Origin of the sequence: Spirillospora sp. NPDC048823 (assembly GCF_043198445.1) — a bacterium.
Taxonomy (GTDB): domain Bacteria; phylum Actinomycetota; class Actinomycetes; order Streptosporangiales; family Streptosporangiaceae; genus Spirillospora.
On sequence record NZ_JBICUT010000008.1, the window covers coordinates 284,480 to 341,971 of the forward strand.

46 protein-coding genes (2 of these 46 only partly in view) are annotated in these 57,492 nt (G+C 72.6%); 17 read left to right on the forward strand and 29 right to left on the reverse strand.

Annotation, left to right across the window (positions count from 1 at the left end; genetic code table 11):
* Window positions 1-231, forward strand: partial view of a hypothetical protein gene (locus ACGFK0_RS20705; protein WP_392906854.1) — the 3' portion only. The gene continues 1,452 nt to the left of window position 1, outside the view; the window shows 231 of its 1,683 coding nt (coding positions 1,453-1,683); the start codon falls outside the window, past its left edge; it ends in the stop codon at window positions 229-231.
* A 232-nt stretch (window positions 232-463) separates the two neighbouring features.
* Window positions 464-1,141 carry an alpha/beta fold hydrolase gene (locus ACGFK0_RS20710; protein WP_392906856.1) on the forward strand — a complete coding sequence of 226 codons (678 nt, stop codon included), beginning with the start codon at window positions 464-466 and terminating at the stop codon, window positions 1,139-1,141.
* Window positions 1,142-1,228: 87 nt separating this feature from the next.
* On the opposite strand, the gene ACGFK0_RS20715 is transcribed toward ACGFK0_RS20710, so the two are convergent.
* The 3 genes from ACGFK0_RS20715 to panD form a co-directional block, all read right to left on the reverse strand.
* A complete protein-coding gene (locus tag ACGFK0_RS20715; protein ID WP_392906858.1) occupies window positions 1,229-2,653 on the reverse strand; it encodes a DUF222 domain-containing protein in 1,425 nt (474 codons plus the stop codon).
* A gap of 463 nt (window positions 2,654-3,116) precedes the next feature.
* Entirely contained in the window at window positions 3,117-4,727 is a 1,611-nt protein-coding gene (locus ACGFK0_RS20720) for a (2,3-dihydroxybenzoyl)adenylate synthase (protein ID WP_392906859.1), read from the reverse strand.
* Window positions 4,728-4,735: 8 nt separating this feature from the next.
* Window positions 4,736-5,143 carry an aspartate 1-decarboxylase gene (gene panD, locus ACGFK0_RS20725; protein WP_392906861.1) on the reverse strand — a complete coding sequence of 136 codons (408 nt, stop codon included), beginning with the start codon at window positions 5,141-5,143 and terminating at the stop codon, window positions 4,736-4,738.
* Window positions 5,144-5,220: 77 nt separating this feature from the next.
* On the opposite strand from panD, the gene entS reads away from it, so the two are divergent.
* The gene (entS, locus tag ACGFK0_RS20730; RefSeq protein WP_392906863.1) at window positions 5,221-6,564 is read left to right on the forward strand and encodes an enterobactin transporter EntS; all 1,344 of its coding nucleotides are present in this window, start codon (window positions 5,221-5,223) and stop codon (window positions 6,562-6,564) included.
* Window positions 6,565-6,587: 23 nt separating this feature from the next.
* Here the strand turns inward: entS and ACGFK0_RS20735 are convergent, their stop codons facing one another.
* From ACGFK0_RS20735 to ACGFK0_RS20770, 8 genes are all read right to left on the reverse strand, one after another.
* On the reverse strand, window positions 6,588-10,091 hold the full coding sequence (locus tag ACGFK0_RS20735) for an amino acid adenylation domain-containing protein (protein WP_392906864.1): 3,504 nt from the start codon (window positions 10,089-10,091) through the stop codon (window positions 6,588-6,590).
* Window positions 10,092-10,126: 35 nt separating this feature from the next.
* Window positions 10,127-10,930, reverse strand: a complete 804-nt coding sequence (locus ACGFK0_RS20740) for an ABC transporter ATP-binding protein (RefSeq protein WP_392906866.1) — start codon at window positions 10,928-10,930, stop codon at window positions 10,127-10,129.
* A complete protein-coding gene (locus ACGFK0_RS20745; protein WP_392906867.1) occupies window positions 10,927-11,958 on the reverse strand; it encodes a FecCD family ABC transporter permease in 1,032 nt (343 codons plus the stop codon). Before ACGFK0_RS20745 ends, ACGFK0_RS20740 begins: the two co-directional genes overlap by 4 nt.
* A gap of 5 nt (window positions 11,959-11,963) precedes the next feature.
* The gene (locus tag ACGFK0_RS20750; protein ID WP_392906869.1) at window positions 11,964-13,046 is read right to left on the reverse strand and encodes a FecCD family ABC transporter permease; all 1,083 of its coding nucleotides are present in this window, start codon (window positions 13,044-13,046) and stop codon (window positions 11,964-11,966) included.
* Window positions 13,047-13,065: 19 nt separating this feature from the next.
* Window positions 13,066-13,227 (reverse strand): hypothetical protein, encoded by a 162-nt coding sequence (locus ACGFK0_RS20755; protein ID WP_392906870.1) that lies wholly within the window; start codon window positions 13,225-13,227, stop codon window positions 13,066-13,068.
* A gap of 68 nt (window positions 13,228-13,295) precedes the next feature.
* Window positions 13,296-14,315 (reverse strand): Rieske 2Fe-2S domain-containing protein, encoded by a 1,020-nt coding sequence (locus ACGFK0_RS20760; protein WP_392906872.1) that lies wholly within the window; start codon window positions 14,313-14,315, stop codon window positions 13,296-13,298.
* A 107-nt stretch (window positions 14,316-14,422) separates the two neighbouring features.
* A complete protein-coding gene (locus ACGFK0_RS20765) occupies window positions 14,423-15,232 on the reverse strand; it encodes an IclR family transcriptional regulator (RefSeq protein ID WP_392906873.1) in 810 nt (269 codons plus the stop codon).
* Window positions 15,229-16,743, reverse strand: coding sequence for a long-chain fatty acid--CoA ligase (locus tag ACGFK0_RS20770; protein ID WP_392906874.1), 1,515 nt, complete (start codon window positions 16,741-16,743; stop codon window positions 15,229-15,231). The genes ACGFK0_RS20765 and ACGFK0_RS20770 overlap by 4 nt, the downstream gene beginning before the upstream one ends.
* 255 nt (window positions 16,744-16,998) lie before the next feature.
* Between ACGFK0_RS20770 and ACGFK0_RS20775 the strand changes: the two genes are divergently transcribed.
* The 4 genes from ACGFK0_RS20775 to ACGFK0_RS20790 all read left to right on the forward strand — a co-directional run bounded on the left by ACGFK0_RS20775 (window position 16,999) and on the right by ACGFK0_RS20790 (window position 20,119).
* Window positions 16,999-17,850 carry a PaaX family transcriptional regulator C-terminal domain-containing protein gene (locus ACGFK0_RS20775; protein WP_392906875.1) on the forward strand — a complete coding sequence of 284 codons (852 nt, stop codon included), beginning with the start codon at window positions 16,999-17,001 and terminating at the stop codon, window positions 17,848-17,850.
* A 131-nt stretch (window positions 17,851-17,981) separates the two neighbouring features.
* Complete coding sequence (locus tag ACGFK0_RS20780; RefSeq protein ID WP_392906876.1) at window positions 17,982-18,383, forward strand: STAS domain-containing protein; 402 nt, start codon at window positions 17,982-17,984, stop codon at window positions 18,381-18,383.
* A 118-nt stretch (window positions 18,384-18,501) separates the two neighbouring features.
* A complete protein-coding gene (locus ACGFK0_RS20785) occupies window positions 18,502-19,410 on the forward strand; it encodes an oxygenase MpaB family protein (protein WP_392906878.1) in 909 nt (302 codons plus the stop codon).
* Window positions 19,411-19,423: 13 nt separating this feature from the next.
* Complete coding sequence (locus ACGFK0_RS20790; RefSeq protein ID WP_392906880.1) at window positions 19,424-20,119, forward strand: TetR/AcrR family transcriptional regulator; 696 nt, start codon at window positions 19,424-19,426, stop codon at window positions 20,117-20,119.
* Here the strand turns inward: ACGFK0_RS20790 and ACGFK0_RS20795 are convergent.
* The 3 genes from ACGFK0_RS20795 to ACGFK0_RS20805 all read right to left on the reverse strand — a co-directional run bounded on the left by ACGFK0_RS20795 (window position 20,085) and on the right by ACGFK0_RS20805 (window position 24,756).
* Entirely contained in the window at window positions 20,085-21,887 is a 1,803-nt protein-coding gene (locus ACGFK0_RS20795) for a sensor histidine kinase (RefSeq protein ID WP_392906882.1), read from the reverse strand. The genes ACGFK0_RS20790 and ACGFK0_RS20795 overlap by 35 nt on opposite strands.
* 324 nt (window positions 21,888-22,211) lie before the next feature.
* Window positions 22,212-22,886 carry a response regulator transcription factor gene (locus tag ACGFK0_RS20800; protein ID WP_392906883.1) on the reverse strand — a complete coding sequence of 225 codons (675 nt, stop codon included), beginning with the start codon at window positions 22,884-22,886 and terminating at the stop codon, window positions 22,212-22,214.
* A gap of 58 nt (window positions 22,887-22,944) precedes the next feature.
* Complete coding sequence (locus ACGFK0_RS20805; protein ID WP_392906884.1) at window positions 22,945-24,756, reverse strand: sensor histidine kinase; 1,812 nt, start codon at window positions 24,754-24,756, stop codon at window positions 22,945-22,947.
* Between the two features lie 431 nt (window positions 24,757-25,187).
* Here ACGFK0_RS20805 and ACGFK0_RS20810 point away from each other — a divergent pair, with 431 nt between their 5' ends.
* A complete protein-coding gene (locus tag ACGFK0_RS20810) occupies window positions 25,188-26,051 on the forward strand; it encodes a hypothetical protein (RefSeq protein ID WP_392906886.1) in 864 nt (287 codons plus the stop codon).
* A 27-nt stretch (window positions 26,052-26,078) separates the two neighbouring features.
* Here ACGFK0_RS20810 and ACGFK0_RS20815 read toward each other — a convergent pair whose 3' ends face one another.
* The 3 genes from ACGFK0_RS20815 to dinB form a co-directional block, all read right to left on the reverse strand.
* Window positions 26,079-26,885 carry an SAM-dependent methyltransferase gene (locus ACGFK0_RS20815; protein WP_392906887.1) on the reverse strand — a complete coding sequence of 269 codons (807 nt, stop codon included), beginning with the start codon at window positions 26,883-26,885 and terminating at the stop codon, window positions 26,079-26,081.
* 91 nt (window positions 26,886-26,976) lie between these two features.
* Complete coding sequence (locus ACGFK0_RS20820; protein WP_392906888.1) at window positions 26,977-27,657, reverse strand: GntR family transcriptional regulator; 681 nt, start codon at window positions 27,655-27,657, stop codon at window positions 26,977-26,979.
* A gap of 148 nt (window positions 27,658-27,805) precedes the next feature.
* Window positions 27,806-28,999 (reverse strand): DNA polymerase IV, encoded by a 1,194-nt coding sequence (gene dinB / locus ACGFK0_RS20825; protein ID WP_392906890.1) that lies wholly within the window; start codon window positions 28,997-28,999, stop codon window positions 27,806-27,808.
* Window positions 29,000-29,048: 49 nt separating this feature from the next.
* On the opposite strand from dinB, the gene ACGFK0_RS20830 reads away from it, so the two are divergent.
* The gene (locus ACGFK0_RS20830; RefSeq protein WP_392906892.1) at window positions 29,049-29,897 is read left to right on the forward strand and encodes an alpha/beta fold hydrolase; all 849 of its coding nucleotides are present in this window, start codon (window positions 29,049-29,051) and stop codon (window positions 29,895-29,897) included.
* Here ACGFK0_RS20830 and ACGFK0_RS20835 read toward each other — a convergent pair.
* Entirely contained in the window at window positions 29,887-32,811 is a 2,925-nt protein-coding gene (locus tag ACGFK0_RS20835; protein WP_392906893.1) for a glycoside hydrolase family 48 protein, read from the reverse strand. The two genes, ACGFK0_RS20830 and ACGFK0_RS20835, sit on opposite strands and share 11 nt — an antisense overlap.
* A 114-nt stretch (window positions 32,812-32,925) precedes the next feature.
* Window positions 32,926-34,086: a substrate-binding domain-containing protein gene (locus ACGFK0_RS20840; protein WP_392906895.1), complete on the reverse strand. Its 1,161-nt coding sequence runs from the start codon at window positions 34,084-34,086 to the stop codon at window positions 32,926-32,928.
* Window positions 34,087-34,410: 324 nt separating this feature from the next.
* Here ACGFK0_RS20840 and ACGFK0_RS20845 point away from each other — a divergent pair, with 324 nt between their 5' ends.
* Entirely contained in the window at window positions 34,411-36,138 is a 1,728-nt protein-coding gene (locus ACGFK0_RS20845) for a glycoside hydrolase family 6 protein (RefSeq protein ID WP_392906896.1), read from the forward strand.
* Between the two features lie 312 nt (window positions 36,139-36,450).
* Here ACGFK0_RS20845 and ACGFK0_RS20850 read toward each other — a convergent pair whose 3' ends face one another.
* The 4 genes from ACGFK0_RS20850 to ACGFK0_RS20865 all read right to left on the reverse strand — a co-directional run bounded on the left by ACGFK0_RS20850 (window position 36,451) and on the right by ACGFK0_RS20865 (window position 40,910).
* The gene (locus ACGFK0_RS20850) at window positions 36,451-37,563 is read right to left on the reverse strand and encodes a lytic polysaccharide monooxygenase (protein WP_392906898.1); all 1,113 of its coding nucleotides are present in this window, start codon (window positions 37,561-37,563) and stop codon (window positions 36,451-36,453) included.
* Window positions 37,564-37,795: 232 nt separating this feature from the next.
* Window positions 37,796-38,626, reverse strand: a complete 831-nt coding sequence (locus ACGFK0_RS20855) for a carbohydrate ABC transporter permease (protein ID WP_392906899.1) — start codon at window positions 38,624-38,626, stop codon at window positions 37,796-37,798.
* Entirely contained in the window at window positions 38,626-39,615 is a 990-nt protein-coding gene (locus ACGFK0_RS20860) for a carbohydrate ABC transporter permease (RefSeq protein WP_392906901.1), read from the reverse strand. Before ACGFK0_RS20860 ends, ACGFK0_RS20855 begins: the two co-directional genes overlap by 1 nt.
* Window positions 39,612-40,910 (reverse strand): extracellular solute-binding protein, encoded by a 1,299-nt coding sequence (locus ACGFK0_RS20865; protein ID WP_392906903.1) that lies wholly within the window; start codon window positions 40,908-40,910, stop codon window positions 39,612-39,614. Before ACGFK0_RS20865 ends, ACGFK0_RS20860 begins: the two co-directional genes overlap by 4 nt.
* Before the next feature lie 274 nt (window positions 40,911-41,184).
* Between ACGFK0_RS20865 and ACGFK0_RS20870 the strand changes: the two genes are divergently transcribed.
* Genes ACGFK0_RS20870 through ACGFK0_RS20880 form a run of 3 tightly spaced genes read left to right on the forward strand, consistent with a single transcriptional unit; the run spans window position 41,185 to window position 46,090 of the window.
* Window positions 41,185-42,213 carry a LacI family DNA-binding transcriptional regulator gene (locus ACGFK0_RS20870; RefSeq protein ID WP_392906961.1) on the forward strand — a complete coding sequence of 343 codons (1,029 nt, stop codon included), beginning with the start codon at window positions 41,185-41,187 and terminating at the stop codon, window positions 42,211-42,213.
* Complete coding sequence (locus ACGFK0_RS20875; protein ID WP_392906905.1) at window positions 42,210-44,531, forward strand: beta-glucosidase; 2,322 nt, start codon at window positions 42,210-42,212, stop codon at window positions 44,529-44,531. The genes ACGFK0_RS20870 and ACGFK0_RS20875 overlap by 4 nt, the downstream gene beginning before the upstream one ends.
* A complete protein-coding gene (locus ACGFK0_RS20880) occupies window positions 44,528-46,090 on the forward strand; it encodes a glycoside hydrolase family 43 protein (RefSeq protein WP_392906906.1) in 1,563 nt (520 codons plus the stop codon). The genes ACGFK0_RS20875 and ACGFK0_RS20880 overlap by 4 nt, the downstream gene beginning before the upstream one ends.
* Window positions 46,091-46,127: 37 nt before the next feature.
* Here the strand turns inward: ACGFK0_RS20880 and ACGFK0_RS20885 are convergent, their stop codons facing one another.
* Complete coding sequence (locus tag ACGFK0_RS20885; protein WP_392906907.1) at window positions 46,128-47,333, reverse strand: ROK family protein; 1,206 nt, start codon at window positions 47,331-47,333, stop codon at window positions 46,128-46,130.
* Between the two features lie 106 nt (window positions 47,334-47,439).
* Between ACGFK0_RS20885 and xylB the strand changes: the two genes are divergently transcribed.
* The 3 genes from xylB to ACGFK0_RS20900 all read left to right on the forward strand — a co-directional run bounded on the left by xylB (window position 47,440) and on the right by ACGFK0_RS20900 (window position 50,612).
* Window positions 47,440-48,846: a xylulokinase gene (gene xylB / locus ACGFK0_RS20890; protein ID WP_392906908.1), complete on the forward strand. Its 1,407-nt coding sequence runs from the start codon at window positions 47,440-47,442 to the stop codon at window positions 48,844-48,846.
* Window positions 48,847-48,857: 11 nt separating this feature from the next.
* The gene (xylA, locus tag ACGFK0_RS20895; RefSeq protein ID WP_392906910.1) at window positions 48,858-50,018 is read left to right on the forward strand and encodes a xylose isomerase; all 1,161 of its coding nucleotides are present in this window, start codon (window positions 48,858-48,860) and stop codon (window positions 50,016-50,018) included.
* A gap of 84 nt (window positions 50,019-50,102) precedes the next feature.
* The gene (locus ACGFK0_RS20900; RefSeq protein ID WP_392906911.1) at window positions 50,103-50,612 is read left to right on the forward strand and encodes a DUF664 domain-containing protein; all 510 of its coding nucleotides are present in this window, start codon (window positions 50,103-50,105) and stop codon (window positions 50,610-50,612) included.
* A 36-nt stretch (window positions 50,613-50,648) separates the two neighbouring features.
* Here the strand turns inward: ACGFK0_RS20900 and ACGFK0_RS20905 are convergent, their stop codons facing one another.
* The 5 genes from ACGFK0_RS20905 to ACGFK0_RS20925 all read right to left on the reverse strand — a co-directional run bounded on the left by ACGFK0_RS20905 (window position 50,649) and on the right by ACGFK0_RS20925 (window position 56,636).
* A complete protein-coding gene (locus ACGFK0_RS20905; RefSeq protein ID WP_392906913.1) occupies window positions 50,649-51,971 on the reverse strand; it encodes a glycosyltransferase family 4 protein in 1,323 nt (440 codons plus the stop codon).
* A gap of 63 nt (window positions 51,972-52,034) precedes the next feature.
* Entirely contained in the window at window positions 52,035-53,216 is a 1,182-nt protein-coding gene (locus tag ACGFK0_RS20910) for an Ig-like domain-containing protein (protein ID WP_392906914.1), read from the reverse strand.
* 208 nt (window positions 53,217-53,424) lie between these two features.
* A complete protein-coding gene (locus tag ACGFK0_RS20915; protein ID WP_392906915.1) occupies window positions 53,425-54,594 on the reverse strand; it encodes an Ig-like domain-containing protein in 1,170 nt (389 codons plus the stop codon).
* A gap of 120 nt (window positions 54,595-54,714) precedes the next feature.
* The gene (locus ACGFK0_RS20920) at window positions 54,715-55,479 is read right to left on the reverse strand and encodes a VC0807 family protein (RefSeq protein ID WP_392906916.1); all 765 of its coding nucleotides are present in this window, start codon (window positions 55,477-55,479) and stop codon (window positions 54,715-54,717) included.
* Window positions 55,480-55,709: 230 nt separating this feature from the next.
* A complete protein-coding gene (locus ACGFK0_RS20925; RefSeq protein ID WP_392906917.1) occupies window positions 55,710-56,636 on the reverse strand; it encodes a LysR family transcriptional regulator in 927 nt (308 codons plus the stop codon).
* Between the two features lie 184 nt (window positions 56,637-56,820).
* On the opposite strand from ACGFK0_RS20925, the gene ACGFK0_RS20930 reads away from it, so the two are divergent.
* Window positions 56,821-57,492: the 5' portion of a pyridoxal phosphate-dependent aminotransferase gene (locus ACGFK0_RS20930; protein ID WP_392906918.1), read on the forward strand. The gene runs 666 nt beyond the window's last position; the window shows 672 of its 1,338 coding nt (coding positions 1-672); its start codon is at window positions 56,821-56,823; its stop codon lies beyond the right edge, outside the window.

Genomic DNA, 57,492 nt, shown 5'->3' on the forward strand with positions numbered 1-57,492 from the left:
ATCGTCGAGTGGCGGCTGGACGCGACCGGCCGCCGGGACTTCCGGCTCGCGGGCGGTTGTTTCCGCACCGCGCCGAAGTGGTCGTCATGCCGCAGGTTCCGGCCGCTCGTCCCGAGGCCCTACTCCAGGCGGAACGTAGGCATCCGCCTGATCAAATACCACATCTCCGACACCGCCCGCCGCGAGGCCGCGCTGCGGGACTTCCTCAGCGAGCAGGGCGCGATCCGGTGAAGCCACGACCTCCTGCTCCTGCCCCGACACGGCGAGCGGGACGCTGCGGGAGGATCTGATGTCCGCGTCCGGGAAGGTCGGGTAGTGCTGGTGGAGTCGGGCGGAGTGGACGGATCTCGTGTCGGCGGGCACGCTGGCGCAGTGTCCGGCGTGTACAAGAGTTCACGGGGCCGGCGCGCCGTCCGGCAGTGGTGTTCGGATGCTCTGTCGCGGGCCGGCTTCCCGCTCACCCATGCGACGGTGGACACCAGCGGCGGCCGGGTGGCGCTCGTGTCGGCCGGACACCAAGGGCCGCGGATCGTCCTGGTACCCGGCACCGGCTTCAACGCGGCGGTCGCACCGGCCCCGGCGGGGCCGGGCGGCCTGGTACGGCCGGGTCCTGGACGAGGTCCTGGCGGCCGCGGACCTGGACCGCGTCGTGCTGGTGGGCGATTCGCTGGGGGCGGCGGTGGCCCTGGCCGCCGACTCCCCCCGGATCGCGGCGCGGGCACTCGTCTCTCCGGCCGGGTTCATCCGTCTCACGGTGGACCCGGCACTGGCGGTGGCTTCTGCCCTGTGGTTGCCGCGTCCCACGCCCGGACACACCCGCGGCATGCTGCGGTTGTTCGTCGCCCCCGGTGAGGATCCGCCCGGGAACGAAGTCGAGTGGATGACTCTCATGGCCGCCAGTTGCCGCACCACCCTGGCCCCGCCGCCCCTGCCCGCCGACCTGCTCGCCCGCCGCACCGACAGGCCCTGCATCGTCGGTACGGGAGAGCACGACCGGTTCCTCCCACCTCGTCGCCTGGCACCGGCAGTGCGCCGGACCATGGACCTCGACCTGCGGATCCTGCCCGGCATGGGCCACCTGACCACTCCGGATCACCTCGACGCCGTGATGGCGCTGATAGCCGAGGTCGCCGATCCGTGACCAGCAGCACGGGCGAACCATCGGGAGCTGAACCCTGGGCAGGGCGTCGCCACAGGCGCGTGGTGACGGGGGTTGGGACTTGGCCGGTCAGGGGCCACCGGTTTGGCGTTGGCCGCGGAGGCGAAGTTGGCGGGCGGGCCGGGCCTTCGGGTAGTTGCGCCGACGGCGGGGACGGTTCCGGTCGGGTATGAGGGCCGCGGTCGAGCTCGGAGCCTGCTCCCACAGGTTCGGGATGCTCGGCTCCGGTCGCGGGTCCAATGGCATGTGTGATGCAACGGGGCGGGGAACGTCGGCCGACGGCTGAGCGGTGGGAACCGTCCGGCCGGGAGGCAGTGCGCGGTAGCTGTAGCGGCCGTCCTGTTCCTTGGTGATGGTGAGCCGGGACGGGTGACCGGCCTTCCAGCGGTTGTGCCACCCGCAAACGAGGGCGAGTTGGTCGATGTCGGTGGGGCTGTCGCCCAACGCCCAGCCCTTGACGTGGTCGACCTCGCTCAACGTCCCGGGAACCTCGCAGCCCTGCACCGCACACGTCGGGTAAAGGGTCTCCAGGACGCGGCGCTGGCCTGGGGTGGCGAACCGCTCCCGGTACCCGAGGTAGAGGGGCAGGTGGCCGCGTCCCAGCAACAGCGGCGAGACCCCGGCGGACAGGGCGATGCGGCGGGCCTGCTCGGCGGGGATCGGTGTTCCGTCCGTCAACCGCGCGGGCGTGGTGCCGCCGGTGAGGGTGTCCAGGTCGCAGATGACGGTGACCTTGGTGGCCTTGTGCCCGCCCGACAGCACGCTCGACAGCGCGGCGGCCGTCCGCTCGGACAGGTCACGGCGGTCGTCGGCCCCGGCCGGCTTGGCCAGCGGGCCGAGTGTCCCGTCCCAGATGGCGGTGTCCTCAGCGTTCAGCCAGCCCTTGATGTACCGGCCGCCGTCCAGCGACCGGGTGGAGTCGATCCAGGACCGCTCATACCCGCGCCGGGAGTCGGCGTCGGGAGTCTCGGTACCGTCGCGCTCGGCGATGACGTCACGGATCCGGCGGCCGAACGAGGCGACTTTCCCGGCGGAGAAGTCCTGATCGACCATGCCGAGCAGGATCGCCTCGGCCGCGGCGCAGTCGGTGTCGTCCAGGCGTGCGACCGCACCGGCGATGGTGGCGGCGTACCCGGACGACAGCGACCCCGACGTCCACCGGCCGGTCATCTCGGTCAGGCGGTGCCGCTGGCGGGCCAGGGTGAGACGTTCCTTGGCGCGGGCGTCGCGCATGCCGAGCCGATTCCGCAACCAGGACTGCGTTGACGGAAATCCCCAGCGCTGAACTTCGCGGGCGCCGTCCACCACTCCGATGAATCCGGCGAGGGCCGCCTCCTGCTTGTCGGTGGCGACCGCAAGCGCTTCGGTGAGTTCCAGGCACGCCGCCGCAGATTCCGGGGCGGCACGCTCGGCGAGTTCGGCGGCGATCTCCGAAAGAGCGTTCACCAATTCCATGGTGGACGCCTCATCGAGGTCGATCGTCATCGAACGCATGTACGAATGCTATCGCGCCCGGCATCGCGATACGGCCCCAACGACTCAGATTAGAGTTCGATTATTGTCACCATATGGATAGCCAGAGTGACGCATAGAGCGACCATAAGCCGCAAAGTGGCCTTTTCCCTTGCAGGGTCTTGGCTGGGCGGTGGGGGCGGCGCGACCAGGTGGGGCAGGCGGAGCCTGCCCGTTTGAACGCTGCATGAGGGGTCGCAGAGGCTCCGAAGCCAAGGGTGGGACGGAGTCCCATCGCGAAGCGACGCGAAGCGCCCTTGACTTCGGAGGGGCGGCCCCTTACGCTGCGCCGCCTCCGCCGCCCAATGAACAATTCCCTTAAAGCCGATCCAAGTGAAAGTGACCCCGAGCAAAGGTGATCCAAACAAAGGTGATCCAAACAAAGGTGAGCCGAGCAAAGGTGAGCCGCAGCCGATGTCGAGGGGACAGGCCAGGCCGGATACTGTCAACCGATGCCGACGGCAAGCACTTTCTTGCTGACCTTGCCGACAGGGGTGCGCGGAAAGGAATCCACCACCTCGATCCGATCCGGGAATTTGTACGCGGCGACGCCTCGCTCGCGCAGGAATTCCTTGACCTCGCGGAGGACCGGCGCCTTTTCGCTCTCCCTGACGATGAGGAACGCGCATGTCCGTTCCCCCATCATCGGGTCGGGGAGCCCGACGACGGCGGCGTCGTGGATCGCCGGGTGGGCCAGGAGGTGGTTCTCCAGTTCCTCGGCGGAGATCTTGTCGCCGCCTCGGTTGATCTGGTCCTTTTCGCGGCCCTCCACGACGAGGTGACCCGTCGGGAGTTCGCGGACGAGGTCGCCGGTGCGGTAGAAACCGTCCGGGGTGAACGAGCGGGCGTTGTGCTCGGGGGCGCGGTAGTAGCCGCGGAGGGTGTACGGGCCGCGGGTGAGGAGTTCGCCCACCTCACCGGGGGCGACTTGTTCGCCGTCGCCATCCACGACGCGGATCTCGTCGGCCGGTGAGAGAGGGCGGCCTTGAGTCCGTTCCACCAGTTCGCGAGGGTCGTCCAGCCGCGTGTAGTTGAGGAGGCCCTCGGCCATGCCGAAGACCTGCTGGACCTGGCAGCCCAGGACGTCCGGCACCTCGGCGGCCCGTTCGGCGGCGAATTTGGCGCCGCCGACCTGGAGGAGTTCGAGCGAAAACACGTCCTCGTCCGACCACGTCACCGCGTCCAGCCACAGCAGGGCGATCGGCGGGACCATCGCGCACACCGTCGCCCGTTCGCGCTCGATCAGGGGGAACGCCTCGTCCGGGGAGCCGGACGGGGACAGGACGACCGTGCCGCCGGTGGCGAAGACGCCGAGGATGCCGGGGCAGGCGAGCGCGAAGTTGTGGGCGGCGGGGAGGACGACCAGGTAGACGGTGTCGCGGGTGAAACCGCAGACTTCGGCACTGGCCTCCAGGTTGTAGACGTAGTCGCGGTGGGTCCGCGGGATGAGCTTCGGCAGGCCCGTCGTGCCGCCGGAGAGCAGGAAGACGCCGACGTCGGCCGCAACGGGTCCGTCGATCTCCATCGGATCGGCATCGGCCGCGGCCACCGCGCCCACCGCGGCGAGTGAGGAGAGCGAGGAGAGTGCGGTGAACTCAGCTGCGTCGCCGTCCACGATCACGTGCTCTACGGGGAGGGTGCGGGCCATCGGGCGGTAGTCGAAGTCGCCGTCGCGGTCGGCGCAGATGTAGGCGCGGGCCTCGGACAGCTCGCACAGGTAGCGGATTTCGCTGTCCCGGTGGGCCGGGAGGGCGAGGACGGGGGAGGCGCCGATCCGGACCAGGGCGAGGAACGTGACGACGAAGCCCGTGGTGTTCGGGAGCTGGACGACGACGCGGTCGCCGCGGCGGATGCCGAGGCGCAGGAAGCCGGCGGCGGTGCGGGAGGCGCGGTCGTCCAGGTCCGCGTAGGTGAGGCGGTCGTCGCCGGCGATCAGGGCGGTCTTGTCCGGGTCGCCGCGCAGGACGTCGCCCAGGAGCCGGCCGGTCCAGTAGCCCTCGGCCTTGTAGCGTGCTTCGAGGTCGGCCGGCCAGGGAGTGAAGCCGTCGGTGTCCATCGGCGGGCTCACCGCCCGGCGAGCTGGGCCGGGGCGCCGGGGACCGGTTCGGCCGGGTCGGAGCCGAGGGCGACGATGCGGTTGGCGGCGTCCACGTGGACGACGCGGGGCTCGTGGCCGTCGCGGCCGGTGTCGTCCACGGACGTGTAGGTGATGATGATGACCATGTCGCCGGGCTGGACCTGGCGGGCCGCCGCGCCGTTGATGCCGATGACTCCGCTGCCCGCGTCCCCGGGGATGGCGTAGGTGACGAGACGAGAGCCGTTGGTGATGTCGACGACGTGGACCTGTTCGCCCTCGACGATGTCCGCGGCCTCCATCAGGTCCGCGTCGATCGTCAGGGAGCCCACGTAGTGCAGGTCCGCCTGGGTGACGGTCGCACGGTGGATCTTTCCGTTCATCAGCATGCGCTGCACCGGTTCGCCCTCTTCCTCAAGAACAACTAAGGCTAGGCTTACCTTAGCCACTCCCCCGGCAGAGGAGAACCCCGACGATGCTCCGGCGACTGGCCCGCCGCGTGGTCATGGACATCGGTCCGCTGCGCGACAGCAGGCCGTTCCGCAACGTGTTCATCGCCCGCACCGTCTCGGTCTTCGGGATCGGCATGCTGGCCGTCGCGCTGCCCGTGCAGGTCTATGCGCTGACCGGGTCGACCGTGCATGTCGGCGCGGTGGCCGCCGCCGAGGGTTTCGCGCTTCTCGCGGGATTCCTGTGGGGCGGGGTGCTGGCCGACCGGTACGACCGGCGGCGGCTGATGCTGCGCGCGCGGACGGCCGCCGGTGTGGGCTTCGTCCTGCTGGCTGTCAACGCCTTCCTGCCGTCCCCGTCGGTCACCGCCCTGTACGTGCTGGCGGCGTGGGACGGCCTCGCGACCGGTGTCAGCGTCACCGCGCTGCTGGCCGCAACGCCGTCCCTGGTCGCGCCGGACAAGCTGGTGGCGGCGGGGGCGCTGAACGCGCTGACCGTCCGGCTCGGGTCGATGGTGTCGCCCGCGCTCGGCGGGCTGGTCGTGTCGGCGTTCGGCGTCGGCTGGAACTACGCCGCCGCGGCGGCGGGGACCCTCGGCACGATCGCGCTACTGACCAGGCTGCCGCCGCTCAAACCCGCCGTCGGCGACGAGCCGGAGACGAACCCGCTGAGAGCCGTCGGGGACGGTTTCCGCTTCGTCGCGTCGCATCGTGTGGTCGGTTCCCTCATGCTTCTCGGGCTGCTGTTCATGGTCGCGGGCGGCATCCCGGTTCTGATGCCCGCGTTCGCGACGCGGAGCCTGGACGGCGGGCCCACCACGGTCGGGCTGCTGTTCGCCGCGCCGGCCTGCGGCGCGGTCCTGGCGTCCGTGACGAGCGGCTGGGCCGGGACGTTCCGGCGGCCGGGGCTCGCCCTGCTCGTCGCTTCCGTCACGGGTTTCGCCTCGCTCGCCTGCCTGGGCCTGGCCCGCCACCCGGCGCTCGCCGTCGCGATCCTGTTCGCGTACGGGTTCGTCGAGTCGGTGGAGGAGATCCTGCGGTACGGGCTGATCCAGTCGCACACGCCCGACTCGCATCTGGGGCGGGTCAACGCGCTGTGGGCCGCGCAGGAGACGGGTGGCGGCGCCATCGGGTCGCTGGGCGCCGGGGCCCTCGGCCGCTACCTGGCGCCGGGTGCGGCGATCGTGGTCTACGGGACGGTCAGCGCCGTTCTCGCGCTCGTGCTGGCGCTGACCCTCACCGGGCTCCGCACCGCGACCATCCGCCCGAAGCGCGAACCGCAAACCGTCCCGGAAGCGGGACCGGGACCGGGATCGGGACCAATAAAGAAGCCGGAGCCGAAAAAGAAGCCGGAGCCGGAGCGGGGCTGATCCGGCTCCGCTCCGCGCGGCCGTCATCCGAGGCGGGCGGCCAGTTCCTCCTCCGTCATGGCGTCGACCTCCAGCCAGATCTCCGCGACGGCCTCAAGCCGTCCCGGCTCCTCCTCCAGTTCGGTGAAGCGCCGGGAGACGCGCGCGACGGTCCGCTCGGCGAACAGCACCCGGACGGGCAGCGCGGTGGTGTCGAGCGCCTCGCGCAGCCGCGCGATCACGGTGGTGGCGAGGACGGAGTCGCCGCCGAGCGCGAAGAAGTCGGCGTCCGCGCCGACGCGGTCCCTCCCCAGCACCTCGGCGACGATCCGGGCCAGCACCCGCTCCAGTGACGTCTTCGGCTCGGCGTAGGCGCCGGCGGCCTCCCCCGCCTCGGCGGCGGCCAGGGCCGTGAGGGCTCTGCGGTCGACCTTGCCGTTGGCGGTGAGCGGCAGCTCGTTCACGCGGACGAGCAGTTCGGGGACCATGTGCGGCGGCAGGAGGCCGCGGACATGGGCGAGCACCGCGTCGCGGTCCAGACCCGGGGACGCCGCCGCGACGGCGGCCAGGCGGCCGTTCGCGATGAGCGCGACGGCACGTCCCACGGCGGGATGGGTGAGGAGCGCCGCCTCGACTTCGCCGAGTTCGATCCGGAAGCCGCGCACCTTGACCTGGTGGTCGCGGCGGCCGAGGAACTCCAGCGTCCCGTCCGGGCGGTAGCGGGCCAGGTCGCCGGTCCGGTACCAGCGGGTGCCGTCGCGGACGACGAAGCGGTCCGCGGTGCGCGCGGGGTCGGCGGCGTAGCCGTCGGCGACGCCGCCGCCGCCGATCCACAGCTCGCCCGTCACCCAGTCGGGACGGTCCCGGCCCAGCTCGTCCACGACCCGGCACGCGACGCCGCGCAGCGGAACCCCGTACGGGACGGCGTGCCAGTCGGACGGCACCTCCCCGGCGACCTCCTGCACGGTGGAGTGGATCGCGGTCTCGGTCGTGCCGCCGAGGGCCGCGAAACGACATCCGGGCGCGCGTTCCTCCAGCAGCGCGGGCAGGTGCGTGCCGACCCAGTCGCCGCCGAGCAGGACCAGCCGCAGGCTCTCCGCCGGGCCCGTCCGCAGCAGCATCTCCAGCACCGAAGGAACGCAGTTCAGCACGGTCACCGACCGGCTCCGGACCAGTTCGCTCCAGCGGGCGGCGTCGCGCCGCTCGTCCTCGCCGGGAACGACGACCGCGCCGCCCGCCGACCAGGGCGCGAACAGATCGAACACCGACAGGTCGAAGTCGAGGGCCGAAATCCCGAACGTGACGTCGTCCGGGCCGATCCCGAACCGCTCGACGAGGTCGCCGATGGTGTTCATCGCCGCACCGTGCGATACCTCGACACCCTTGGGCTCACCCGTCGAACCGGAGGTGAACAGGACGTAGGCCACCTGGTCGGGACGGGCCGCGACCGGCTCGGCCAGGGGCTCGGCATCGGCGATTCCGTCCGGCGTGAGGGACGCCGCGACCCTGGCCGTGGCGCGGATCTTCGCGCGGCGGGCCTCGGGCTGTTCGGGGCCGATGGGGACGTAGGCGGCGCCGGCGGCCAGGACGCCGAGCGCCGCGGCGGCCTGGTCCGGGCCTTTCGGGAGTTCGATGGAGACGCGGTCGCCCGGTCGCACGCCCTCGGCGGCCAGCGCGGAGGCGATGCCCAGGGCGCGGCCGGCCAGGTCACGGTAGGTGAGCGTCCCGTCGTCGCCCCAGTGCAGGGCGGGGGCGTCCGGGCGGCGGCGGGCGTGGTCGAAGAAGCCCTCGGTCAGCGTCCGGGGCGGCGGTGCCGGGACGGCGTTGAGGCGGTGCCGGACGCGGAGCTGGGACGGCGTCGCGGCGATGCCCAGCGGCACGTCCCAGTCGGCGCCGGGCGCGCCGAGACGGGTGATGGCGGCCGTGTAGGCGTCGAACATCGCCCCGGCGACACCCTCGGGGAACGCGGGACGGCGGACGTCCCAGTTCAGCAGCAGTCCGCCGGACACCTCGGTCACCTGCGCGTCCAGCAGCACCTGCGGGCCCTGCGAGATGATCCACTCCGGTTCGCCGAAGCGTTCGCGGACGGCGCCGCCGAACAACTCGCCGAGGCTGAGCGCGCTGGTGTAGACGATCGGCGCGAGGACCTGCTCGCCGCGCAGCCTGGACAGGTCGCGCAGCACTTCCAGGCCGGAGTAGTCGCTGTGCGCGCCGGCGGTGTGCAGGTTCGCCTGGACGGCGCGGGCGCGCTCGGCGAACGGGAGGTCGGCGGTGAGGTCGGCCTCCAGCATGATGGATCCGGTGAAGTCGCCGACGATGCGGTCCACGTCGAGGTGGACGGGTTCGCGGTGGAACAGCGGCAGGTTCAGCAGGAAGCGGGGCGCCGCCGACCATGCGCCGATCACCTCGGCGAACACCGCCGCGAGGGCCATCGCCGGGGTGACGCCTTCGGCGTGGGCGCGGGCGAGGAGGCGGTCCTTGTCGTCCGGCGGGAGCCAATGGTGCTTGCGCTCGACGCGGTCGCCGGGTTCGGGGACGACCGGCAGCTCGGGCGGGCCGGGAAGGCCGGCGAGCCGGTCGGCCCACCACCGCCGGTCCTGCTCGCGTGCTGCCGCGCGGGGGTCGTCGGCGAGGTAGCGGGCGTAGCCGTAGCGGATCGGCGCGAGGGTCTCGCCCTCGTACAGTGCGGCGAGGTCGGCGAGCATGACGCGGTAGCTCATCGCGTCGGCCGCGACCATGTCGACGTCCAGGTGGAGGCGGGCGGTCCCGGCGGGCAGCAGGCTGAGCCGGGCGTCGAACACGCGGCCGTCCTCGATCGGGAGCCGCTGCTCCGACATCTCCGCGCGGATCGCCTCCAGTTCGGCGCCGGGGTCGGTGACGCCGCGGAGGTCGTGGACGGTCACGGCGGGCTCGGGGCGTTCGGGCAGGATGCGCTGCGTGCCGCCGTCGGACACGGCGACGCGCAGCATGGGGTGCCGCTTCACCAGGGCGCGGACGGCCTGCTCGAACCGGACGGGGTCGATCGCGCGGCCGTCCAGTTCGACGTACAGGTGCGCGGCGACGGAGCCGAGCGACTGGCCTGAGTCACGGCCGATCCAGTACGCGTGCTGCATCAGCGCCAGCGCGAACGGCCCGTCCGGCTCAACGTCCCCCGGCTCAACATCCCCCGGACTGACATCTCCCGGCTCGACGTCCCCTGGGTCGAGGCCGGCGGCACCTCCATCAGCAGCACCGCCAACAGCACCGCCAACAGCACCGCCAACAGCAGCACCGGCAGCGGCACCGGCAGCGGTGGCGGCAGGCCCCGCCGATGGCTCGACCTGGCCCTTCTCCGCGAACAGGTCCCACCATCCGGCGAGGGTGGGGCGTTCGGCCAGCTCGGCGAAGCGGATCTCGACGCCGCGGCGGCGCAGCCGGCCGGTCAGCTGCATGAGCCGGATCGAGTCCATCCCGAGCTCGATGAGGTTGTCGTCCGCCGCCGCGCGCTCGCCCAGCACCTCGGCCAGCGCGGTGTGCAGATCTTCCCAGGTCAGCCCTGAATCGGACACGCCACTCCCCTCAAATTAGGTAAGGCTAACCTAATTCAAGGGGTTTTCACCGTCAACGCCCGCCGCCGGTCGGCCGGGACGATCAGCGGCGTGTCGGTCTCCGGGTCGGGGATGACGCGGCACGGCAGTCCGAAGACGCGCTCTACGAGTTCGGCGGTGACGATCTCGGTGGGCGGGCCCTCGGCGAGGACCTCGCCGCCCCGCATCGCGATCAGGTGCGTGGCGTACCGGCAGGCGTGGTTGAGGTCGTGCAGGACCGCGACGAGCGTGCGTCCCTCATCGTGGAGGCGCGCGCACAGGTCGAGCACCTCGATCTGGTGCGCGATGTCCAGGAACGTCGTCGGCTCGTCCAGCAGCATGATGCCGGTCTGCTGGGCCAGGACGAGCGCGAGCCAGGCCCGCTGGCGCTGCCCGCCGGACAGTTCGTCCACGACGCGGTCCGCGAGGTCGGTGACGCCGACGGCGGCCATCGCGTCCTCGACGGCGGCCTCGTCCTCGCGCGACCACTGCCGCAGCAGCCCCTGGTACGGGTAGCGGCCGCGCGCGACGAGGTCGCCGACCGTGATGCCCTCCGGGGTGAGCGGCGACTGGGGCAGCAGCCCGAGCCGCCGCGCGAGGCGCTTGGCGGGCAGGGCGCCGATCGGTTCGCCGTCCAGGAGGACGGTTCCCTCCCTGGGACGCAGCAGGCGGGCGAGGGCGCGCAGCAGGGTCGACTTCCCGCACGCGTTGGGCCCGACGATGACGGTGAAGGACTCGTCCGGGATCCGCACCCCGAGCCGTTCGGCGACGACGCGCCTCTCGTACGCCAGCGTGAGGTTCTCAGCGCTCAACCTCGTCACGTCGTCCCCTTCCGTGCGGTGGTCGACAGCAGCCAGGCCAGGTACACGCCGCCGAGGACGCCGGTGACGACGCCCACCGGCATCGCGACCGGCAGGTGAAGCGAAATGAGATCGGACGCGGCCAGCAGCGCGGCGCCGGTCAGCGCGGCGGGCAGCAGCTGCGCGCCGGGCCGGCGGGTCAGCCGCCGGGCGAGCTGCGGCGCGGCGAGCGCGATGAACGGGATCGGCCCGGCCGCGGCGGTCGCGGCGGCGACGAGGCCCACCCCGGCGACGGTGACCAGCGCCCGGGTCCGCTGGACGGGCACGCCGAGCGCCTGCGCGGCGTCGTCGCCCAGCTCCCCCATGCCGAGGGGCCGGGCGAGCAGCAGCGCCGCCGGGACGAGCACGGCCAGCGCGAGGGCGAGCGGGACGGCCTGGTCCCAGTCCCGCCCGTTCAGGCTGCCGGTCAGCCAGAACGCGGCCTCGTAGCCCTCGCGCAGCTCGGCGCGGGTGATGAGGTAGAAGTTCAGCGCCTGCAGCATCGCCGCGGCGGCGACGCCGATCAGCACCAGGCGGACGCCGTGCACGCCGCCGCCCGGGCGGTAGGCGACCAGGTAGACGGCCAGCGCGGTCAGCACCGCGCCCGCCACCGAGCTGGTGGTGATGGCGACGGCGCCGCCGCCGAACACCAGGATCTGCAGCAGCGCGCCGGTCGCGGAGCCGGTGGTGAAACCGATGATGTCGGGGCTGCCGAGCGGGTTGCGGGAGATGCTCTGGAAGATCGCGCCGCTGAGCCCGAGGGCCAGGCCCGCGAGCAGCCCGGTGACGGCGCGCGGCAGCCGCAGCGTCGTGACGATGAACTCGGTGGCGCGGTCGCCCTGCCCGATGAGGGCGCGCACCACCTCCGGCGGCGACATGGGGAACTCCCCGGAGCCGACGACGAGGACCGCGGCGCAGACGGCGACCGCCGACAGGACCCCGCACACCATGGCGGCGCGCGGCTCCCACCGCACCGAGAGCGCGCCCGTACGCAGGACCCTCGCCTTCATGCCCTTCACAGGTCGCGCGTCCTCCCCCGCCGGACCATCACCGCGAACAGCGGCGCCCCGAGGAACGCGGTGACGATGCCGGTCTCCAGCTCGCCGGGGGTGATGACGCGGCCGATGACGTCGGCGCCGAGCAGCAGCACGGGTGCGAGCAGCAGCGAGTAGGGCAGGACGAGCCGCAGGTCGGGGCCGACCAGCGTCCGGACGATGAACGGGACGGCCAGCCCGAGGAACGCGATCGGCCCGGCCGACGCCGTCGCGGCGCCGCACAGCACCACGATCGCGAGGGCCCCGAACGCCCGGGTCCGCCCGGGGTTCGAGCCGAGGGCCCGGCCCGCGTCGTCGCCCATGGCGAGCGCGTTCAGCGGGCGGGCGAGCACCAGGGCCAGCACGATGCCGGCGACGACGAACGGGAGGATCCGGATGAAGACCAACATCTCCCGTCCGCCGAGGGAACCGACCTGCCAGAACCGGAAGCCGTTGAAGCTCTGCGGGCTGAGCAGCATCAGGCCGGCCGTAAGCGCGCTGAACACGGCGTTGACCGCGGCCCCGGCGAGGACCAGCCGCGCGGGCGACGCGCCGCCCCTCCCCCGCGCGCCGATCACGTAGACGATCGCCGCCGCGCCGGCCGCTCCCGCGAACGCCGCCCAGACGTACACGAGCGGCTCGTCCACCTGGAACGTGCCGATGACGATGACCACCGCGAGCGCCGCCCCGCCGTTCACGCCGAGCAGCCCCGGCTCGGCGAGCGGGTTGCGGGTGAGCGCCTGCATCACCGCGCCGGCGAGCCCGAGCGCCATCCCGACCACGATCCCGAGGAGCGTGCGGGGCAGCCGCAGCTCGTGCACGATCAGCTCGGGCCGCGACTCGTCGTCCGGGGAGAACACCCCGGGCAGCACCCGCCCGACCGGGACGTCGCCGGCACCGATCATGAGGCTGGCCACGACCGTCGCCAGCAGCACGGCCGCGAGCAGCGCCAGCCACCACCCGTGCGCACGGCGGCCGGCACCACGGCCGGCACGGCCTGCACCGCGCGGCCCGTCCGCCTGCGCCGGGGCTCTCAGCGGCAGAATCCGCGCGGGGGACAACACAATATGAGGCTAGCCTAAGCTAACAACCCGGTGAAGCCCCGCCCGCGTGGTCGGGGTGGGCGAGCAGCCAGGTCCAGATCTCGGCCGGGTCCTCGGCGGTGTGATGGGCGCCGCAGTGGCAGATGCCGGTGAGGCGGTCCGAGCCCGGGGACCATTCGACGCGCAGGCGGCCCCCCGTCACCGGACCGGCCGCTCTGACGTGACCGGCCGTGCCGGCCGGACGGGCGGTGCCGGCCGGACGGGCCGGCGTCATCGGGCGGTCTGCCGCTGGAGGAGGCGGCGGGCGGCGAGGCCGCCGGTGTCGATGTTGATGGACAGCTCCTGGTAGCCCTCGGGTTCGGCGGCGATGACCTTCTCCAGGGTGTTCAGCGCCTCCACGTCCTGGAGGACGACCGTGCGGTTGCTCTCGGCGAGGAACGCCGAGACGTTCTCGTCGTCCAGGGCGAAGTCGCGGGCGACCATCCAGAAGTCGTGCGTGGTCGTCTCCGTCTCGGGGGTGATGGCGTAGACGATCTCGGCGTGGCAGGCCCCGGAGTCGTCGCCGTCCGGGCCGGGCTCGACGCCGGTGGGGGCGATGCGGCTGTGCAGGAGGTAGAGGCACGGCGGGTGGTACTCGATGTCCTGCCAGCGGTCGATGCGGCCCTCGATGCCGGTGGACTCGGCGTAGAAGGCCGGGCACTCGACGTCCTTCATCCGCCGGCTGACGTAGACGACGCCGGCCTCGTCGTCCACCTCGGTGGTGATGGGCGTCTGCGCCACCTCCGGGGTGCCGATGTACCCGGCGTGCAGGTACGTCTCGTGGGACAGGTCCAGAAGGTTGTCGACGAGCAGCTCGTAGCGGGCGGCGAGGGGCTCCATGCCGCGGACGGTCACATAGCCGGGCGAGTCCAGCCAGGGGGCGCGCGGGATGGCGGTGGCGTCGCCCTCCCCGTCGCCGATCCACACCCAGATGAGCGAGTCCTGCTCGACGACCTGGAAGGCGGGGACGCGGGCGGTGCGCGGGATGCGGGTCTGCCCCGGCACGGCGACGCACACCCCGTCGGGCGCGTAGGTGAAGCCGTGGTAGCCGCAGACGATGCGGTCACCGTCGCGGTTGCTCTCCGACAGGGGGAAGCGCCGGTGCACACAGCGGTCGGTCAGGGCGACCGCCTCCCCGGCCTGAGTCCGGTACATGACGAGGGGTTCCCCGCAGATGGTCCGGGCGAGCAGGTCGTCGCCGACCTCCTGGCCGTAGGCGGCTACGTACCACTGGTTGCGTGCGAAGACCATGGGCCGTTCCTCCGGTGAACGATGAGTGGGCGGCGGATCCTCTCGACCATCCCGGCGTCGCGGTGAGGTGGGCCACACCGATTCCGTCCAACGGAAGAACGCGCCCGTCAGCGGTTGTGCAGCGCGGTCTCCGGAGGGCGCAGGGCGCGGGGCGCGCCGAGTGCGCGGGAGATGCCGCGGGCACTGGCGCGGACGACGGGGATGAGCGCCCGCGCCTCCCAGCCGTCGGACGGGACGACGATCGCGACGGCGGCGACGACGGCGTCGTCCGGGCCGAAGACCGGCGCGCCGACCGACAGCGCGAACGTCTCGACCTGGCCGTCGCTGATCGCCACGCCGGTCCGGCGGACCTCGGCGAGGACGCGGCGCAGCTCGGGACCGGACGTGATCGTCTTGTCGGTGAAGCGGCGGAGCGGCCCGGCGATGGCGCGCTCCTGGAGTTCGGCGCCGGCGTGCGCGAGCATCGCGAGGCCGACTCCCGTCGCGTGGGCGGGCCAGCGCCCCCCGACGCGGGACAGGACGTGAACGGCGTCGCGGGCGGAGATCCGCTCGATGTAGACGACGTCCAGTCCGTCCAGGACGGCGAGGTGCACGTTCTCGTGCGTCGCCTCGTACAGGTCCTCCAGGAACGGCATCGCGGCGCCGCGCAGGGCGGGCCCGCGGGGGGCGAGCGCGGCGACCTCGAAGAGCCGCAGCCCGATCCGGTACAGGCCGCCGGGTTCGCGTTCGAGGGCGCCCCACCGGGTCAGCTCGCCGACCAGCCGGTGCGCGGTGGACAGCGGCAGGCCGGCGTGCCTGCTGATCTGGGTGATGTTCAGCGCGGTGCGCTCGGCGGAGAACGCCTCGAGGATGTCCAGGACGCGGCTGGTGACGGTGGGCCGCCCGCCTCCGTCCGGCGCCCGGCCGGACGCCGTCATGGCATGCCGTGCTCCTCCCGCAGCCGCGTCTTGAGGATCTTGCCGGCGGCGTTGCGCGGGATCTCGTCGGCCAGCACCGCCGACTTGGGGATCTTGTAGCGGGCGAGCCGTCCCGACAGCGCGTCCAGGACCTTGCCGGGGTCCACGTCGGCGCCCGGACGCGGGACCAGGACGGCGCGGCCGACCTCGCCCCACGTGTCGTCCGGAACGCCGATGACCGCGCATTCCAGCACGTCGGGATCGGCGAGGATCGCGTTCTCCACCTCGGCCGGATACACGTTCTCGCCACCGGAGATGATCATGTCCTTGATCCGGTCGACGATGAAGGCGTAGCCGTCCTCGTCGAGCCGCGCCGCGTCGCCGCTGCGGAACCAGCCGTCGGCGAGCACCGCGGCGGTGTCGTCGGGGCGTCCCCAGTAGCCGCGCATCACGTGCGGGCCCTGGACGACGACCTCACCGGTCTCGCCGGGCGCGGCGTCCACCATGTCGGGGCCGACGACGCGCACGTCGCTGAAGAAGTGCGGCACTCCGGCCGAACCCGCCTTGGACAGCGCGTGCGAGGCGTCGAGGAACAGCACACCGGGGGCGGCCTCGGTCATCCCGTATCCCTGCAGGAACGTCAGGCCCCGCTTCTGGTAGGTCTCGATCAGTGACGGCGGCACCGGGGCGCCGCCGCAGGTGAGGATGCGCAGCGACGACAGGTCCGCGTCGGCCCAGCCCGGTTCGCGGGCGACCCGCTGGAACATCGTCGGCACCCCGAACATGAACGTGACCCTGTGCTCGGCGATCATATCGAGGGTCTCGGCGGGATCGAACGCGGCGACGAGCACGCACGTCCCGCCCTTGAGCAGCACCGGCAGCGTGAGCATGTTGAGCCCGGCGGTGTGGAACAGCGGCGCGGACACCAGCGCCACCTCGCCCGCCACCAGATCGTGGTCGATCAGGACGTTGATCGCGTTCCAGGTGATGTTGCCGTGGGTGAGGGTCGCGCCCTTGGGCGACCCGGTCGTCCCGGACGTGTACATGATCATGCACGGGTCGTCGAGCGCGACGGGCAGGTCGAGCGGGGTGTCGTCCGCGGCGGCGAGGAGCGCCTCGTACCCGCGCTCCCCCGGGTCGTCGAGCGCGATGTGCTCCCGGACCGGGGTGCGGCCGCGGATACCGTCCACCAGCCCGGCGTGGGACGGCCCGTACACCAGGGCCGAGGCGCCCGAGTCGTCCAGCTGGTAGGCGATCTCCGGGCCGGTGAGCCGGGTGTTGAGCGGGACGAACACGCCGCCGAGCATGCCGGTGGCGAAGAACGCCTCCGCGAAGGACGGATGATTGGGGCCGAGGTAGGCGACCCGGTCGCCCGGCCCGATCCCGAGGTCGCGCAGGGCATGCGCGAGACGCGCGACGCGGTCGAGCAGGCCGGCGTAGGTGAGCGTCCGTCCCTCGTGGATCAGGGCGGCCGTTCGGGGGGTCTTGCGGGCACGGCGCGCCGGCCACGACCCGAGTCCTTCGTTGCGCATTCGGGGCTGTCCTCTCCCAGGGTGGGCGTACGGCCGAAGTTAGGCTTATTCTTCACAGTGGTCAATGTTTTGCCGAACATCAAGGGCTGGCAGGCGTGGCGGCGGGGCGGGAGGCGCCCGCGCCGTCGTAGCGCTGACGCAACGACGGGAGCCGGACGGGTGGCCGAACAGGTGAACGCACGGGTGAACGCACGGGGGAGCGCACGGGGGAGCGCACGGGGGAGCGCACGGGGGAGCGCACGGCTGAACTCACGGGTGAGCGAACCCGGTGCGGCCGCGCCGAAGGCCGCCGGTGAGCCCTCCCCGAGGCTCCGGCCCCAGTCGCTGATGCTGACCTACCTCGGCAACTACGTGCTCGGCCGCGACATCGCCGTGTTCTCCGGCAGCTTCATCGACACCTTCGCGCGGCTCGGCGTCGGCGAGCACGCCGTCCGGTCGACGCTCACCCGCATGGTCGGCCGCGGCCTGCTGGAGCGGCACCGGGAGGGCCGCCGCATGCACTTCGGGCTCACCCCGCGGTCGGAGGGCATCCTGCACGACGGTGACGACCGCGTGTGGCGCCGCGGCGTGCTCAACACCGACTGGGACGGCGACTGGACCGTGCTCGCGTTCTCCATGCCGGAGTCGTGGCAGCGCGTCCGGCACGACCTGCGCGCACGGCTCACCTGGGCCGGCTTCGGGTCGCTCGGCAACGGCACGTGGATCGCGCCGGCCCGGATGGACGTCCGCCCGATCATCGCGGGCCTCGGCCTGAACGGGCGCCTCAAGGTCTTCGCCGGCCGGGCCGAGGAGCCCACCGACGTCGCCGGCATGCTGCGGGAGGCGTTCGACCTGGACGGCCTGGCGAGCGGCTACCGCGCGTTCCTCGACCGCTGGGACCGCCCGGACCCGCTGCCCCACGCCCCCGACGACCTCGCGCGCTACCTGTGGATGACCACCGAGTGGCTGCAGCTCGTCCGCGCCGACCCCCGGCTTCCCGTCGAGCACCTGCCGGCGGGCTGGCCCGCCGTCCGGGGGCAGCAGGTTCTGATGGAGCTGCGCGACCGCTACCGGGCCCCCGCCCGCCGTCTCGCCGACGAGGCCATCGAGTTCGTCCGGCTGCGCTGACAGTGGGGATGCCGGCGGGGATGCCGGTGGGGAGGTAGGTGGGCGCCGCCCGGCCCTCCCCCGCGAACCGGTGGCATGACCTGCCCGTTCGCGGGTACGCGAGGTGCCTGCGATGACGGAAGGTGATCGGAATGTCTCTCGGACCGGACGGGCGGCCGAACAGGGTCCCACTCGAACCGCTGCGGCTCCGCAGCGGTGTCCGTGAAGACTGCCTCGTCGTGGTGGCGGAGGGGGAACTCACGATCCTCACCGCCGACCGGCTGCGCGAACACGTCCTGGCGGACATGCGCGGCCTCGGCGGCCCCCCGCGGGTCGTCCTGGACGTCGGAGAGGTCGACTTCTGCGACTCCTCGGGCCTCAACGCGCTGATCGTCATCTGGAAGAGCGCGCACCGGGCCGGCGGCGAGTTCGTCCTCGCCCGCCCGGAGCGGCGGTTCCGCACCATCATCGAACGCAGCGGCCTCGACCGCCATCTGATCGCGCACCCGACGCGGGAAACGGCGATCGCCGCCCTGACCGAGCCGCCGCCCTGACCGAGCCGCCCCCACAGAGCCGCCCTCATCGAGCCCCTGACGGCCGGATGCCCGCTTGCCGCCTCACCCGGATGATGATACGCATTCCGTATTAACGTCTCACGAGGGCGGGGTTCCCATGGAACGCCTCAACACCCGCACCACCCCCGCGGACCACGCCCGGCCGGCGCCGGGCACCGTGCACCCGCCGGCGGGCGCGATCCCGGGGCCGTCCTCGCTCACCTGGCGGTACGCGGGCGACTGGCGCGGCGTGTTCACCGGCCGGTCGACACTGCTGCTGCAGGTCGCGCACCCGATGGTCGGCGCGGGCGTCGCCGACCACTCCGAGTTCGTGGAGGACCGCTGGGGGCGCCTGCGCCGCACCCTGGAGTCGGCGAACGACTTCCTCGGCTACCGCGGTGAAGCACGCGGCCGGGACGAGGCCGCCCGGCTCCGCGAGATCCACAAGGACATCAAGGGCGTGGACGCCGAAGGCCGCCGCTACCACGCGCTGAACCCCGAGGCGTACCTCTGGGTGCACGCGACGCTCCTCCACGGCATGCTGCACACGCAGCGCGTGTTCGGCCGCGCCCTCGGCCCCGCCAGGGAGAAGGCCCTCTTCCGGGAGTGGCGCGACCTCGCGCTCGCCCTCGGCATCACCGAACGCCACCTGCCGGCCGGGCCCGCCGCCTTCCGCGACTACTTCGACGACATGGTCGAGAACCGCCTCGAGAACAACGAGACCGTGGAACTGCTCATCCGGCTCGACCGCACGCCGCTGCCGCCGCCCCCGAAGTGGCCGCTGCCGAAGGCGGCCTGGACGGGCCTCGCGCTCCCGCCCACCCGCCTGCTGCGTGAGACGGGCATCGCCACGCTCCCGCCCGTCCTGCGGGAACGGTTCGGGCTGCGCTGGACGGCCGCGGACCGGCTCCGCTTCGAGGTCTTCGCGCGGACCGTGCGCGCCGCCGGCGCCGTGGCGCCCGACCGGCTGCTCCAGTCCCCCATCGCCGCCCGGGCCATGCGCTCCGCGCGGCGCGCACCGGACTAGAGTCGGCGGCACCATGACGAGCGACGAACCGGCCAGGGGCGACGAACCGGCGAGCGAGCACGAACGGCCGGGGGGCGGCGAACTCCTGCGCAGCCTGCTCACCGGCACCGCGCAGAGCGAACCCCAGACCGACCGGATCCTGGACGCCGCCCTCCGGTCGTTCGAGACCTTCGGGCCGCGCCGCACCACCATGGACGACGTCGCCCGCGAGTCCGGGCTCGGCCGCGCCACCATCTACCGCCGGTTCCCCACCAAGGGCGACCTGGTGACGGGCGTCCTGCTGCGGGAGGCGCGGCGCTTCTTCGCCGAGCTGGACGACGCCGTAGCGGCACTGCCCACCCTGGAGGAGCGCCTGGTCGAGGGGTTCGCCGTCACCCTGCGGATCAGCCGCGAGCAGCGCCTGATGACCCGGCTCATGGTCGTCGAGCCCGAGCTGGCCCTCCCGCACGCCACGGTCAAGGCCGGGCCGCTGCTGGCCGCCGCCCGCGGCTACCTCGCCGGGCGGCTGCGCACCGCGCAGCGCATCGGCGCCGCACCGACGCACGTCGACCCGGAGGTCGTCGCCGAGATCCTCATCCGCCTCACGCACTCGCTGATGCTGACCCCGGACGGCCACATCCCCCTCGACGACGAGGGCGCCCGCGCCTTCGCCCGCAGCTACCTCCTGCCCATGGTCAGCAGCCGGGCGGACCGGGGTCCGGGAGGGTGATCCTGAGTGTGGTGCCTTCGCCGGGCGGGCTGGCCACGGTGACGTCGCCGCGGAGGGCGCGGACGCGGTCGGTGAGGCCGGCGAGGCCGCCGCGGGGGGACGGTGCGGCGCCGCCGACGCCGTCGTCGCGGACCTCGGCGACGATCCCGCCGGCGCCGGGGCGGACGCTCAGCTCGATGGAGCCTGCCCGGGCGTGCTTGACGGCGTTCGCGAGGGCCTCGCAGAGCGCGAAGTAGAGGGTCGACTCGATCTCGGGCGGAAAGCGGCGGTCGGGCAGGTCGAGCCGGACGCCGGCCGACGGCGGTGCGCCGGCGGCGCGGGCGGCGACCAGTTCCATGGCCGGGGCCAGGCCCGCGTCGGCGAGGATCGCGGGATGCACCCCGCGGGCGAGGCCGTCCAGCTCGGAGACCGCCTCGGCCAGCTCACGGCGGCAGGTCCGGGCGTGCTCCCGTGCCCGCGGGTCCGCGGCCGCGGACTCCAGGTCCGCGAGCATCCCCTCCAGCACGCGCAGCCGCTGCTGGGCGCTGTGCTGCAGATCGGCCGCGAGCCGCTCGCGCTCGGTCGCCTGGACGCGGACGAGGAGCTCCCGGGCGTCGCGGGCCCGTTCGAGGTTGGCCTGGGCCGCCGCCTCCAGCCGGGCGGTCTCCAGCGCGCGGCCGCCGGCGACGAGCGCGGCCTCGACGAGAGGCTCGTGGTCGCGGAGCACGGCGGCGGCGTCCACGGTGGCGAGGGGCTCGCCGCCGGACGTCCTGACCTCGTGCCGCCAGCGTCCGGGGACGTCGCCCGGCCCGGTACCGCCGAAGCCGGCGTCCACCGGCCGCCCGGCCACGTCGACGTAGCCGGCGCCGGCCCACAGCCACAGGTCGAGGGAGTCGTCGCGCAGGACGCTGCGCAGGGCGCCGCGGACCTTCTCCACGGAGACGGGGTCGGTGAGGCGCTGCATCCGCTCGGCGACGGTCAGCTCGGCCAGCCGGGCGCGCAGCGCGGTGCCGAGGAAGGCGAGCGGCACCATCGTCGCGAAGATCCCCTGGACGAGGTAGACGTGCAGGACCTCGTCGAGTTCCACGCCGGCGCCGACGAGGGTGCCCTGCATCGCCAGGGCACCGGCGACACCGATGGTCACGGTGGCGGCGACCGGGACGGTCAGCGTCCGGTCCAGCCGCCCGATGCGCGGCAGCCGCGCCAGCAGCGTGATCACCAGGGCGCCGGCCAGGACCGCCGTCAGGGCCGTCATCGCGCGCTGAACGGCCTCGAACGTCTCCTGGACGGGATGCAGCGCGGGCCACGCCGCGGTCGCGGCGAAGCCGTTCCACCCGGGTCGCGAGACGGTGCACAGGACGGCCTGGCCACCGACCATGACCACGACGGTGGCGGCCGTCCACAGCCGCGCGGCGGGACGGTCCAGGCGTCCCTCCGGGTACAGCAGGACGCCGATGCCGATCGCGGTGAAGAACACCGACTGGGCGAACACCGACACGACCGGGCCCGCGCCGGCGTTCCAGGCCGCCGCCCAGGTCGCCGCCCACGCGGCCGCGGCCACGACGAACGCCGCGCCCGTCCGGCGGCCGAGCCGGCCCGCGGCCAGCAGCCCGCCCGCGGCCGCGAACCCGCCGCAGCAGGCGAGGGTGACCACGGCGGCGGCGGGCTCCGCGCGCCAGTACGGCCAGCCGCACGCGAGCGCGCCCGCGGCGACGGCGGCGCCCGCGCCCAGGGCACGGCGGACCCGCGCGCCGAGCCACAGGGGCGGCCGCCAGGGGACGGGCCTCACCGCTGTCCCTTCCGTGTCGTCCCGGGCAACCGCGGGCCGGGAGCGGGGTTTTCCCGGATGTGCGGGGGAGGCGGCACCGGGAGCATGGCGTAGGCCGGGCGCGGCCCCGGGCGCCGGGGCCCGGCGAGTGTCGCGGTGACGTGCGGGGGCCGCCACCGGGTCACCTGACGCGCCCCGACCGATCCGGTCAGTGTTCCCCACCTGACGTACCGGACGCGAGGGCCCGTTACCCGATTGATGCGCGGGCCGGGCGGAACGACCCCCGGCGGGTGCCGGCGCGGGGTGTCAGCGCGGGGTGTCAGCGCGGGGTGTCAGCGCGGGGTGTCAGCGCGCCTCGGCGGCCCGCAGCCAGGTGAGGACGGCGAGGACGCGCTTGTTGCTGTCCTGCGGCCCCGGCGGCCCTCCCGACGAGGTGATCTTGAGCTTGGTGAAGATCGCCCGCACATGGTCCTCGACGGTCCGGGCGGACAGGTGCAGCCGCTTGCCGATCCCCGCGTTGGAGTGGCCCTCGGCCATCAGCGCCAGCACCTCCCGCTCGCGTCCCGACAGCCGTGCCAGCTCGTGCTCCCGGTGCCGGGCCTCGACGAGCCTGCTCACCACGTCCGGGTCGATGACGACCTCGCCGAGCATGACCCGCTCCAGCGCGGACCGCAGGTTCTCCACGTCGGTGACGTGGTCCTTCAGCAGGTAGCCGACGCCGCGCGGCTGGTCGCGGAACAGCTCCATCGCCTGCGGCGTCTCGTTGTAGGCCGACAGGACGAGAACGCCGAGGCCCGGGTGGCGCTCCAGGAGGCGGCGCGCGGCGACGACGCCCTCGTTGCTGTACGTCGGGGGCATGTGCAGGTCGACGATCGCCACGTCGGGGGGGTCACCGGCGACACGGGCGAGGAGTTCCTCGCCGGATCCGGCGGAGACGACGACTTCGATGCCGACCGTGGTGAGCAGGGTGACCAGCGCCTGCCGGAAGATCCCGCTGTCCTCCGCCACGGCTACCCGCATGGCACGGCTATCCGCATGGCACGGCTATCCGCATCGCAGGGCTACTCGCATCACAGGGCTACTCGCATGGCAGGTCCATCCTTACCCTCGTGCCCCGTCCGGGGCCGCCGTCGACTTCCACGTGGCCGCGCAGCGCCCTGATCCGGCCGGACAGCCCGGCCAGGTCGGCGGCGGGATCGGCGGCCGGATCACCGTGGCCGCCGTCGTCGCTCACCTCCGCGACCAGCCGGCCGTCCTCGTCGCCGACCCGCACGGACACCTGAGTCGCACGCGCACGCTCGACAGCGTACGACAACGTCTCGCAAAGCGCGGAGTAAAGCGTCGACTCGATCTCGCGGGAGAACCGCCGCGGGGTGACGTCGAGCACGACGCGGGTACCGAGCCGCTCGGCGACGACCTCCAGCGCCGGCCCGAGACCGTCCTGGACGAGCAGCGCCGGCTGGACCTCGCGGGCGAGCGCCCGCAGTTCGGCGAGGGCCAGCTTCAGCTCGGCGCGGCACGTCCGGGCGTGCTCCTTCGCCACGGGGTCGCCGGTCACGGCCTCCAGCGTCCCGAGCATCGCGCCGAGCGCCAGCAGCCGCTGCTGGGCGCCGTCGTGCAGGTCGCGGGCGAGGCGCTCGCGTTCGACGGTCTCGGCCCGGACGAGGCGGCGGTAGGCGGAGCGGACCTGTTCGAGGCCCGCGTGCACGCTGGCCTGCAGCCGCGCGGTCTCCAGCGCACGGCCGCCCGCGGCCAGCGCGGCCCCGACGAGGGAACCGTGGTCGCGGAGCGCGCCGCCGAGTTCCACGACGGCGAGCGGGTCGCCGGACGCGCTGAGGACCCGATGCCGCCATCGCCCCTCGTCCCCGGCCCCCTCCCCCGCGCCGGCGGCCTCGCCGGGATCGATGTCGACGGGACGTCCGCCGGTGTCGACATAGGTCTCCTCCATCGGCGCCCAGAACCACAGCTCCAGGGTCGGGTCGTGCAGGACGTCCCGCAGGGCGTCGCGGACCCGCTCCACAGAAACCGGCGCGGTGAGCCGGAGCATCCGGCCCGCGACGGCCAGCTCGCTGATGCGGACCCGCAGCCCGGACGCCAGCAGCGTCAGCGGCACGAGGACGACGACCGCGCCCTGGACGACGTACACCTCCAGCAGGTCGTCCAGCGGGATCGAGGTCTCCATGACCGGCTTCTGGGTCAGCGCGGCGGAGATCCCGACGAAGGCCAGCGCACCGGTCACCGGGAGGGTGAGCAGCCGCCGCAGCCGGTCCATCCGCGGCAGCCGGAGCAGCAGCACCACCGCGAACGAGAGGGCGAGCAGGAGATACAGCGCCGCGGAGACCCGCAGGACGGCCTGGAACACGCCGGGGTCGGGGAACGGCGCGGGCCACCAGACCGACTCGCCGCGGAACGCGGCCCACTCCGGTTCCGAGGTCACCCACAGCGCCGTCGGGCAGCCCAGCAGGATGACGCATGCCATGACCGTCCAGATCCGGTCGGCCAGGTACTCCAGCCGCCCGCTCGGGTACAGCAGGACGCCCACGGCGAGTGCGAGGTAGAACTCGGCCTGCGCGTACGGCGACATCATCGGCCCGATGCCCGCGTCCCAGCTCGCGGCCCAGTTCGCCGCCCAGCACACCGACGCGGTGACGAACAGCAGCCCGGTGCGCCGCGTCCGCCCGCCGGTCGCCAGCAGGACGCCCACCACCGCGAGCGCGGCGCAGCTCACCAGCGTGATCACGGCGGCGGCCGGGTGGTCGCGCCAGTACGGCCAGCCGGCGAGGAGCGCCAGCCCCGCCACCGCGACCCCGGCGGCGAGGGCGCGCCTCGTTTCCGCGCCGAACCACGGCGGCGACCTGCGCCGCCGCGGGGCGGTAATCACCACGACCACCCTTTCCATGCTCGGACCTGCGGACACGTCCTGCCACCGGGAACCCACGGGGCGGCGGTCCGTGCTTTCCCGGACGCGGCGCCGGCGCCCGGCCGGCGGCGTCTCGCGCACGGGCAGTTTCCCGGACCGCGCCGCGGACCTGTAGTGGCGTTATCCGATCGATGCGGGGCCTTCCCGGGCGTTTCCGTCCCGATCATGCGGGACGGGCGCCCCGCGCGGCCGGGATCATCCGGGACGCGTTCCCCTTGACACGCGTGCAGAATCCGTGAACGGCTCCTTTTCAAGCTCCTATCGCCGCCCACTGAAGGGAATTCACATTTACCGGGAAAACCCGGGGCCGCCACCGGGAACACCTCGATTGCCGATCCGATCGCGCACTGCAAGGATCGTTTCGGCGATGATGGGACTTCGGGGAAAGGGGCACGGGGGAAATGAAACAGGAAACGGCCGGGTGGACGCGACCGGGGGCCGAGCCGGGCACGGCCTCGGAAGCGGCACCGATCACGATGGTCGCCACGGCGGCGGGCACGGCGGCGGGCAGAGCGGCGGGCGGGACGCGCGCGGCGGCCCGGCCGCCCGTGCTCGTCGACGCTTCCGGCCCGCGGCTCCCGGTCGTCGAACGGGCCCGGCTCCGGCCGCGCTACCGCACCATCCTGGCGGTGGACATCGAGGGCTCGACCGCCCGCACCGACGCGGTGAAGGCCGAACTGAGGCGGGTGCTCTACAGGCTGCTGGAAGAGGCGTTCAACCGGTCCGGAATCGAGGAGGGCCACCGCGAGGCGTATGTCGACCGGGGCGACGGGATGCTCGTTCTCGTCCATCCTCACGACGAGGTCCCCAAAACGCTGCTGCTGTATCCGGTCGTGCCGGTCTTGTCGGCCCTGCTGGCCGAATACAATTCGGGTCCGATGATCGCTCCGGGCGGCGACCGGCGAATTCGCATTCGCGTCGTCGTGCACGCCGGAGAGGTGCACAATGACGGCCGCGGCAATTTCGGAGAGGCCCTCGACGTCGCCTTCCGGCTGCTGGACTCGCCGGCGACGAAGAACGCGCTGCGGCGCACCGGCGCCCCGCTGGCGCTGGTCGTGTCCGACGACATCTACCACTCGATCGTGCGGCACGGCTACGAGGGCATCCGGGCGGGCTCCTACACCCCGGTCGTGCACCTGCGGGTCACCGGCCGCACCCACCAGGGCTGGGTCCACGACGCCGCCGGCCTCGCTTCCGAGGGGCCGGGCGCGTCCCCCGGGCTGGCCGCCAGGACGAGAAGGCTGCTGAACAGGCTCGCCGGGTGAACGTGCCCGTCGCCGTGAGCGCGCCCGTCAGCGGCGGCGGCCGACGCCCGCCAGGGTGAAGGTGCGTTCCGGGTGCGCTTCCGCCGGGCGGGAGGGGTCGGGCCGCCACTGCGAGGTGTAGGTCAGGCCCGGTTCGACGAGGTCGAAGCATCCGACGATCTCGAGGATCTCGGCGCGGCTCCGGCCCCAGAAGTGACCGCTGGTCGGCTTGAAAACCTCGCCGACGTCGCCGCCCGACTCCGGTTCCGGGTCCTGGGTGATGTGCGTGAACACCAGGTGGCTGCCCGGCGGCAGCGCGTCGTGGAGGCGCCGGACGGCGGCGGCCGCCTCGGCGGTGTCGCCGATGAAGTGCAGGACCCGGTCGAGCACGCACGCCACCGGCCGCTCGAAGTCGATGAACTCGCGGACCTCCGGGTCGGCGGCGACGGCCTCGGGACGGTGCGGGTCGCACTGGACGGCGGCCGTGCGCGGCGTCCCGGCGAGCAGTGCCCTGGCGTGCGCCAGGACGACGGGGTCGCCGTCGGCGAACACGACCGTCGCGTCCGGCGCGACCTCGGCGGCGACCTCGTGGACGTTCCCGCGCGCGGGCAGCTTGGTGCCGATGTCGATGAACTGGCGGACGCCCTCACCGGCCAGGAAGCGGACCGCGCGCCCGATGAAGGCGTGGTTCTCCCGCGCCGCCATCCGCGCCTCCGGGATGACCTCGATCAGCTGTTCGGCGACCTCGCGGTCGGCGGCGTAGTTGTCCTTGCCGCCGAGAAGGTAGTCGTAGATCCGTGCCGTGTTGGGCGTCGTCAGATCGACGCCGGCGGGCGACCACCCCTCATCGGCCATCGCGACTCCATTCGTCCCCGGGGGACGATCGTCTCATGAAGTGCGAACCGGGCCTGCCAGGCCCCGGCGGATCACTCGTGCGATACGGCGATCACTTGTGCGATACGGCGGGGCCGCCGTGCACGGCGCCGGCGGTGGCGTTCTTGTGGGCGCAGGCGGCGCGCTCGATCTCGTCCGGGCCGGCGTGCCCGGAGATGAGGTCGAGGATCCGCCCGTGCTCGGCCACCGAGCGGCGGGCCCGGCCGGGGGCATAGCCGGACGCGGGGCGGCGCATGTGGTCCAGGCGCGTCCACTCGGCCTCCACCAGGGACCGCAGATGCGCGTCCGGGCAGTGCTCGTAGATCGAGAAGTGGAACTCGCGGTTGAGCGCGGTGAACGCGGTGGGGTCGAACGCCTCCAGCGCCTCGATCATGCGCTCGTTGATCGCGCGGGAGCGGCCGACCGCCGCGGCGGTCATGTGCGGGGCGGAGATCGCGGTGGCGTAGCCCTCCAGCCGGGCCAGGATCTGCAGGGTGTGCTCCACCTGCGCGGCGTCGAACACCGCGACGCGGGCGCCGACGTTGCGCACCAGTTCCACGAGCCCGTCGGACTGCAGGCGGCGCAGCGCCTCGCGCAGCGGGATCGTGCTGACCCCGGTCTCCTGGGCGAGCTGGTTGATGACCAGCCGGTATCCGGGCACGTAGGTGCCCTCCAGGATGCGCGACCGCAGCAGTCCGTAGCAGAACTCGACCTTGCTCTCTCTGGTCCGGTCCTGCTTCCTCGCGGAACTCACCCGGTTCTCCTCATCCTTGGGCCGAACCCCCGGTCGTTCGCGATCCCCGTGCCGGCCCATCATTCTCGCCGACCGCGAGCACGGGAGGGAACGGAAGGAAGAGACGGGGAGCAGGGCGGGGGCAGGGTGGGGGCCGGGCCGGCCCCGGTCAGTCGGGGAGCATCGGGACGGACGCCCCCTGGTCGCGGCCGAGCAGGACGGCGCGGGTGATCGCGGCCGAGCCGAAGCGGCCGCGGACGCCGTCGACCGCCTGGTCGACGGCGCCGCCCTGCTCGACGAAGGGCGACCCCTCGAACGGGAGCGCGAGCTGGACGGCCCGGTCGTCGTGCAGATTGCCGAGCGAGACGCCGATCAGGGTCAGGCCGCGGCTCTCGATCATGGGTGCGGCGGCGGCGAGCAGGGCCCTCGCCGCGGCCAGGATCTGCGGCGTCTCGGCGGTGGCCTGCGGCAGCGTGTGCGAGCGGGTGGCGCGGGCGAAGTCGCCGAACCGGAGCCGGAGCGTGACCGTCCGGCACACCCGCCGGGCCGCCCGCAGCCTGCCCCCGAGGCGGTCGGCGAGGCCGACGAGCATCGCGTCCAGCTCCTCGGGGGACCGCCGGCGGCGTCCCAGCGCCCGCTGCGCGCCCATCGAGCGGCGCCGGACCCCGGTGCGCACCGGCCGCGGGTCGCGGTTGCGCGCCAGCGCGTGCAGGTGACGGCCGGCGCCGGGGCCGAGCAGCGACACCAGCGTGGCCTCCGGCATGTCCGCCACGTCCCCGACCGTCGTGACGCCGTACCCGGCGAGCTTGGCGGCGGTGGCCCCGCCGACCCCCCACAGCCGCCGCACCGGGAGGGGACGCAGGAACTCCGCCTCCCCGTCCGGCGGCACCACCAGCAGCCCGTCGGATTTGGCGACGCCGCTGGCGACCTTGGCGAGGAACTTGGTGCGCGCCACCCCGACCGTGATCGGCAGCCCCACCTCCTCGGCGACCTCCCGGCGCAGCCGCGCGGCGACGTCCGCGGGCGGCCGGCGCAGCCCGTCCGCGTCGAGGAACGCCTCGTCGATCGACAGGCCCTCCACCAGCGGCGTCGTGGCGCGGAACACGGCGAACACCGCCTTGCTCGCCTCGGTGTAGGCGCTCATGCGGGGCCGGACGACGATCGCGCGCGGGCAGAGCCGCCTGGCCTGGCCGCCGCTCATCGCGGTGCGGACGCCGTGCGCCTTGGCCTCGTAGCTGGCCGCCAGCACGACGCCCGACCCGACGATCACCGGCCGTCCCCGCAGGCCGGGATCGTCGCGCTGCTCGACCGACGCGTAGAACGCGTCCAGGTCGGCGTGAAGGATCGTGGCGCTACCGGACACGAACATATGTTCGCATAGTCTGTGCCGTGCGTCGCTGTACCCTCCGGGGATGGACGAAGGGCGGTACGCCGAGTCGGCGGACGGCAGCGTCATCGGGTTCAGGGTCTTCGGCGAGGGGCCGCCCATGGTCCTCGTCCACGGCGCCGCGGTCGACGGGCGCTCCTGGGCGCCGCTGGTGCCGGAACTCGCCGAGCGGTTCACCGTGCACGTGATGGACCGGCGCGGGCGGGGCCTCAGCATGCGGGAGGGCGGCCCGTACGCGCTCGCGCGCGAGGGCGAGGACGTCGCGGCCGTGGTCGAGGCGGCGGGACGGGACGTGTTCCTCGTCGGCCACTCCTACGGTGCGCTGTGCTCGCTGAACGCGGCGCCGCACACCGATGCGATCGGGCGGATCATCCTCTACGAGCCGCCGGTCACTTCGCCGTGGCGTGAGGTCGCCTCACCGGAGGCGATGGAGCGGCTCCGCGCCTTCGCCGGCGAGGAGGACTACGAGCGGCTGCTCGAAACCGTCCTGCGCGAGGTGATCCGGCTGTCCCCCAAGCAGGTGGACGCGCTGCGGGGTGCCCGGCGGTTCTGGCGGACGTCCCTGGAGAACGCGCCCCCGCTCCTGCGGGAGACGGAGAGCGTGGGACGGATCGAGGAGTGCGGCCGGTTCGCCGGCATCGGGGTGCCCGTCCGGCTGCTCGTCGGGGAACGGAGTCCGGCGTACCAGCGGCCGGCGGCCGAGGCGATCGCCGAGCTGATCCCGGGCGCGGACGTCGCCGTCCTTCCCGGTCAGGGACATATGGCGATGATGGAGGACCCGGCGCTGCTCGCCGGGGCCCTTTCCGCGTTCGCCGCCCTGGAGGGGCCCGCGGCGGGGGTCGCCCGCCGCGGGCCCCGGGGGGTCACTCGTTGAAGAGCCGGCCGTAGTCCGCCATCGCGAGTGCGATGTCGGCCTGCGCCCAGAACCGGTGGTAGGTGAACACCGGCTCGGTGGAGCTGGTGCCGTTGGCGTAGGCCCAGACCCGCTCGAAGTCGGGGTCGTCCTCGTAGAAGGAGCGGATGGACATGAACGTCGACTCCGAGTTGACGGGGTCGCCGTTCGGCATGGTCCCCGTCCAGCCGGGCGGGATGTAGACCGGGTCGTTGACGCGGTCATAGTCGCCCTTGGTCTCCTCCACCGCGACGCCCTTGCCGTCGGTGTGCCGCCACAGCGCGTCGAGGAGATCCTTGGCGGTCCGCCTGGCGTCCTCGTCACCGGACCTGGCCGCATAGTACGTCAGGGTCTTGGCGTACGCGGCGCTGACGCCGACGTCGTCGGTGTGGTTCTCCACCGTGACGTGCAGCCCGGTGTTGGCCGGAGGCATGCCCGTCGCCGACGACCAGTTCGCGTCCGGTGTCCCGGACCACGTCATCGTGGACGGGATCTGGATGCTGCCGGTGGACGGGTCGACCGTCGTCTCCGACAGCGCCCAGTCGACCCACTTGTCGAGGATCGCCTTGGCGTCGGCGTTGCCGGTGACCTGGTACAGCTCGGCGACGCGTTCCATCGACCACGCCTGGAACCCGAACCACTGGTTGCTCGGCGGGTCGTGGTAGACGGGCTGCCAGTCGTAGGCCATGCCGAAGAACTTCGTCAGATCGGAGGGCGGCGCGCTGTAGCTGCCCTCCCAGCTGTTGGTGACCCCGCCGGCGATCCCGCCCTCGGCGGACTGCAGCCACTTGTAGAGCTGCAGCTGCCGGGTGAGGCTGGTCTCCCAGTCGGCCTTGGCCGTCGCGCCCTCCGGTGCGAGGGCCGGGTCGTTCACCAGCGCCCACGCGGCGAGGGGGTTCTGGTACCCGAAGTGCGACGCGCCGTCACCGATGCGCCAGGACCAGCCGGCGCTGGAGTCCAGGGCGCCGCCCCACGCGTAGTACCAGGACAGCAGGTAGTGCGCGCTGTCCTTGCCCGTCCCGCCGGGGCAGGAGGAGGCCGGGTAGCAGTTGCCGATCTGCTTGAAGTACTTGTCGAAGAACGCGTAGCGCAGATAGTCCCCCATCTTGCCCGCCTTCGCGACGGTGGCCGAGATCTCGCCGGTCTTGCCCTGGTCCTCCGCCCAGACGTTCGCCCAGTACGCGGCCTGGATGGCGCGCGCGTCGGCGTCCGGCGCGTTGGTGAACTTCCACTGCTCGGCGTAGGAGTCGTCGTCGATGAACAGGTCGAGGAACCCGTTCGTGCCGCCGTAGGCGAACCTGTCGCACGTCGGCTGCGGGACGGTCTCGAACACCGACTCCTGGGAGCCGCGCTGGTAGGTGTTGATGTACGAGGGACCGTCGGCGCCGGGGCCCTCCTCACAGCCGCCGCCCGGCGTGTTGCCGTAGCCGTAGACGTTGTCCACGTCCTGCAGCCAGTGCATGCCGTAGATGTCGTCGGTCCCGTAGGCGGACTCCAGTTCGGCCGCGATCGGGTCCTGCCCGGTGGGGACGCCGTCGTCGATCGCCGACGGGTAGTCGCTCGGCTCGGGGTGCTCGGAGGCGTACGTGGCGGGCGAGGACGGGTCGTAGAAGGAGTTCGTCGGCTGGTCCTCGCTGGTGGGGATCATGTATCTCTCCATCAGCGCCCAGGAGTCGTTGAACGGCTCCCAGTTCTGCGTGACCTTGCCGTACATGGCCTCCAGCCAGATGAGGTAGCTGTAGGCCTCCGACGTGGTCTCGTGCCCGTGGTCCGGCGCCTCGATCATGAACGTCTCGACCGAGTGGTACGGGATGCCCTCGGGGCTGAAGTACCCGTTCGCCGGGTCCTTGATCTTGTTGTACTGGTCGAGGAACCGCTGGGTGTAGGTGCCGCCGCCGGTCTCCACCTGCGTCGCGGTCACCTCGGCGTCCGCGTAGCCGGGCGCGGTCGAGGTGAACGTCGCCGTGCCGGTCCCGGTGTCGTTCGCGGTGATCTCCACGTTCTGCGCGGTGGACCAGTTCTGCGGCGTGAACGTGAGCGTCCCGCCGCCGGTGACCGACAGGCCGCTGTTGCCCGCGGTGCGGGTGGTCGTCACGGTCACGTTCGCGGACGGCGCCTCGGTGAGCTTCACGCCGTACGCGGCGGTGGCGCCCTGCGCGACGGTCAGCGCCGCCGGGCTCGCCACGACGCTCGCCTCCGCGGTCACGGTGATGCCGACCGGCGTCGACTCGGCGGTCGCGCCGTTGCCGTCGGTCGCCCTGGCGTAGACCGAGTAGTCGCCCGCCTCGGAGGGCGTCCAGTCCAGGCTGTAGGGGGCGGAGGTGTCGGCCTCCGCGAGCAGCCCGTCCTGGTTGAAGAACTCGACCTTGGCGATGGACCCGCCGTCCGCGGCCTCGGCGGTCGCCGCCAGCGGCACCGAGGCGCCCACGGAGTACGTCGCACCGGCGGACGGGCTGGTCAGCACGACCGTCGGGGCGGGGGCGCTCTCGTTGCAGGGCGTGCCGTTCAGGGTGAAGGAGGTGGGGTCGGCGTTCGTCCCGCTGTAGGTGAACTGCGCGCCCACGCTGACCGTCGCGCCCGTGGCCAGGGACCCGTTCCAGCTCTCGTTCCGGACGGTGACCTCGGAGCCGGACTGCGACCACCGGCCCGACCAGCCGCTGGTCAGCCGCTGGTTCCCGGAGTAGGAGTAGACCAGTTCCCAGCCGTCGACCGGGTCGCCCTGGTTGGTGATGCCGATGTTCGCCGTGAAGCCGCTGCCCCAGTCGTTCTTCTCATAGACGACCTTGCAGGACGCCGCGGCGGCCTGCGCGGGCACCATGGCGCCCAGGCCGCCGCAGAGGAGGGTCAGCGCGGCGCTCACGGCGGTGAACGCGCGCCATCGTTGCCGTCTTCTCACGCCTTCGTTCCTTCCTAGCGTGCCCGAGTCCGGGCATACCGGGCTCCACCACCGGCGGAGTCCGGCGATGGCGTTCGGGTGGTCGCGCCCGGGGGCGCACCGGTCCGGGAAGTGTCAGCCGGACTCTCGGATGATCAACTTGGTGCGGAGCACGACGGCGCGCTCGCCGGCGGGCCGGCCGCCGGTGCAGGCCCGCAGTTCGCGGGCCAGCCGGGCGCCGAGGTCCTCGGCCGGCTGCTGGACGGTCGTCAGCCGGGGGCGGACCTGCCGGGCGACCGGCGCGTCGTCGAACCCGACGACGGCGACGTCGTCGGGGACGCGCCGCCCGGCGCGGCGCAGCGCGCTGAGGGCGCCGACCGCCATCTGGTCGGACGCGGCGAGGACGGCGTCGAGGTCCGGGCGGCGTTCCAGCAGCCGGCGCATCGCCCGCTCACCGGACAGCCGCCCGAAGTCGCCCTGGCAGACCAGCCCGTTGACGCCCATCCCGGCCTCCTGCACGGCGAGCCGGTAGCCGGCCAGCCGGTCGACGCCGGCGCCCATGTCGGCGGGGCCGGCGATGGTGCCGATCCGGCGGCGGCCGGAGGCGAGCAGATGCCGGACGGCGGCCTGCGCCCCGCCGAAGTTGTCGACGTCGACGTACGGCAGGGCCACCTCCTCCAGGGGCCGCCCGGCCAGCACGACCGGGGCCCCGGCGGCCGCCTGCACCAGCGGCGCGAGGTGGGCGCGGCGGGCGCCGACGAGCAGGACGCCCTCGGCCTGCCCGCCGCGCAGGTAGCCGGTGGTGGCGCGCCACTCCTCCGCGCGGCCGGCCATGAGGACGACGAGCGGCGCGCGGCCGGCGAGTTCCCGCCGCACGCCCCACAGCAGGCGCGCGAAATACGGGTCGCCGATGGCGCGGCAGCCGTCCTCGCACACGACGGCGGCGATCGTCCCGGACGAGACGCGGTCGGGGGGGCCGGTCCGGCGGCGGACGTAGCCGAGCCGTTCGACGGCCGCCTCGACCTGGAGCCGGGCGGTCCGGCTGACCCTGGCGGAGCCGTTGAGGACGCGGGACGCGGTCGCCGGGGAGACTCCGGCGAGCTGCGCGACGTGGGCGAGGGTCGGGGGGCGGCGGTCGGGGAGGGCGGGGTCCTTGGAGGGGTCTTTCGGACAGGCGGGGTCTTCCGGGTAGGCGGCGTCTCGCGGGTAGGCGGCGTCTCGCGGGTAGGCGGCGTCTCGCGGGTAGGCGGGGTCTTTCGGGAGGACGGGGTCTTCTGGGGGGTGGGTGACGGTCACGCTTCGGCACTCCCTTCGGGGGTTCCCGGCCGTGCGGGGGGTGAGGCCGGGTCGGGGAGTAGTGGGAGCGCTCCCAAGAATCCGTTCGGACGCCTGCCGTGTCAAGGGCCGCCGGGCGACCGATTCGGCCCGGGCCCCGAGTCCCTCACCGCGCGCGCGAGGGGCGGTGAAAATTCGTGAAAGTAATGAAACAAGCCTTCTCCTCCTAAGCCGGGGCGTTCTACGTTCACCGTCAGTCCAGGAGTGGGAGCGCTCCCAAGGCCGAACGCACAGTAGCGAGAGCCCCGACCGGAAGACATCCGCCCAACCAGAGGAGGACACCGGATGAAACACCCCCCAGTGCGCAGGAGACGCGGCGCCCGCCGCGGCATCGCGGCCGCGTCGGCCGCTCTCCTGCTCGCCTCAGGCACGGTCGCGCTGGGCCAGGCCCAGGCCAGCGCCGCCGCCGGCTGCAAGGTCGACTACACCGCCAACTCGTGGGACAGCGGCTTCACCGCCACCGTCTCGGTCACCAACCTCGGCGACCCGATCACCGGCGGCTGGACGCTGGAGTGGGACTTCGCCGGCAACCAGCAGGTGACCTCGGGCTGGAGCGGGACGTTCGCGCAGTCCGGCAGCCACGTCACGGTGACGAACCCGAGCTGGAGCAGCACGCTCGGCACCGGCGCGACGGCCGGCCCGGGCTTCCAGGCCACCTATTCGGGCAGCAACCAGGCGCCCTCCGAGTTCACTCTGAACGGCGTCCTCTGCACCGGGTCGACGGAACCGACCGACCCGCCGACCACCGACCCGCCGACCGACCCGCCCGGTGACCGGGCCGACAACCCGTACGCCGGGGCAGAGGTGTACGTGAACCCGCAGTGGGCGGCCAACGCCGCCGCCGAGCCCGGCGGCGACGCGATCGCCGACGAGCCGACCGGTGTGTGGATGGACCGGATCGCGGCGATCGAGGGTGCGGGCGGCAAAATGGGCCTGCGCGACCATCTCGACACCGCGCTCGACCAGGGCGACGACCTGGTCCAGGTCGTCGTCTACAACCTGCCCGGACGCGACTGCGCGGCGCTCGCGTCCAACGGCGAGCTCGGCCCGGACGAGATCGACAGGTACAAGACCGAGTTCATCGACCCGATCGCGGACATCCTCGGCGACGAGAAGTACGCCGGCCTGCGGATCGTCACGGTCGTGGAGCTCGACTCGCTGCCGAACCTCATCACCAACGTCGGCGACGGGGACGTCGCCACCGAGAACTGCAACGAGATGCTGGCGAACGGCAACTACCAGAAGGGCATCGCCTACGCGCTGCAGGAGCTCGGCGCCATTCCGAACGTCTACAACTACATCGACATCGGCCACCACGGCTGGCTCGGCTGGGACGACAACTTCTCCTCGTCCGCCGACCTGCTCACCGAGGTCGCCCAGATGTCCGGTTCACTCGACAACATCACGGGCTTCATCACCAACACCGCCAACTACGGGGCGCTGACGGAGCCGTACTTCTCCATCAGCGACTCCGTCAACGGCACGTCCGTCCGCCAATCCTCGTGGGTCGACTGGAACCGGTACGTCGACGAGCTTTCGTACGCGCAGGCGTACCGGCAGGAGCTCGTCGGCAACGGTTTCGACGACGGCATCGGGATGCTCATCGACACCAGCCGCAACGGCTGGGGCGGCGCCGACCGCCCGACCGGTCCCGGCCCGACGACGGATGTGGACGCCTACGTCGACGGCGGCCGCACCGACCGGCGCCTCCACCTCGGCAACTGGTGCAACCAGTCGGGCGCGGGTCTCGGTGAGCGGCCGACGGCGGCGCCCGAGCCGGGCATCGACGCCTATGTCTGGATCAAGCCTCCGGGCGAGTCGGACGGGGCCAGCGAGGAGATCCCGAACGACGAGGGCAAGGGCTTCGACGAGATGTGCGATCCCGCGTACGGCGGCAACCCCCGCAACGGCGGCAACCCGAGCGGTGCCCTGCCGGACGCGCCGATCTCCGGCCACTGGTTCTCCGCCCAGTTCCAGGAGCTGCTCCGGAACGCCAACCCGCCCGTCCAGTAACCGGTAACCGGCCACCCCGGGAAAAGGCCCCGTGATCTGCTCCGGTCACGGGGCCTCTCCCTGTCCGCGGAACCCGGGAGCCGGGGAGGGACTCCCGGGAGAGGAGGGTATCGGAGGCGAGACGAAGCGGCCCGCGGCGTCCCCTGTCCGGACGCCGCGGGCCACGTTCTGTTGTCGGGAGCCTTCGCTCGGAATGCCGTTCTGTGCGCTGTGCCGTATCAGGCAATCATGGGATCAGGAGGTCATGGGGGTCCAGAGGTCACGGGGTCATGAGTCACGGGGTCATGAGTCACGGGGTCATGAGTCACGGGGTCATGAGGTCATGCAGTGCGGGTCGAGGTCGGTCGCCGCGCCGGACGTGTTCACCGTGAACCCGAACGTGGCCGTGTCGCCCACGTCCAGCGCGCCGTTCCAGGCGGCGTTGCCGACGGTGACGTCGGGGCCGGACTGGGTGTAGGTGCCGTTCCAGAGGCTCGCGACCGTCTCACCGTTGGCGAAGGTGAGGTGGGCCGTCCAGCCGTTGATCGGGAGCGTGCCGGTGTTGGTGACGGTGATCTCGCCCTGGTAGCCGCCGTCCCAGCTGTTGACGGAGCGGTAGGCGGCAGTGCAGACCATGCCCGGGTCGCCGGGGGGATCGGTGGGCGGGTCGGTCGGCTCCCCGTCCCCGTCGCCGATCCCGGTGACCTCGCCGTTGCCGCCGTCGAAGACGACGTCGGAGCAGCCGTAGAAGGTCTCGAGGCTGTCAGAGCGTTCCCACACGGTGTAGATGATGTGGCGGCCGCTCTTGCCGGACGGGAGCCGGGCGTCCCAGTGGTAGTAGGCGTCCTCGTTGCCGGGCGACCCGACGCTCGGCGGGTCGGTGGCGCTGTAGAACGGCTCCGCCTCCAGGTCGTCCCAGGACAGCGGGCTCGTCGGGCTCCACGAGTCCTTGGTGATGTAGGTGCGGAACGTTCCCGGGTGGGCCGCCCACTTGTTGTACCTGAATTGCAGGTTCGCGCCGGACGTGAGGTGCGTGACCGGCCAGTCGTCGCGGGGCAGGTCGTAGCCGCCGAAGTCGTAGACGACCGCGCCGCCGCTGCACAGCTCACCGTCCGGGATGAAGCCGCTGGTGCGGCCGGCGCCGTCCGAGCGCAGCACCGCGAACCAGTTGTAGAGCGAGCTCGTGCCGCTCTGCGCGACCGCGGCCGCGCAGGCCGGGTTGTTCGGGATGATCTGCCCGTTCGGGGTCAGTCCGTCCTTCCAGCACAGGTAGGTGCGGCTGCCGGGCACCATCATCGCGCCGTGCGCCGCGGCCGGCGCGGCCGTCAGCAGGGAACCGGCCAGCATCGCGGGGCCGAGCACGGCGCCCGCGACCAGGGCCTTGCGTTTCCGGGTCGCGCGTTTCCGGGGGGCGCGTCTTCGGGTGGTTCGACTCGGGGTGGTCATCGTCCTCCGTTCACGGGGTCGGGAGACATCTGTCCCAACCGGACGCTAACTCCGGCCGGTCAGGCCCGTGAACGGCCCTTTCACCCTTTCACCTCGCCCTTTCACCGAGGGTGCCCTGCGGGTGGCCGCCGGGCCGGGGCGAGGACGAATCGCCGGCCCGGATGGACCCCGGCGGCCTGGTTGTCCCCCGGCCGTGGGCCGGGAGATCACCCCGGCGCCGGGGCCCGGTGGCTCAGCCCTTGGTCGCGCCGGCCGTGAGACCTCCGATCAGCTGGCGTTCGGCCACCGCGTAGAAGAGGAGGGCGGGGATCATCGCCAGCACGATGTAGGCCAGGACGAGGGCGTAGTCCGTCGAGTACTGCCCCTGGTACTGCTGGATTCCGACGGGGATCGTGTGCCACTTCTCGTCGGCCAGCACCAGCAGCGGCAGGAAGAAGTTGTTCCAGCTCGTCACGATGGCGAGGACCGACACGGTGCCGATGGCGGGTCGCGCCATCGGCAGCAGGATGCGCCAGAAGAAGCCGAACCGGGTGCAGCCGTCCATGATCGCCGCCTCCTCCAGCTCCGCCGGGATCGTCCGGAAGAAGGAGCGCAGGATGATGATCGTGATCGGCAGCGCGAACGCGGCCTGGGGCAGGATCACGCCGAGCGGATTGTCCAGCAGGCCGAGCGAGCGCAGCAGGACGAACAGCGGGAGCACCGCCACCGCCGGCGGGAACATCAGGCCCGCCGCGAACGCCGTGAAGAAGATCTCGCGTCCCCGGAAGGCGTAGCGGGCGAACGCGAACGCCGCCATCGCCGACACCGCGACCGCGATCAGCGTGGTGCCGACCGCGATCATCACGCTGTTGGCGATCTGCCGCCAGAAGCCGCCGGACGACAGGATGCCGGTGTAGTTCGAGAACTGCCACTCGTCCGGCAGCCCGAAGGGGTCGGACGAGAGGGCGCCGGTGGTCTTGAGGCCCGACAGCACCGCGTACAGCAGCGGGACGACGATGAACGAGCCGAGGACCCAGACCAGCGTGTGCCGCGACATGCTCTTCGCGATCGCCTGGCGGCTCATCAGCGGCCTCCCGCGGAGGTGACCGAGCCCTGCAGGTCGCGGCGGAGCGCGAAGCGCTGGTACATCAGTGAGAAGACCATGCTGATGAGGAACATGGCCACGCTGATCGCGCTGGCGTAGCCCATCTGGTATCGCTTGAAGCCGAACTCGTACATGGTGACGGCCATCGTCTCCGTTGCATGAGTCGGCCCGCCAGTCGTGGTGACCCACACGAGGTCGAAGAGCTGGATCGAGCCGATGACGGACAGGAACACGCTGATCCGCAGGGTCGGCGCCAGCAGCGGCAGTGTGACGCTGCGGAACCGCCGCCACGCCCCCGCCCCGTCGATCGACGCGGCCTCCAGGATCTCCTTCGGGATCCCCTGCAGCCCGGCGAGGTAGATCATCATGTGGAAGCCGAAGTACTTCCACGTCATGACGGCGATCAGGGTGGGCAGTGCGGTGTCGGGGTCGGAGAACCACTTGCCGGCGAGTCCGCCGAGCAGCGGCAGGTCCTCGACGAGGGCGTCGGCGAGGCCGCTTCCCGGCAGGAAGATGATGCCGAACAGCACACCGGCGATCACCTCGGCCAGGATGTAGGGCGCGAAGAAGACCGCCCGGTAGACCGCCCTGCCGCGCATCTTCTGGTTGAGCAGGACGGCGGCGCCGAGGGCGAGCGGCAGCTGGACGACCAGCGACATCACGACCAGCACGAGAGCGCGCCACAGGTCGCCGCGGAAGACCTCGTCGCCGGCCAGCTTCCGGTAGTTGTCCAGGCCGATGAACTCGTCGGGGAAGCCGAAGCCGCCCCACTTGAAGAAGCTGGTGAAGAAGGCGACCAGGATCGGGATCAGGACGAAGCAGGCGAACAGCAGCAGTGCGGGCGTCAGGAACCAGGTGCTCGACAGCCAGCCGCGCAGCCGCTTCCCCGCCGACGCCTTGGGGCCCCGCTTGCGCGGGGCCCGTTCGGCGTGCCGCGGCCGATCATCGGTCGTGGCGGAAAGCGTCATTGGTCCTTGGCCACCTTGGTGACCGTCTGCGCGACCTCCTGGGCCGACTTCTTGCCCGCGATGAGCAGGGCGACGCTGTCATTGACCTCCGCGCCGACGGCGGGCGGGAACGCCTGGTCCAGGTAGAGCTGGAACCCGGTGGAGCCCTTCAGCGCCTCGGCGACCATCTTGCGGTTCTCGTCGGTCAGCGCGCTCTCGGCGCCCTTGACGACCGGCATGAACGCGCCCGAGGTCACGAACTCGCGCTCGTTCTGCTCGTTCATGAGGAACGTCAGGAAGTCGACGGCCTCGGGGGGCGCGTCCTTGCTCACCGCGTGCCCGTTGCCGCCGCCGAACACGTCGGTCACGGCGCCCGGGCCGCCCTCGACGGTCGGGAAGGGGAACCAGCCCAGGTCCTCGCCGAGGTCCTTGCCGGAGGCGTCCTTCATGACGGCGGGCGCCCACTGGCCCATCAGCGACATGGCGGTCTTGCCGGCGCCCATGGAGGCGGAGTGGCCGCCGGGCGTGTCGTAGCCGGCGTTCTGGTAGCCCTCCTGGAAGGGCTTGAGGTCCGCGAGCTGCTTCAGCTTCTCACCGGCCTGGATGAACGCGGTGCCGCCGAAGTCGTTGGACTGGGCGGCCTGCTGCATCGCCTGCATGCCGCCGATGCGCATCGCGAGGTAGGCCCAGTAGTAGTGGCCGGGCCACTTGTCCTTGCCGGCGAGCGCGATGGGGGTGATGTCGGCCCCCTGGAGCTTCTGGACGGCGTCCATGAACTCGGTCCAGGTCTTCGGGGGCCCGCTGACCCCGGCGTCCTTGAAGAGCTTCTTGTTGTACCAGAAGCCCACCATGCCCATGTCGTACGGGACGGCGTAGGTCTTGCCGTCGAAGGTGTACGCCTTCTTCGACACGTCGGTCATCGTCCCGAGCACCTTGGCGCCGTCGGAGGTGATGTCCTTGACCAGGCCGGCGTCAATCTGCTGCTTGAGGACGCCGCCGCCCCAGGTCACGTAGATGTCGGGCAGGTCGCCGGAGGCGACGAGCGCCGTCATCTTCGACTTGTAGGCGTCGTTCTCCAGGCTGGTGGCCTTGATGTCGACGTTCGGGTGCTGCGCCTCATAGGCCTTGGCGATCTTCGGGAAGAGGCTCTGCGACGGCTCGGTGGTCGCGATGTTCATCCATTCGATCGTGACCTTGCCGCCCGATCCGGAGTCGTCCCCGCCGCAGGCGGTGAGCATGGGCGCGGCCGTGACCAGCACGGCTCCCGCAGAGACTGCGGTCAGGAACGAACGTCGCGATCGGTGAGGGATGCCCATGGTGGTCTCCTGGATCCGGGGGTGGTGGGCGTTGGCCTGGCTGGGGGGAACGAGATCCGTTCCGCTCGAAACATTTCGAAAGTCTTCGGGCTCCGTTGCCGTGGAACTCTAAGAACGAGACCCCCGGCGGTCAAGACCTGAGCGATGGTTGACCGCAATTAAGTGCGGAAGAGTTACCGGCGTCGGGGGCTAGGAGTGGCCGAAACATTGCGATACTGTTCGCAATCGTTTCCTCGGGGAGGAGAGAAGCGTGCCCGTGCGCACCACCGACGAGATGCCGGATCCGCCGTCCCGGCCGACCCTGGCGCTCATCGCGTCCGAGGCGGGGGTGTCCCCCGCCACGGTGTCCAAGGTCCTCAACGGCCGGACCGACGTCGCCGCCGCGACCCGTGAGCGGGTGGAGGCGCTGCTGCGCACCCACAACTACCCCGGACCCGGCGGTGCGCGGCGCGCCCGCCGGTCCGGCCTGATCGACCTCGTCCTGGCCGGGCTCGACAGCCCGTGGGCGGTGGAGATCCTGCGCGGCGTGGAGGCCGAATGCGCCGAGCACGGCACCGGCGTCGTCGTCTCGCTGGTCCGCGAGGACGACGCCCGCCCGCCGAGCTGGCAGAACCTGCCCGCGCTGCACCACAGCGACGGGGTGATCCTGGTGACGTCCCGGATGACGCGCCGGCAGCGCGACCAGCTGGCCCGGGCCGGCGTGGGGCTCGTCCTGGTCGATCCGGTGAACCTGCCGGACAACGACATCGCCAGCGTCGGCGCCACCAACTGGGCCGGCGGGATGTCCGCCACCGAGCATCTGCTCGGGCTCGGCCATCGCCGCATCGGAATGATCGGCGGCCCGGCGGACATGCTGTGCACCCAGGCCCGGGTGGACGGCTACCGGACGGCCCTGGAGCGCGCCGGGGTCGAGGTCGACAAGGACCTCGTCCGGTACGGCGACTTCCACCACCAGGGCGGCTTCGCCCGGACGCGCGAGCTGCTGGAGCTCCCGGATCCGCCGACGGCGATCTTCGCCGGCAGCGACGAGCAGGCGATGGGCGCCTACCAGGCTGCCCGGCTCGCCGGCCTGCGCATTCCCGAGGACCTGAGCGTCGTCGGTTTCGACGACCTGCCGACCTGCGAGTGGCTGTCGCCACCGCTGACGACCGTCCGGCAGCCGCTGGAGGAGATGGGACGGGTCGCCGCCCGGACCCTGCTCCAGCTGCTCGACGGACGGCCGCCCCTGACCCCCCGCGTGGAGCTGGCCACCGATCTGCGTGTCCGCGCCTCCACCGCACCACCACCATCGGAGGAGCGATGACCGAAGCCGTCCCGGCCGCGAGTGCGACCCGTGAGCCCTGGCGGGACCGCGGGCTGACGGTCGCCGAGCGGGTCGCCGACCTGCTGGCCCGGATGACGCCGGAGGAGAAGGCGGGCCAGCTCGCCGGATACTGGGCGCTGCCCGCCGAGCCCGGCGAGCCCGTGGCTCCCATGGAAGACGACTCGAACGAGACCGCCCCCTCCCTGGACGAGATCCTCGACCGGGGCCTCGGCCAGCTCACCCGCGTGTTCGGGACCGCTCCCGTCCCGGCCGCGGAGGGCGCCGCGCGGCTCCGCGATCTGCAGCGGCGCGTCGCCGCCGGAAACCGTTTCGGCATCCCGGCGATCGCGCATGAGGAATGCCTCAACGGCTTCATGACGTGGGGCGCCACCGTCTTCCCCAGCCCGCCCGCCTGGGGCGCGACGTTCGACACCGATCTCGTCGGCGAGATGGCCTCCGCGATCGGGGAGAACATGCGGGCGGCCGGCGTCCACCAGGGCCTCGCGCCCGTCCTGGACGTCGTCCGCGACGCGCGCTGGGGCAGGACGGAGGAGTGCATCGGGGAGGACCCGTATCTCGTCAGCGTTCTCGGCACCGCATACGTCCGGGGCTTGGAACGATCCGGGGTCGTCTCGACGCTCAAGCACTTCGCCGGCTACTCCGCCTCCCGCGCCGGCCGGAACATGGCCCCCACGCCGATCGGGCCGCGCGAGTTCGCCGACGTCATCGTCGAACCCTTCGTGATGGCGCTGCGCGACGGCGGCGCCCGCTCGGTCATGCACTCCTACACCGACGTCGACGGGATGCCGGCCGCCTCCGACGAGCGGCTGCTGACCGGGCTGCTGCGCGACGAGCTGGGTCTGACGGGCATCGTCGTCGCCGACTACTTCGGCGTCTCGTTCCTGGAGACCCGCCACCGCGTGGCCGCCTCCCGGGGCGAGGCCGCCGCGCTCGCCCTGCGCGCCGGCATCGACATGGAGCTCCCGACCGTGCGCTGCTACGGCACTCCCCTGATCGAGGAGATCCGCCGGGGCGCCGTCTCCGAAGAGCTCCTGGACCGGGCCGCCGCCCGTGTCCTGACCCTCAAGGCCGAACTCGGCCTGCTGGACGGCGTACCGGGCGACGGTGACGGCGCGGAGCTGGACTTCGACCCGCCCGAGCACCGGGCGCTGGCACGGCGGCTCGCCGAGGAGTCGGTCGTGCTGCTGGCCAACGACGGGACGCTGCCGCTGCGTTCCGGCGCCGGGGTCGTGCTGGCGGGCCCCCTCGCCGACGACCCGTTCGCGATGATGGGCTGCTACACGTTCCCGAGCCATGTCGGCAGGCAGCATCCGGAACTGCCCCTCGGGGTGGAGTTCCCGACGCTGGCGGAGGCGCTCCAGGGCGAACTGCCCGACGTGCGGGTGGCGGGCTCCAAGGACGTTCTCGTGACCGACGACGCCGACATCCAGGCGGCCGTGGCGGCGGCCCGCGACGCCGAGCTGTGCGTGCTGGCGCTCGGCGACCGGGCCGGGATCTTCGGCCGCGGCACCTCCGGGGAGGGCTGCGACGTCGAGACGCTCGCGCTGCCCGGCCGCCAGGCCGAGCTGGCCACCGCGGTGATCGACACCGGCACGCCCACGGTCATCGTCATGCTCACCGGCCGCCCCTACGCGCTGGAGGGCATCGGCGACCGCGCCGCGGCCGTCGTGCAGGCGTTCTTCCCGGGCGAGGAGGGCGGCCGGGCGGTCGCCGGGATCCTGTCGGGGCGGGTCGAGCCGTCCGGGCGGATGCCGATCAGCGTGCCGCGCCGCGCGTCCGGCCCGCCCGTCACCTACCTGCGGTCGAAGATGGACGGCGGGCACGACTGGAGCGTGGTCGACCCGGTCCCCCGGTACCCGTTCGGATACGGCCTGACCTGGACGACGTTCGAGTACGACGCCCTGCACGTGGACGAGCGGGCGGCCACGGACGGGTCGGTCGAGGTCAGCGCCGTCGTCCGCAACACCGGGGACCACGCCGGGACGGAGGTCGTGCAGCTGTACCTGTCGGACCCCGTGGCGTCGGTGGTCCGGCCGGTCCGCTGGCTCGCCGGCTGGGCCCGGGTCAGGCTGGAGCCGGGCGACGCGGCGCGGATCGTGTTCGACGTTCACGCCGACCGCACCTCGTTCACCGGCCCCGACCTGCGACGCATCGTCGAGCCGGGCGCGATCGAGGTCGCCGTCGGGCGGTCGAGCGCCGATCTGCCGCTGCGGGGGTCGTTCGTCCTGGACGGGCCCGTGCGCACCCTCGGCCCGGATCGCGTGCTGACCGTCCCCGTGGAGGTCACGCTGCCATGACGCGATTCCGCAATCCGATCCTGCCGGGTTGCCATCCCGACCCGTCGATCTGCCGGGTGGGCGATGACTTCTACCTCGTGACGTCGACGTTCGAGTGGTTCCCCGGCCTGCCGGTGTTCCACAGCCGCGACCTGGTGCACTGGCGGCACGCCGGGCACGCGCTGGACCGGCCGGAGCAGCTCCCGCTGGACGGCGTCCCCGCATCCGGGGGCCTGTACGCGCCGACGCTGCGCTACCACGCGCCCCCCGGACAGGAGGGCCGCTTCTACCTGGTCTGCACGCTGGTGGACGGCAAGGAGTGGTCGGGGCACTTCGTGATGACCGCGTCCGACCCCGCCGGGCCGTGGTCGGACGCGCACCGGCTGGACGGCGAGGGCATCGACCCGTCCCTGTTCTTCGACGACGACGGCCGCGCCTGGTGCACCGGCACCCGCCTGACCGGGCGGTACGAGGGGCACACGGAGATCTGGCTGCGCGAGTTCGACCCGTCCGCCCTGGCGCTGACGGGCGATGAGCACGTGCTCTGGGACGGGGCGCTGAAGGGCTCGATCTGGTCGGAGGGCTCCCACCTCTACAAGATCGGCGGACGGTACTACCTGCTCACGGCCGAGGGCGGCACCGCGCTGGAGCACGCCGTCATGGTCGCGCGGGCCGACACCGTCACCGGCCCGTACGAGGGGAACCCGCGCAACCCGGTACTGACCCACCGCAACCTCGGGACGGGCCAGGCCATCGTCGGGACCGGCCACGCCGACCTGGTGGAGACGCCCGGCGGCGAGTGGTGGATGGTGCTGCTCGGGATGCGCCCGCATCGCGACGACCGGTGCGTCCTCGGCCGGGAGACGTTCCTGACGCCCGTCACCTGGGAAGACGGATGGCCGGTCACCGGCGGCCGGGTCGAGCCGGACCATCCGGTTCCGGCGCTGCCTCCGCATCCCTGGCCCGCCGCCCCGATGTGCGACCAGTTCGACGGGCCGGAGCTGGCCCCGGTCTGGAACATGCTGCGGCCTCCGCGGGAACGCTGGTGGAGCCTGGACGAGCGTCCGGGGCATCTGCGGCTGCGCGTGCGGCCGGAGAGCCTCGCCGACGTCGCCAACCCCTCGTTCGTCGGGCGGCGCCAGCAGCACCCGGACTTCGCCGCCTTCACCTCGCTCGACTTCGTCCCGGCGAACGAGGAGTGGGCGGGCCTCGCACTGGTCCAGAACAACGACTTCCACGTGTTGCTCGTCTCGACGAGCCAGGGGCTGCGGCTGATCAAGCGTGAGCAGGGGATCGAAACCGTGCTGGCCAAGGCGCCGGCCGCTCCCGGGCGGGTCCGGCTCGGTTTCGAGGCCCACGGCCGCTGGTACCAGGCGTCCTACGCACTGGAGCCGGGGAACACCGTGGAGGCGGGCGGCTGGACGCCGCTCGGCGATCCCGTGGACGGCGACATCCTCAGCAGCCAGGTCGCGGGCGGCTTCACCGGCGCCTACATCGGCCTCTACGCCACCGCGAACGGACGGGCCGGCATCAACCACGCCGACTTCGCCTGGTTCGAGTACCACCCGCTCCCCCGTTGATCCGCGGCGCGCCTCCTGTGAACGATCATGGGGTCGTTCACAGGAGCAGGGCCGGGTCGGCGATGACGCGTTCGATGACGAGGCCGGCGGCGCCGAGGACGGCGGCGCCCTCGGCGAGGCCGGAGATCTCCACCGGCGGCACGCCCCGGCGGAGCGAGCCGGGGCCGTCGGCCAGGACCTCCTGGAGCGGGGGACGGACCCATTCGGCCAGCGGGGAGAAGACCCCGCCGAGCACGACGGTGTCCGGGTCGATCAGGTTGACGACGGACGCGAGCGCACCGCCGAGCGCGCGGCCGGCCCGGTCCACCGCGTGCAGGGCCGTCTCGTCGCCGGAGTTCAGCCGGTCGATGAGCGTGCTCACCGGGCCCCCGGGCCCGGCCGCGGGCCGCGTCACGGGAAGCCCGGCCGCGCGCAGGATCGCCTCCTGACCGGCGATCTGCTCCAGGCATCCGCGGCCGCCGCAGGAGCACGGCGGACCGCCGGGCTCCGCCACCAGGTGCCCGAGTTCGCCGGCGAAGCCGTGGGCCCCGCGGAACACCCGGCGGTCCACGACGATGCCGGCGCCGATCCCGATCTCGCCGGAGACGTGCACGAAGTCGCCGAACCGGTTCCCGCCGCCGAACCACAGTTCGCCGAGAGCGGCGAGGTTGGCCTCGTTGTCGTACTCGGCGGGCAGGGCGGCGTCGAGGCCGGGCGCGCCGGTGACGGGGACGTCGGTCCAGCCGAGGTTGGGGGCGTGGCGCACGACGCCGTTCTCGCGGTCGAGCAGGCCGGGGAGGGCGACGGCCGCGCCGGCGACGGTGAGCCCCTGCCCGGCGGCGGCGGAGACGGCCTCCGCGGCGAGGGCCGAGAGGGCGGCGAGGACGGCGCCTGGTTCGCGTCCGCGGTTGTCGGAGCTGAGCACGTGCCGGTAGCGGACCTGCTTGCCGAGGTCGATCACGCAGGAGGCGAGGTAGTCGACGTTGACCTCCAGGCCGAGCCCGGCGGCGCCGTCGCCGTGGACGGACACCCCGACACCCGGACGCCCGCGCTCCCCCTCGTGGACGGGCGCGCCGCCACGGACCAGGCCCGCGCTCTCCAGGAGGGCGACGAGGTTCGAGACGGTCGTCTTGGTGAAGCCCGTCAGTTCGGCGAGGCGCGCCCTGGTGACGGGCTGGTGCCGCGCGATGTGCTCCAGCACGACGGCGAGGTTCCGCTCGCGCATCGTCGCGTGCCGGACGGGGGCGTTCGCGGACTTCGTCATGAATGAACCCTAAATCAAACACGTGTATAGGCAGGACGGTACCCCTCTGCTACGTTAATTAGTCCACGCTCTTTACGAAACGACTTCGCATGAAGGAGTGGGACGGATGGCCGAGAGCCTGGTCGCGGGCGTCGACTCCTCGACGCAGTCGACGAAGGTCGTCCTGTGCCGCGCCGCGGACGGCACCGTGGTCGCCGAGGCGTCGGCCCCGCACCCCGACGGGACCGAATGCCATCCGGACCACTGGTGGAACGCGCTGACGCGGGTGCGGGACCTGCTCGAACGGGCCGACGCGGTCGCCGTCGCCGCGCAGCAGCACGGCATGGTCGCCCTCGACGGCGCGGGCGAGGTCGTCCGGCCCGCGCTGCTGTGGAACGACACGCGCTCGGCGCCGCAGGCCCGCGCCCTCGTCGAGGAGTTCGGCGGCGCGAAGGCGTGGGCGGACCGGACCGGCAGCGTGCCGCCCGCCTCGTTCACCGTGACCAAGCTGCGCTGGATGGCCGAGCACGAGCCGGGCCACGCGCGGCGCACCGAGCGGGTGATGCTCCCGCACGACTGGCTGACGCTGCGGCTCGGCGCGCCCGAGCCGGTCACCGACCGCGGCGACGCGTCCGGCACCGGCTACTGGTCCCCCGCCACCGGCGCCTACCTGCCCGACCTGCTGCGCGCCGCGCTCGGCCACGACGCCGAGACGCCGCGCGTCGCCGCCCCCGGCGAGCGCGCCGGCGAGACGGCATGGGGCGCGGCGCTCGGCCCCGGCACCGGCGACAACATGGGCGCCGCGCTCGGCCTCGGGCTGCGGCCCGGCGACGTCGTGGTGTCGATCGGCACGTCCGGCACGGCCTTCGCGGTCGCGGACGAGCCCGCCGCCGACCCGTCCGGCCTGGTCGCGGGGTTCGCCGACGCCACCGGCCGGTTCCTGCCCCTCGTCGCCACGCTCAACGCCGCCCGGATCCTGTCGGCCGCCGCGGCCATGACCGGGGCCGCGCTGGACGAGCTGTCCGCGCTCGCCCTCGCGGCCGGACCGGGCGCCGGCGGGGTGACGCTGCTCCCCTACCTCGACGGCGAGCGCACCCCCGACCGGCCGGACGCGACCGGCGTCCTGGCGGGGCTCACCACGTCCAACGCGACGCGGGAGAACGTGGCGCGGGCGGCGGTGGAGGCGCTGCTGTGCTCCCTCGCCGACGCCGTCGACCATCTCGCCGCACAGGGCATCCGGCCCCGCCGCACCCTCCTGATCGGCGGCGGCGCCCGCTCCGAGGCCGTCCGGGCCCTCGCCCCGGCGATCTTCGGGACGCCCGTGACCGTCCCCGAGCCCGCCGAGTACGTCGCGCTCGGCGCCGCCCGGCAGGCCGCGTGGGCCCTCGCCGGGACGCCCGAGCCACCCGAATGGCCGGCGCCGCCGGCGACCGAATGGCCGGCGCCGCCGGCGACCGGGCACACCGGCGAGCACACCGGGCAGGACATCCGCGGACGCTACGCCGCGCTGCGCGACTCCGCCCCGCAGATCTGAGGAGGTCTCCCATGAGCGACTACACACCCGTACCCGAGGACCGGTTCTCGTTCGGCATCTGGACGGTCGGCTGGCAGGGCGTCGACGTGTTCGGCCCCGGCACCCGGCCGCCGATGCCCGCCGACCGCGCCGTCCGCAAGCTGGCCGAGCTCGGCGCCTACGGCGTGAACTTCCACGACAACGACGTGTTCGACTTCGACGCCACGCCGGCCGAGCGGCAGGGGAGGATCGACGCGTTCCGCAAGGCGCTGGACGAGACCGGCCTGGTCGTCACCACCGCCACCACGAACCTGTTCGGCCACCCGATCTTCAAGGACGGGGCGTTCACCGCCAACGACCGCGACGTGCGCCGGTTCGCACTCCGCAAGGTCATGGACAACCTGGACCTGGCCGCCGAGCTCGGCGCCCGCGTCTACGTGTGCTGGGGCGGCCGCGAGGGCGCCGAGTCCGGGGCGTCCAAGGACGTGCGGGCGGCGCTGGACCGCTACAAGGAGGCGTTCGACGTCCTCGGCGCCTACGTCGCCGACCAGGGCTACGACCTGCGGTTCGCGATCGAGCCGAAGCCGAACGAGCCGCGCGGCGACATCCTGCTGCCCACGATCGGCCACGCCCTGGCGTTCATCCAGACCCTGGAGCACTCCGACAACGTCGGCCTGAACCCCGAGGTCGGGCACGAGGAGATGGCGGGGCTGAACTACGCGCACGGGCTGGCGCAGGCGCTCTGGCAGGGCAAGCTGTTCCACATCGACCTGAACGGGCAGCACGGCCCCCGCTACGACCAGGACCTGCGGTTCGGCGCCGGCAACGCGCGCGGCGCGTTCTGGGTGGTCGACCTGATCGAGCAGAGCGACTACGACGGCCCGGTCCACTTCGACTTCAAGCCGCCGCGCACCGAGGACGACGAGGGCGTGTGGGAGTCGGCGGCGGCGTGCATGCGCAACTGGCTGATCCTGCGGGAGAAGGCCCGCGCCTTCCGCGCCGATCCGGACGTCCAGAGCGCCCTGCGCGAGGCCAAGCTGGAGGAGCTGGCACAGCCCACCCTCGCCGACGGGGAGGACTGGCGCTCCGTCCGCGACGCCTCCCCCGACATCGAGGCCCTCGCGACCCGCCGCACCGCGTTCGAGCACCTCGACCAGCTCGCCCTCGAACACCTCTACGGCGTCCGCTCCTAGACGCCCGTCCCCGCGGAAGCCCGCCCTCTCCTCCCGGGGGCGGGCTTCCGCACGTCGGGTGCCCGTTGGGGTAGCGTCGGGGCAATGACCAGCGCGCAACTGCTCACCGACGCGTTCGGCCGGATCCGGGAGGCGGTCCACGACGCGGCCGGCGGGCTCACCCCACGGCAGCTCGCCTACCGCGCCGGAGACGGGGCCAACTCGATCGGCTGGCTCGTCTGGCACCTCACCCGCGTCCAGGACGATCACATCGCCGACGCCGCCGGCACCGCGCAGGTGTGGACGCGGGACGGCTGGGCCGGCCGGTTCGGGCTCCCGCTGGACCCGTCCGATACCGGCTACGGCCACACCGGGGACGAGGTCGCGGCGGTCCAGGTCGACTCGGCGGACCTGCTGACCGGCTATCACGACGCCGTGCACGACCGGACCGCCGAGTACGTGGGTTCGCTGACCGACGACGATCTTGGCCGGGTCGTGGACAGCGCCTGGGACCCGCCGGTCACGCTGGCGGTGCGGCTGGTCAGCGTGATCTCCGATGACCTGCAGCACGCAGGCCAGGCGGCCTTCGTCCGCGGTCTCCTCCTGCGCGGCTGAGCCGCACCCGACGCCACCGGCCCGCGCCGCAGCCGCTCAGGCGGGGATCTTCCGCGGCTTCTCCGGCCTGCGGGTGATGTCGCGCGGCACGGACGGCCGAAGCCCGGAGATGAGGCGCGACCACCGCGCGCCGATGTGCTCCAGGTCGTAGGCCCGCGCGGACCGCCGGGCCCGCTCGCCGAGCCGGTCGCGGAGCGCGGGGTCCGCGATCAGCTCGCGCAGCGCGGCGGTGAGCGCGTCCACGTCTCCGGTGGGGACGAGCAGGCCGTCGCTTCCGTGCGTGATCAGCTCCGGGGGGCCGAACGGGCAGTCGAACGACACGACCGGCAGTCCCATGCCCATGGCCTCGATGATGACCATCGGCATGCCCTCGCGCCGGGACGACAGGGCGTAGATCGACGCGCGCGCCATCTCGCCGTGCAGGTCGCGGGTGAAACCGCTCAGCTCCACCCGCCCGGTCAGGCCCAGCTCGGTGATCAGGGCGCCGAGCCGGTCCCGGCGCAGCCCGGAGCCGAAGATGCGCAGCGTCCAGTCGGGATGCTCGGCGGCGATCGGCGCGTAGGCGCGGATCAGCAGGTCGAAGCCCTTGTTGGCGACGAGGCGGCCGGCGGCAAGCACGACCTTGTGCTCGCGCCGGGACGGCCGTCCCGGCAGCGGCGGCGAGGCGTTGGGGATCCGGACGATGCGGACGCCGGATCCGGCGAGGGCCGTCTCGTAACCGGCGCGGGCCGGCCCGGTGAGGACGCTGAGCACGGTGAGCCGGCGGTAGGCGCGCACGACCAGCCGCCGGAGGGGCGGCCGGTAGGACTCCAGGCTCATGTGGTCCTGCCCGATCGTCGCGGTACCGCGCGGCGTGAGCTCGGCGGCGAGCAGGATGAGGGACGGCCGGGTCGCGATGAGCACGTCGGACGGCGTGCGGTGCAGGGCGCGCAGAAGGCACACGTCCGTCCAGAGGCTCATGAAGCGGAAGGACGACTCCTCCGCCGGGATCAGCAGGCTCGGAAACCGCGCCAGGAGGCGCGCCGCCCTGCCCTTGGCGGCGAAGCGGTCGTCGGCGTAGGTGATCGCGGCGCCGGCGGGAAGCGGGAAGAACGGCTTCGGGTTCCCCTTCAGGGCGCTGACGATCTCGATGTCGTGGTCGCGGGTCAGGTGCCCGCACAGGTTCAGCACGGTGCGGATCGTGCCGCCCGTCCCGTGCGCGTTCTGGAGGAGAACGCGGACGCGCAGGCGCTCACCCGGCGGCGGTACGCGCCTCCATCGCAGCGGACGCAACGTCCAGAGCGCCGCCCGGCGCAGAACACGGTGTGCCCTGCGCCGGACGCGGCGCCGCAGTCTCAGCTTGCGCACTGGCTCGTTCACCGGGCCCCCCATCGAAGCCGGCCGTCGTGGCCTGCTCTTTCCCGGCGGAGAGCCCGGTTAACATCAGCCGGTCGTCACGGAGCGCTCGAGCGCACTGCCCTTGACCCAGCGCTTCCAGGACATCTCGTAGTAGCTCCAGCCGTTGAACGGGTCAAGGCCGCGCTTGCTGCCGGTGATGATCACCGGGTCGCCGCGGTAGGACCATTTGTAGAACCAGCGGGCGTCCTTGGGCGGCGAGTTGATGCAGCCGTGGCTGACGTTCTGCTCGCCCTGCGCCCACACGGTCGCGGCCATCTCGTGGACGTACTCGCCGGTGGCGGAGATCCGCACCGCCCACGGGATGACCTCCTTGTAGCCGCCGTTCTTCTTGTCCTTCGGATCGACGCCCATCCACTCCGACGTCATGACCGCCGGATTCTCCTTGCCCATGGTCAGGTGGATGCCGCTGGCGGTGAGGTAGGTGTCGACGCCGTTGACCACGCGCCCGCCCTTGCCGGCGCTGATCGGCCAGCTACGGACCTTCTTGCCGTTCTCCTTGGCGACGGCCTTCTTGCTCTTGGTGCTGACCGTGAGGATGTGCGAGTCGCCGATGCGGAACGGGCGCGCGTAGTCGGAGACGCCGTAGGTCTTCTTGCCCGACTTCACACCGGACAGCCTGGCCCGAAACAGGACCTTCTGGTTGGGCTGCCAGTACTGGCCGTTCTTGGTACGGAAGATCACCGTGGTGTCGTTCGCCCAGTGCCACGCCCCGGTGGCGGGCTTGGTGGACTTGACCTCCAGGGCCTTCTCCACGGCCTCCTTGTCGGCCACCCCGCGGTTGAAGACCACCCGGATCGGCATGCCGACGCCGACCTTCTCGTTCTTCTGCGGCGTGACGTCGGCGATCTTCAGTTCCAGTGGCGCCTTCTGCGTGGCGAACGCGGCGTTGACCGTGGTCGACTTGCCCTCCGGGCTCGTGGCGACCGCCGTGACCTGGTACTTGGAGCCGGGACGCAGCGTGCGCGACTTCCAGGTGGTCTTGTCGGCGGCCATCTTCCCGTCGACCTGCTTGCCCTTGAGCGTGACGGTGACCTTGGCGAGCGTCCCGCCCGCGGCGGTGACCGTGACACCGTCCTCGGGCTTCGCCTTGGCGTTCCCGTTTGCGGGGTCGATCGTCACCTGCGGTGCGTTCGCGTCGGCCTTCTCACCGACGGTGACGCCGTTGTCCTTCTCTCCCCCGCTGCAGGCCGTGGTAAGGAGCAACACGACCCCCGCCAGTGCCGTGCCCGCCCGAACTCCTGCGGAAAACCTCCGCTGCACCTCAACCTCCAGTACCCCGCCGAACTACCAGAGAGACATTAGCGACAAAAGTCGTCGATCATGCCACGTCACAGGGTTTTTGCAGGTGTCCGAGATCAAAGCGTTGCAGAACGGCGCGCCGCCCGGCCCGTACCGGGGGCGCGGCGGTGAAAGGTCAGCCCAGCGCGCTGCCCTGCCGCCACTTGTCGAAGGACATCTGCCAGTAGCCCCAGCCGTTGTCCCACTCGATCTGGCGGTCGGTGCCGGTCAGCTTGATGACGTCGCCGCGCTGCATGATGTCGTAGAACCAGCGCGCGTTGGCGGGGCTGACGTTGATGCAGCCGTGGCTGACGTTCGCCGAGCCCTGCGATCCGACCGACCAGGGCGCCGAGTGCACGAACTCGCCGCTGTTGGAGAAGCGGACCGCGTGGTCGACGACCGTCTTGTAGTACCCGGGGTCGCCCGGCTTGCGGCCGGGGGCCGTCATCGTGACGGGGTTGCCCTTGCCCATCAGCAGGTGGACGCCGCTCGTCGTGGTGTACTCCCGCGTCTGCCCGTTGCCCGCGCTGAACGGGATGGTCCGCAGCTTCTCGCCGTCCCGCGTGACGGTCATCTCGTGCTTGCCGATGTCGCCGGTGGTGATCTGCGCGGCGCCGATGTTCAGGGTCGCCTGCGCGTCCTTCGCCCCGTAGACGCCGCCGCCCGCGTCGACCCCGGCCAGCGCCGCGTGGAAGGCGACCTTCTGGTGCGGCTGCCAGTGCGTCTTCGTCCGGTAGATGACCTGGTCGGGGGCGACCCACCGCCACGCGCCCTCGACCGGCTTGGCCGGCTTGACCCGCAGGGCCCGCTCGACGGCGGCCTTGTCGGTGACGGGCCGGTCGAACCGGACGATGATCGGCATGCCGACGCCGACCTTCTCCCCCTCGACGTTCGGGGTCACATCGGCGATCGAGAGCGTCTGGGCGGCCTTCAGCGTGCTGAACGAGCTGGTCACGGTGCGGGTCTTGCCGTCGTCGCGGGTCTGCGCGGTGACGGTGTAGGACGTTCCGGGCGTCATCGTCCGGGTGGAGTGCCACGTCTTGCGGTCGTCGCCGAACGTCCCGGTGATGGTGGCGCCCTCGCCCTGGACGGTGACCTTCTGCAGCTCGCCGTCCGAGGCCTTCACCTGGATCTTTCCGTCCGGCTTGACCTGTGCGGTCCCGTTGACCGGGGTGATCGTCACGGGCTCGCCCGAGTTCCCCGCGGCCAGCTTGCCCCCGCCGCCGACCGTGCAGGCGGTCGCGAGCATCGCGACCGCGCTCGCGGTACCGGTCAGCACCAGCCTGAAACGGCCCCTAGTCGCCACAACTCCCCCAAACTCGAAATATCGCCCCGTGTCGGACTATCTGAGAATGGAGACGCCGCAGACGGGCCGGAAGTTCGGCCCATCGGCCGGGTGATCACTGCTCAGGCCGGATGAGGCCGCTCAGGCGGCTTGCACGCCCTCGGCGGGCTCGCGGTTCACGTGGCGCACGACGCGCTTGAAGCCCCACACGGACACGGCGATGCCGATCGCGCCCAGCCCGGCGACGATGCCGGTGCGGATCCACAGGTACATGCTGATCGACTGGCTGAACAGCATCCAGAGGCTGACGCCCACGTTCGCGAGCAGGACCGCCGACCAGAGCAGCGAGATGCGCAGGAAGAACCGGTGGACCCTGGCGTGCTTGTAGAACGCGTCGGGGATCGGCGCCATGTCCCTGGCCAGCTTCATGGCCAGCGGCTTCCCCAGCGGCACCGAGGCGAGAAAGGCCATGCTCACGCAGAGCGTCCCGAGCGTCGGCTGCAGGAAGTACACGACCGCGCTGCCCGTCGCGGCCGCCAGTCCCGCGCGGACGGTCACGCCGACCGCGGCCAGCAGCAGCATCCCCGACACCGGGTGCCCGCGCACGTACCGGTAGACGATGCCGCCGTACACCCAGACGACGGCGGCCACGAGCGCCCCGGTCAGCCCCAGGAGCACGAGTGCGACGTAGAACACAACGACGGGGGCGATGACGCCCTCGACGAACCGCGGGAGCGCGTGCATCAGCAGCGCCGGCACCCGCGGCAGTTCGAAGACGGCGCTCCCGCCGCCGTGCGCGTCCTCGGGCTCGGCCGCACGCGTGAGCCCCGCGGGGGCGTCCGCCGCGGGTGCGGGAGGTTCCGCCGCCCCGAGGGGCGGTGCGGGCATGGTCGCCGGTCGATCCATCGAGCGGTGTGCTCCCCGATCGGTGTGCATGAACTCGGATGTGCTCACGATTCGCCCCACCGTACGTGATGATCCGCACCCGTATGTCCGTTTTGAGATCACCCGGGCTACGCGGCCGTCCGCTCCTTAGTTCGGCTGCGCGTCCCGTTCGGTGCGGGTGGCGTCCGGAAACGGCCAGAGTCGAACCCGTGTGACCCCGGCCCTGATTCCGACTTTAGCGGCCCCTTCGCTCAGCTCTCCGGCGGGGCGGGCTGAGCGTCGCGAGCCGCGGCGTAGATGGCCCGGAGCGTCACCGCCACCGACGGCCTGCGCACGCTCGCGGTCCTGGTGACGGCGTAGACCTCGCGGGCCAGCGTGCACTCCGGGATGCGCCGCACCGCCACGTCCTGGTCGCCGGCCGCGAGGGCCAGCGCGGGCACGGCGGTGATGCCGATCCCCCGCGCCACCAGGCTGAGGATCGTGTGCAGGCCCTCGAACTCCCACGGGACGGGACGGGCCCCGCCGACGGTGTCCAGGAGCCGCTCGACGGCCTGCCGGGACAGTTCCCCGGGCGGCGCGGCCATCCACGGCTCCTCCCGCAGCCGCTGCAGGTCCACGGGCAGGGCCGGGTCCGACATGGGATGGGTGGCCGGCACGACGAGGACCAGCGGGTCCCGGCGCAGATGGAAGAACTCCAGCGCGGCCGGCGACTGGTCGGGGACCTTGCCCGTCCAGTCGTCGATGAGCGCGATGTCCACCTCGCCGTTCTGCACCTGCCGGATGCCGTCGCCGCGCCGGGTCTGGCGCAGGACGAAGGCCAGCCCGGGATGCTCGCCGAGGCTGTGCGCCAGGGCGGGCGCGAAGGCGACGGCGGCGGTGGGGAACGCGGTGACGACGACGCGTCCCGTGGGGGTCTCCGAATGCGCCGACAGCTCCGACTCCGCGGTCTCGACCAGGCCGAGGATCTCCTCGGCGCGCTCGGCCAGGCGGCGCCCCGCATCGGTCAGCTCCGCGCTGCGGGCGGTCCGGTCCAGCAGCGGGACGCGGGCCTCCCGCTCCAGCGCGGACAGCTGCTGGGAGACCGCCGACGGCGTGTAGCCGAGGGCGGCGGCGGTCGCGGCGATGCTGCCGCGGCGGGCGAATTCGGCGAGAAGGCGGAGGCGGCGCAGCTCTAGCATCACTCCACCTTACGGTCACCATCGATGAGACTCGCTTGTGATGATGCTAGGAGCGGGCAAGTATGAAATCGAGCCCGGCCGGGTCACACAGGGGGATTCTGCAGTCACCCACCGCTATTTCGCTGTGCCTGTTTCGCGATGGCTGTTTCGCGATGCCTAATTCGCCATGCCCATTGGAGTATCGATGCCTGCCCAGAAAGAGCCCGCACCCGTCCGGCCACTGCCCTTCACCCCGCGTCCGGTCCCGCTGTCGGCGACGCTCGCGGTGAACGAGGCCATCGCGCGCAAGCGCAGGGAGGGCCGGCGCGTCCTCCCCCTGGGCTTCGGAGAGGCCGGGATACCGATACATCCCGCCCTGACCCGCGAGCTCGGCGCGGCCGCGGGCCGTGGCGGCTACGGCCCGGTCGCCGGGTCCGCCGCACTGCGCGCCGCAGCCGCCGGCTACTGGGCGCGGCGCGGGCTGCCCACCGACCCGTCCACGGTCGTCGCCGGCCCCGGCAGCAAGCCGCTGCTGTACGCCCTGCTCACCGCGATCGGCGGCGACGTCGTCGTGCCGGCGCCGAGCTGGGTGACCTACGCCGCGCAGACGTCGCTGGTGGGCGCCGAGCCGATCCGCGTCGCCACCCCGCCCGGCGAGGGCGGTGTGCCGAGCCCGGCGCTGCTGGCCGACGCCGTCGTGCGGGCCAGGGCGCGGGGCCGGGACGTGCGGGCCGTGGTGGTGACGCTGCCCGACAACCCGACGGGGACGATCGCCTCCGCCGAAACCGTGCGGCGGCTGTGCGCGGTGGCGCGCGAGCACGACCTTGTGATCATCTCGGACGAGATCTACCGCGACCTGGTGCATGAGCCGGGCCGC

Excerpts from the sequence above, each read along its gene's own strand:
- ACGFK0_RS20850 (WP_392906898.1), bottom strand. The coding sequence starts at position 37,563 with ATGACCACCCCGAGTCGAACCACCCGAAGACGCGCCCCCCGGAAACGC.
- ACGFK0_RS20720 (WP_392906859.1), bottom strand. The coding sequence starts at position 4,727 with ATGGACACCGACGGCTTCACTCCCTGGCCGGCCGACCTCGAAGCACGC.
- ACGFK0_RS20830 (WP_392906892.1), top strand. The coding sequence starts at position 29,049 with ATGGACGAAGGGCGGTACGCCGAGTCGGCGGACGGCAGCGTCATCGGG.
- ACGFK0_RS20855 (WP_392906899.1), bottom strand. The coding sequence starts at position 38,626 with ATGAGCCGCCAGGCGATCGCGAAGAGCATGTCGCGGCACACGCTGGTC.
- ACGFK0_RS20785 (WP_392906878.1), top strand. The coding sequence starts at position 18,502 with ATGGAACGCCTCAACACCCGCACCACCCCCGCGGACCACGCCCGGCCG.
- ACGFK0_RS20790 (WP_392906880.1), top strand. The coding sequence starts at position 19,424 with ATGACGAGCGACGAACCGGCCAGGGGCGACGAACCGGCGAGCGAGCAC.
- ACGFK0_RS20845 (WP_392906896.1), top strand. The coding sequence starts at position 34,411 with ATGAAACACCCCCCAGTGCGCAGGAGACGCGGCGCCCGCCGCGGCATC.
- ACGFK0_RS20880 (WP_392906906.1), top strand. The coding sequence starts at position 44,528 with ATGACGCGATTCCGCAATCCGATCCTGCCGGGTTGCCATCCCGACCCG.
- ACGFK0_RS20770 (WP_392906874.1), bottom strand. The coding sequence starts at position 16,743 with ATGCGCAACGAAGGACTCGGGTCGTGGCCGGCGCGCCGTGCCCGCAAG.
- ACGFK0_RS20810 (WP_392906886.1), top strand. The coding sequence starts at position 25,188 with ATGAAACAGGAAACGGCCGGGTGGACGCGACCGGGGGCCGAGCCGGGC.
- ACGFK0_RS20760 (WP_392906872.1), bottom strand. The coding sequence starts at position 14,315 with ATGGTCTTCGCACGCAACCAGTGGTACGTAGCCGCCTACGGCCAGGAG.
- xylA (WP_392906910.1), top strand. The coding sequence starts at position 48,858 with ATGAGCGACTACACACCCGTACCCGAGGACCGGTTCTCGTTCGGCATC.
- ACGFK0_RS20875 (WP_392906905.1), top strand. The coding sequence starts at position 42,210 with ATGACCGAAGCCGTCCCGGCCGCGAGTGCGACCCGTGAGCCCTGGCGG.
- ACGFK0_RS20885 (WP_392906907.1), bottom strand. The coding sequence starts at position 47,333 with ATGACGAAGTCCGCGAACGCCCCCGTCCGGCACGCGACGATGCGCGAG.
- ACGFK0_RS20925 (WP_392906917.1), bottom strand. The coding sequence starts at position 56,636 with ATGCTAGAGCTGCGCCGCCTCCGCCTTCTCGCCGAATTCGCCCGCCGC.
- entS (WP_392906863.1), top strand. The coding sequence starts at position 5,221 with ATGCTCCGGCGACTGGCCCGCCGCGTGGTCATGGACATCGGTCCGCTG.
- xylB (WP_392906908.1), top strand. The coding sequence starts at position 47,440 with ATGGCCGAGAGCCTGGTCGCGGGCGTCGACTCCTCGACGCAGTCGACG.
- ACGFK0_RS20780 (WP_392906876.1), top strand. The coding sequence starts at position 17,982 with ATGTCTCTCGGACCGGACGGGCGGCCGAACAGGGTCCCACTCGAACCG.
- ACGFK0_RS20860 (WP_392906901.1), bottom strand. The coding sequence starts at position 39,615 with ATGACGCTTTCCGCCACGACCGATGATCGGCCGCGGCACGCCGAACGG.
- ACGFK0_RS20710 (WP_392906856.1), top strand. The coding sequence starts at position 464 with ATGCGACGGTGGACACCAGCGGCGGCCGGGTGGCGCTCGTGTCGGCCG.
- ACGFK0_RS20900 (WP_392906911.1), top strand. The coding sequence starts at position 50,103 with ATGACCAGCGCGCAACTGCTCACCGACGCGTTCGGCCGGATCCGGGAG.
- ACGFK0_RS20765 (WP_392906873.1), bottom strand. The coding sequence starts at position 15,232 with ATGACGGCGTCCGGCCGGGCGCCGGACGGAGGCGGGCGGCCCACCGTC.
- ACGFK0_RS20800 (WP_392906883.1), bottom strand. The coding sequence starts at position 22,886 with ATGCGGGTAGCCGTGGCGGAGGACAGCGGGATCTTCCGGCAGGCGCTG.
- ACGFK0_RS20745 (WP_392906867.1), bottom strand. The coding sequence starts at position 11,958 with ATGAAGGCGAGGGTCCTGCGTACGGGCGCGCTCTCGGTGCGGTGGGAG.
- ACGFK0_RS20920 (WP_392906916.1), bottom strand. The coding sequence starts at position 55,479 with ATGGATCGACCGGCGACCATGCCCGCACCGCCCCTCGGGGCGGCGGAA.
- ACGFK0_RS20815 (WP_392906887.1), bottom strand. The coding sequence starts at position 26,885 with ATGGCCGATGAGGGGTGGTCGCCCGCCGGCGTCGATCTGACGACGCCC.
- ACGFK0_RS20870 (WP_392906961.1), top strand. The coding sequence starts at position 41,185 with ATGCCGGATCCGCCGTCCCGGCCGACCCTGGCGCTCATCGCGTCCGAG.
- ACGFK0_RS20715 (WP_392906858.1), bottom strand. The coding sequence starts at position 2,653 with ATGCGTTCGATGACGATCGACCTCGATGAGGCGTCCACCATGGAATTG.
- ACGFK0_RS20865 (WP_392906903.1), bottom strand. The coding sequence starts at position 40,910 with ATGGGCATCCCTCACCGATCGCGACGTTCGTTCCTGACCGCAGTCTCT.